The organism is Verrucosispora sp. WMMD703 (assembly GCF_049178935.1).
Lineage (GTDB): Bacteria > Actinomycetota > Actinomycetes > Mycobacteriales > Micromonosporaceae > Micromonospora > Micromonospora sediminimaris.
This window is the reverse complement of the sequence record NZ_JBMHMM010000004.1, coordinates 514,223-570,939: the sequence shown is the minus strand read 5'-3', so window position 1 is coordinate 570,939 and position 56,717 is coordinate 514,223. Positions and strand designations below refer to the sequence as shown.

Below are 56,717 nucleotides of genomic sequence, written 5' to 3'. Positions count from 1 at the left end.
TCAAGGTCGTGGCTCAGCCGGCCGTCGCCTCGGGGCACCTGCCGCTCCCTCTTGCTGGTCTGGACTGGCCTGGCGGAACCACGGGGGTTGCTCCGCACCTCTCGGCCGGGACCACACTGTCGTCGCCTGACAGTGTACGCGAATCCATGTCGCCACATACAGTCACACTGTCACCGCTATGCGTCATCCGGCCCAGCCGTCACCCCAGTTCGAGCGGCAGATACGCAGACAGGTCAGCGCGAGCCCCGCTCGCCTTGACGCGACCCTCCGTAACCGCCTGCGTCCAATCGAGTCGCCCCGTGGCCAACCCGAGCCAGGTTTCCGGATCCATCTCCACCGTGTTCGGGGGAGTACCGCGGGTGTGTCGTGGCCCCGGAACGCACTGAACTGCACCGTAAGGTGGGACTCGCACCTCCACCGATCGGCCGGGGGCGCGGTCCGCGAGGAGGGTCAACAGGGCCCTGACCGCCTCGCGGAGCACCGGCCGTTCGGGTGTACGCCCCTCATCGAGCGCCGACAACGCCGCCGCCACCGAGGCGGACTTAATGTACGGAGAGGACACGACGGGACGATACGGCGTGATCGCGCCGGCCGTCACGCTGGCCCTGGGTCGCGCCGATCCGGCCCGACAAGGCATAGTTGCCGACGGCGTATTCGTACCGTGATGTTCCCCCGCCCGGCACCCGCCGGTCAGGGGAGGTCAGTCCGGAAGGCGGTGGACGTGTCAACACACCGACGAGCCTGGCACAAGCGGGCCGGTGTGGTCGTGGCGCTGATGATCGGTGCCCTGCTCGCCGTCCCAGCCACACCCGCCTTCGCCGCCCCCAACGTGAACAACGTGTCGGCTTCCCCTAGCAGAGTCGAGGCTGGCAAGACCACCACGGTTAGCTACTCACTGAGTTTCGAGGAAGACGCGGGGCCTGCAGACGTCACCGTCAGCTCGAATAACGGGAAGCTGGCCTGCGTCGACGGCTGCGAGCGGCGACGGGTCGACTCGAACGGCCAGTTCCAGGCGACTTTCCGCCTTGCCAACGACGCCTCCAACGGTACGGCCACCATCACCGTCAAGGCTGTTGACGCCCAGGGGTTGGTCCGAGGAGAACAAGAAGCCTCGACCAACGTCACGATGGTTGCAGCGCCGCCGCCGACGACGCAGGCGCCGCAGACGGTGCGGTCGATCTCCGGCAAGGTCGTCGACCAGGGCGGCGACGCGGTGGCAGGCGCGTACGTCCTGCTGAAGGACAGTGCCGGCAAGCAGCGGGACACCACCACCAACGGCGACGGCAACTTCCGGTTCACCGGCAGCAGCGACAACCCGATCGCGCCCGGGCGGATCGACATCGGCGCGAGCGCCGAGAACAAGAACGCCGTGGCGAGCTTCACCGCCAACGCCGGGCAGAGCATCACCGGACGGCGGATCACCCTCCCGATCGCGGCGTCGGAGAGCCCGAGCGCCAGCCCGTCGGCAAGCGAGTCGGCGGTGCCGACCGAGGACCCGTTCGAGGAGGAGCTCGGCGAGGAGGAGGAAACCGCTGCCGAGAGCGCTGCCGCCCAGGCGCCGGCCTCCAACGAGGATTCCGGTGGATTCGGCAACTGGCTGCTCATCCTGCTGGGCGGTCTCTTCGTGGCCGTCGGTGTCGGCACGATCGTGCTGCTCTGGATGAAGCGCAAGGAGAACGAGGACGTCGAGCCCGACGGCGATGTTCCCGCCGGCGCTCCGGCCGGCGCGGTCCCGGCGGCCCGCGGCTCGTTCGCCGGTGCGGACGACCAGACCCGGGTGGTGAACCGGGTCGGTGCCGCACCGGACCCGACCATGGTCGGCGGCGCCGGGTTGGCGAATGCGCCGACGATGATGCACCAGCCGGTCGTCGACGACGTTCCGCCGGACCCCTACGGCGCACCGCCGCAGCCCTACGGTGCCGCGAGCGGTCCCGGTGGCTGGTCCGGTGGTGGCGGTTACGGCGACGAGCCGGCCGGCTACGGCGCTCCGGGCTACGGCAACGCCCCCTCATCGGGCGGGGGCTACGGCAACGCCCCGTCCTCCGGCAGCGGTTACGGCAACAGTCCGTCCTCCGGCAGTGGCTACGGCAGCCGTGACTACGGTGCCGGCAACGCCGGCCCGGACTACCCGCCGGCAGGTGGCGGCTACGGCGAGCGGTACGACGAGCCGACCGGCCGCTACCAGGGCGAGGAAACGGCCTATCCGGCCCCCGCCGACCCGTACGCCACCGGGATGTACCAGCCGGAGGCCGGCCCGGGCTACGGCCAGTCCGAGCCGGGCGGTTACGGGCAGAGTGAGGCCGGCGGTTACGGGCGAGGCGAGGCTGGTGGCGACTACGGTCGCAACGACCCTGCCGGTGGCTACGGCCAGAGCGACCCGACGCGCGGTTACGGCCCGGGCGAGCCCGGTGGCTACGGCCAGAGCGACGCGACCCGCGGCTACGGCGAAGGTGAGCCGGGCGGCGGATACGGTCAGGGCGACCCGAACCGTGGCTACCCTCCGGGACAGTCGGGCGGCGGCTACGGCGCGGCGCCCGGTGGCGGGTACGACCAGCCGGCCGGGGGCTACGGCCAGGACGCCGGGCACCAGCGCGGTGGCTACGACAACACCAGCTACGACAGCGGTTACGACCAGGGCGGCTACGGCGGCCCGGCCGGCGGCGGATACGGCCAGGACGCGCCGCCACGCGGCGGTTACGACCAGGGTGGCTACGGTGGTGGCCCGGCCGGTGGCGGGTACGGTCAGGAACCCCCACGGCAGCGCGGCGGTTACGACAACGGCTACGACCAGGGCGGTTACGGCCAGGGCGGCGGCTACGGCGACCCGGCGCAGGCCGGCCGCGGCCGACCCGAGGGCGCGCCCCAGGACCGTGGCGGTCGCCGCCTGGACTGGCTGGACGACTAGATCCGATCGCGGTCCCCGGTCGAGCCGAGGGCTCTCGGTCCATGCGGCGGCCGGCAAGGCCCGAGCAGCCTCGCGGTTCTGGGCTCGGCCGGCGGGTGTGGATCGGCGGTCCGGCCCGACGCCGTGCACCGCCAGCGGTCAGGCGGCGGAGAAGACGCCCTGGCGGAGCAGTGGAATGACGTCGGAGGTGTCGACGCGTACCGCGATCTCGACATCCTCGGCGAAGCCACCTTCGATCAACTCTCGACCGGAGACACAGCCGCGGATCGCCGCCGGTACGTCCGGGGTGCTGGCCAACGCGGCCAGTGCCATTGCCGCCTCCACCGAGAGCCCGCCCGGCGCACCGGAGAGGGCGTCCAGCACGCTGGCCGCACCCAACTGGTCCTCCACCGAGGGGCGCAACGATCCGTCCGGCCATCGTTCACCGGCGGCCACCACGCCGATCGGGGCGGTCGTCGAGCCGTACCCCTGGCTGCTCAGCCAACGCCCGACGGTGCGCGCGTTGCGCAGGTTGGCCGCGACCACCGGTAGCCCGGTGGCGCTGGCGGCGGCGCTGATGGCCGAACCGTTGGGCGACGGCAGCACCAGGTCGGGCACCACCGGAGCCCGACTCAGCGCAGCCGGTGACAGCGACCACGGGTGTTCGCGGGTGACCTGCCGGCGGCCGGTCGCGGCGACCGCGCCGACCCGGCGTGCGTAGGTGGCGGCCTGCTCGCCCCAGGGGAACGGATGCACCCGCATCCCCCGCCCCACCGCCACCTCGACGGTGGTGGTGAACGACAGCACGTCCACCACCACCAGTGCCGCGCAGACCCGGCCGAGTTCGGCCGCACCCGCCAGACCCCAGTCGAATCGGACCCCCGACCCGGGTTGGGCGAATACGGCCGCGGCCAACGCCTCAGCGCTCGTCGGGCGCGGGGGGCTGCTCGGTGTCACCGTGTTGCGGAGCGTCCGCCCCGGCTTCCTCGTGGTCGCCCATCGGGGCAGCCGGATCGGCGGCCTCGCCCGACGGCGGGGCTGCCGCGGCACGATCGCCACGCACCGGCGGGGTGGCCCGCTCGGCCGGTCGGTCTGCCGGCTCACCTGTCGCATCCGTCGCGCCCGGCGCCTGCTCGGCCGGCACCGGCGCGGCTCCGGTCGATGCCGGCACAGCTTCGGACTGCGCCGGGGCGGTCCGCTCAGCCGCCTCCGTCCCAGTCGGCTGCCGGCCGGTGGTCTGGCTCGGGGACTGCGCAGGACCGGTCATCGTCGCGTCGGCCTGCGCACCGTCGATCTCGGCAGCCGCATCGTCCTCGGCGGGCCCGTCGAGGACGACCTCGGCAGTTGCCGGGGCGGTCACCTCGAATGGCTGCACGCCGCCGAACAGAGCCGGCAGGGTGCCGGTGTACGCCGCGCGCAGCTCGTCCAGGCCGATCCGGAACTGGCCGTGCACCTCAAGCGCGCCGCCCGTCGGGTCGGTGACGCCGATCAGCTCCCACGGCACGCCGTGCTCGCCGCAGAGCGCGGTGAACGCCTTCTCGTGCCCGCGCGGCACCGACACGAGCACCCGGCCGGCGGACTCGCTGAACAGGAAGACGAACGGCATCGAGGTGCCCTCGAAGCGCTCCGGCACGGCGATCCGGGCCCCGACGCCGTGCCGCAGGCAGGACTCCACAAGGCTCTGCGCGAGCCCACCGTCGGAGAGGTCGTGCGCGGAGCTGAGGTGACCGACCCGGGCCGCGTCGGCCAGCAGGCCGGCGAGCTGCTTCTCGCGCGCCAGGTCGACGTGCGGGGGTACGCCACCGAGGTGCTGGTGGGTGACCCAGGCCCACTCCGAGCCGGAGAGCTCCACGTGCGTCTCGCCGAGCAGGAAGAGCTGGTCGTGATCGGCGCCGGGACGCGGGACGAAGCCCGACGCAACCCGGTCGGCCACGTTCTCCAGCACGCCGAGCACGCCGACGACAGGCGTCGGGTGGATGGCCGCCGCACCGGTCTGGTTGTAGAAGCTGACGTTGCCACCGGTCACCGGGATGCCCAGCTCGGCGCAGCCGTCGGCCAGGCCGCGTACCGCCTCGGCGAACTGCCACATCACGCCCGGGTCCTCGGGCGAGCCGAAGTTCAGGCAGTCGGTGACCGCGATCGGCGTCGCGCCGGTCACCGACACGTTCCGGTACGCCTCGGCCAGCGCCAGCTTGGCACCCTGGTACGGGTCGAGCCGCGCGTACCGGCCGTTGCCGTCCACGGACAGCGCCACGCCCAGCCCGGTGCGCTCGTCGATCCGGATTACACCCGAGTCCTCCGGCTGGGCGAGCACGGTGTTGCCCAGCACGTAGCGGTCGTACTGCTCGGTGACCCAGGTCTTGTCGCAGAGGTTGGGCGAGGCGATCATGCGCAGCACGGTCTCGCGCAGGGTGTCCGGGTCGCTCGGCCGGGGCAGCGTCTCCGCCCGGTCGGCCTGGAGCAGAATCAGGTCCGCCGGCTCGCGCATCGGCCGGGCGTAGACCGGTCCGTCGTCCACAAGCGATCCCGGCGGTACGTCCACCACCAGGTGATCCCGCCAGGTGATGTGCAGCCGGCCCGGGGCACCGTCCGACTCGGGCGCGGTGACCTCGCCGATGGCGGTGGCCCAGACGCCCCACTTCTCGGCGGTCTTGAGCACCGCCTCCAGCTTCTCCGGCGTGACGACCAGCAGCATCCGCTCCTGGGACTCGCTGGCCAGGATCTCGTGCGGCTCCATCGAGGGCTCGCGCAGCGGCACCCGCTCCAGCCACACCCGCATGCCGGTGCCGGCGGAGGCGGCCGTCTCGGTCAGGGCACAGGTCAGGCCGGCGCCGCCGAGATCCTGGATGCCGACGACCAGCTCGGCGTCGTACAGCTCCAGGCACGCCTCGATCAGCAGCTTCTCCATGAAGGGGTCGCCCACCTGCACGGACGGGCGGCGCTGCTCGCTGCCCTCGGTGAAGGTGGCGCTGGCCAGCACGGAGACGCCGCCGATGCCGTCCCGGCCGGTCTTGGCCCCCATCAGCACCACCACGTTGCCGGGGCCGTTGGCGTCCTTCTTCTGCAGCCGGTCGACCGGCAGCACGCCCAGGCAGAGCGCGTTGACCAGGGGGTTGCCCTGGTAGCAGGGGTCGAAGACCACCTCGCCACCGATGTTGGGCAGGCCGAGGCAGTTGCCGTAGCCGCCGACACCGGCGACCACGCTGGGCAGCACCCGGGCGGTGTCCGGGTGGTCCGCGGCGCCGAAGCGCAGTGGGTCCATCACCGCCACCGGGCGGGCGCCCATCGCCAGGATGTCCCGGACGATGCCGCCGACACCGGTCGCCGCGCCCTGGTACGGCTCGACGAAGCTCGGATGGTTGTGCGACTCGACCTTGAAGGTCACCGCGAGTTCGTCGGAGATCCGCACTACACCGGCGTTCTCCCCGATGCCGGCGAGCAGCCGGTCGCTCGGCGGGGCCTTCTCGCCGAACTGCCGCAGATGCACCTTGCTGGACTTGTAGGAGCAGTGCTCGCTCCACATGATCGAGTACATCGCCAGCTCGGACTGGGTCGGCCGGCGGCCCAGGATGTGCCGGATGCGGTCGTACTCGTCGTCGGCGAGCCCCAGCTCGGCGTACGGCTGGAGCTCCTCCGGAGTGCCCGCGGCACGCGGCACGGTGTCCACCCCGTCGGTCCACTCGGTGGCCTCGGACGCGGCGGCGTGCCGGGCCGGGGTGGCCGGCGGAGCGGCGGCCGGCTGCGGCTGCGCCGGGACCGCCTCCGGGTTGTCCCGCACCGGGTCCGGATGCGTGGTCATGACGTCTCCTTGTTGCGCTCGCCGCCCGACGGGCGGGTGAGCCGACCGATGATCCCGTCGCGGACGGTCACGCCGGCGTCCCCACCAGGTGCTTCAGCACGGAGGTGAAGAAGCCGAGACCGTCGAGGGAGGGGCCGGTGAGCGCCTCCACCGCGTGCTCGGGATGCGGCATGATGCCGACCACGTTGCCGGCCTGATTGGTGATCGCGGCGATGTCCCGCTGCGATCCATTGGGGTTGCCACCGACGTAACGGGCGACGACCCGGCCCTGGGCCTCAAGCTCGTCCAGCGTTGCCGGGTCGGCGACGTAGCAACCCTCGCCGTTCTTGACCGGGATCAGCACCTCCTGGCCCGGCTGGAACGTGTTCGTCCAGGCGGTCCCGGTCGTCTCGATGCGCAGGATCTGGTCGCGGTTGCGGAAGTGCAGGTGCTGGTTGCGGGTGAGCGCCCCGGGCAGCAGGTGCGCCTCGCAGAGGATCTGGAAGCCGTTGCAGATGCCCAGCACGGGCAGGCCCGCGCCGGCGCCGTCGATGATCTTCTCCATCACCGGCGCGAACCGGGCGATGGCCCCACAGCGCAGGTAGTCGCCGTAGGAGAAGCCACCGGGCAGGACGACCGCGTCCACCCCGTGCAGCTCCGCCTCACCGTGCCAGAGACGGACCGGTTCGGCGCCGGCGATCCGTACGGCCCGGGCCGCGTCCCCGTCGTCCAGCGAGCCGGGGAACGTCACCACACCGACCCGGGCGGTCACGGCCGGGCTTCCGCGGGTTCGTCGGTCTCGACCAGACGGACCGTGAAGTCCTCGATGACCGGGTTGGCGAGCAACTTGTCGGCGATCTCCCGAGCCCGGTCCAGGTCCGGTTCACCGGTAAAGTCGATCTCGATCCGCCTGCCGATCCGTACCGAGGCGACGTCGTTGACGCCGAGCCGGGGCAGCGCGTTTGCGACGGCCTGGCCCTGAGGATCGAGGATCTCGGGCTTGAGCATGACGTCGACGACGACGCGAGGCACTGGGCACTCCTGACTGTGTACGCAGTTGGGTGCCGACCCACAACGGGCGAGCGCAGCCAGCCTACCTGGCAGATGCCGCGCCAGACGCACCGGCCGGACGCCGTCCGGGTGCCGCCCGGACCCTACCCGCACGGACCTGTCGGGACCGATACGGGTTCGTTGCGATCCCGATACGGCTTCGTTGCCGACCCTTGCCGATCATCCCCGGCCGGACGAGCCCCCGGCGGCAGAGCAGCTGGGAGCCGCCGCCGGTCGCGAACGGTCCGGCGACGGGAAATCCAACTGTTACATCACCTTGTTTCAATGAGCCTCTTGTGAAACACCTCACCGGGCCCTACGGTACATCGTCAGACGTCGATGTACCGACGTCGCGGCGGCGGATCACCCCCGTCCGTCACCGCAGGCCGGCCCGGTGAACCCGGGTCCTGGGAACCCCGAAGGAGTCCCATGCGCATCCGATCCCTGATCGCGGTCCTCGCCACCGCCATGGCCGCGGTGATGGGCGCCAGTTCCGGCGCCGTCGCCTCACCCGTCGCTCCCCTCATCATCGGCGGCGGCACCGTCTCCTCGGCGCCGTGGGCCGCCGCTGTCTTCAGCAACGGCTCGTTCACCTGCTCCGGCACGATCATCGCCCCGCAGTGGGTGCTCACCGCGCGGCACTGCCTCGGCGGCTCGATGTCGGTCCGGGTGGGCAGCGTCTACCGCTCCTCCGGCGGTGTCACCCGCACGGTCAGCGCCACCTACGGCCGGTACGACCTGGCACTGATGCGCCTGTCCAGCTCGGTGAGCACCAGCTACGTCACGCTGGCCTCCAGCAACCCGCCGGTCAACTCGACCAACTCGATCTACGGCTGGGGCATGACCTGCTACAGCGGCTGCTCGGCGTCGAGCCAGCTCAAGACCGCGAGCGTCCGGGTCACCAGCACGAACGTGAGTGACGCGTACGGCGGGCAGGCGATCCGGAGCACCCGGATCAACGGCAACGCCTGGCGGGGCGACTCGGGCGGCCCACAGTTCTACAACGGTCAGCAGGTCGGCGTCGCCTCCACCGCCGACGGCCAGAGCATCCAGAACTACGGCAGCGTCGCGTACAACCGTGCCTGGATCCGGTCCGTTTCCGGCGTCTGACGGTTAGCGCCCGTGGCGGCGCGGATGGTGGGCCCTGCGCCCGCCGTCCGCGCCGCGCGGTTTTTCAGCATCCGAGTAGGTGAACAGGGCTCACGATGGGCCGCACCCAGGCCTGCCAGCATCGGAAACGTGCTGGTCGTGACGACGGATCAACTTCCCGGCTACGAGATCCGCCAGATCCTCGGCGAGGTGGTCTCCTCCATGGCCAGAACCCGCAACCCGTACCGCGAGGGAGTGAAGAACCTGCGCGGTGGCGCGTACGACCCGATGGCGCCGGACAACCTCACCCGCTGGCGTACCGACTCGGTCGCCCGCCTCGGCGAGGAGGCCCGGCGGCTCGGCGCAAACGCCGTGGTGGGGATGCGGTTCGACAGCCGCGACTGCGGCGAGATGTGGATGGAGATCTGCGCCTACGGCACCGCCGTGATCGTGGTGCCGAAGGTCCCCGACGTCATGCCCCCCGACCAGCCCCTGGTGGCCGCCGAGACGGCCCAGGAACCAGCCTTCGCCGAGGAACCCGGCAAGATCGCCGAACCACCCAGCGCCCCCACCCTCGGCACTGCCCCCGAAACCCCCACCCGCGACTGACCCCACCCCGCACCCACCGGCTCCGGCCCGCACCGGCTCCCGTGATCAAGAAGTTTTGGTCGGGGATCCGGTGGATCCCCGACCAAAACTTCTTGATCAACGCCGTCTTTGGATGGGGTTAGAGGATGGGGGGTGGGGAGTAGGTGGCGGCTTGGGGGTGGGATTCGACGATTCTGGTGATTCTTGCGGTGACTGCCTGGATCTGGGTGGGGGCGGCGCCTACGAAGGCGGCGCGGTCGGCGACCAGAGCGTCGATCTCGGGGCGGGTCAGGGCGAGGCGGGTGTCGGCGGCCAGGCGGTCGAAGAGGTCGTTGTCCGGGGTGCCCTTTTCCCGCATGGCCAGGGCGACCGCGACCGCGTGCTCCTTGATCGCCTCGTGGGCGGTTTCCCGGCCGACGCCCCGGCGGACGGCCGCCACCAGGATCTTGGTGGTGGCCAGGAACGGCAGGAACCGCTCCAGTTCCCGGTTGATCACCGCCGGGTACGCGCCGAACTCGTCAAGCACGGTGAGGAACGTCTGGAACAGCCCGTCGGCGGCGAAGAAGGCGTCCGGCAGGGCCACCCGGCGCACCACCGAGCAGGAGACGTCCCCCTCGTTCCACTGGTCACCGGCCAGCTCGCCGACCATCGACAGGTAACCCCGGATGATCACCGCGAAGCCGTTGACCCGCTCCGACGAGCGGGTGTTCATCTTGTGCGGCATCGCGCTGGAGCCGACCTGGCCCGGTTTGAAGCCCTCGGTGGCCAGCTCCTGACCGACCATCAGCCGGATCGTGGTGGCCAACGACGACGGCGCCGCAGCCACCTGCGCCAACGCGGAGAGCACGTCGAAGTCGAGCGACCGGGGGTAGACCTGGCCGACACTGCCCAGCACCCGGCCGAAGCCCAGGTGCTCGGCGACCCGCCGCTCCAGCTCGGCGACCTTCTCGGCGTCGCCGTCGAAGAGGTCGAGCTGGTCGGCGGCGGTGCCGACCGGCCCCTTGATCCCCCGCAGCGGATACCGGGCGATCAGGTCCTCCAACCGCTCGTACGCGATCAGCAGCTCCTCGGCGGCCGACGCGAAGCGCTTGCCCAGCGTGGTCGCCTGAGCCGCCACGTTGTGCGATCGGCCGGCTATCACCACGTCGGCGTACTCGTGGGCGTGCCAGGCGAGCCGGGCCAGCGTCGCCACCACCCGATCCCGGATCAGCTCCAGTGAGCGGCGCACCTGGAGCTGCTCGACGTTCTCGGTGAGGTCCCGGGAGGTCATCCCCTTGTGCACGTGCTCGTGCCCGGCGAGCGCGCTGAACTCCTCGATCCGGGCCTTCACGTCGTGTCGGGTCACCCGCTCCCGCGCCGCGATCGAGGCCAGGTCGACATCGTCAAGCACCCGCTCGTACGCCTCGACCACCCCGTCCGGCACCGGCACGCCCAGGTCCCGCTGGGCCCGGAGCACAGCGAGCCAGAGCCGTCGTTCCAGCCGGATCTTCTCCTCCGGAGACCAGAGGGTGACCAGCTCGGGCGAGGCGTACCGGTTGGCGAGCACGTTAGGGATCGTCGTCACGGACCCATTCTCCGGTACCCACGGAGCGCCGGACGTCACGGCCTCTCCCAGTTGCGTCTGCCACGGTCGCAACGGCGGCCGTCAGGCGTGGCAACCGCCCGCCGGCACACGAACGTCGGCATCGGGACCGGTGGGCTGGCGGGTGATCGCCAGACAGCAGCGTACGAACGCCTGGACCACGGCGTCGTTGTGGGCCGCGGATGGCCAGGCGACGGCCACCTGGCTCGGACTCAATCCGGTGACCGGGCGGTAGACGACGCCCGGCCGAGCGTAGAACCGGGCTGAGGAGGCCGGGGCGAACGCGATGCCGTAACCGTTGGCGATGGCGTTCAGCCAGTCGTCCGGCTGGTCCACTACTGCGCCGATCCGCACCGGACGGCCCACGCGCTCGTCGACACCGAGCCAGAAGTCCCGCCACCGGCCGGACTCCGGTGCGGCCGCCACGAATGGCTCGTCCCACAGCTCGCCACACCGAATCTCGTTCCTGCCCGCCAGCGGGTGCGTCGTGGGCAACGCCACCCACCGCGGCTCGGTGAACAGCATCGCCACCCGCAGGCGGTGCTGGTCAGGGCACGGTAGCCGGAGCAGACCCACATCCGTGTCGCCGGTGAGCAGCCCAGCCGTCGGGTTGGACCAGGCCGCCTGGCGCATGACGACCTCCCAGCCAGGCTGCTCGCGCCGGAACGTCTCGACGATGCGGGGAGTTGCCTCGTTGGCGGCGCTGGCGAGAAATCCGATCCGCAGCACGCGCGCCGATCGGCTTGCCGCCGCCCTGACCTCGCTCAGTGCATCGTCCCAGTTAGCCAGCAGCGCGGGCATCCGCGCCGCCAGCACCCGGCCCGGATCGGTGAGCTGCATGCCGTCCCGGGAGCGGACGAACAGCTCGACGTCGAGGAGGGCTTCCAGGCGCTGGATCTGCTTGCTGAGCGCCGGTTGCGAGACGAAGAGCCGGCGGGCGGCGCGGGTCAGGTTGCCCTCTTCGGCCACGGCGCTGAAGTACCGCAGCAGCCGCAGGTCAACGTCCATGCCGCCAAGCTATCGAAACAGGTATTGGACTCGCTCGTCGCCGCCGGCAGAGGCTGACAACCGACAAGCACGACAACCGTCGAGCACCCGACGAGGGAAAGAGGAGATCCATGACTGTTTCGACCATGGCCTACGGAAATGCGGGCGGCGCCTGATGTCGAACGCGTACCTGGCGGTCACCGCTTTGACCATCGCGGCCAACGTCGCCATCGGCGTCGCCGATCTCCGTCGGGCCGAATTCGTCCTACACAACTCCGCCCGGGTCGGTGTGGCGCCGTCGCTGCTACCGCTGCTCGCCGCGCTCAAGATCGCCGGAGCCGCGGGTCTGATCGCCGGACTTCTCGGCGTCCGGCCTCTCGGTGCTGCGGTAGCGACCGGGCACAGCGACAACGGTACGGGTACGGGTGGCCAGGGTAGGAGGACGGCCGGCCCAGGCTGACGGATGCGCCCTTACCCACCCGGCACAGCGTGTCGCCCGACCCGATTCGGGTACCGGGCCAGCGCTCAGCGTTCCAGGATCGCGGTGACGCCCTGGCCACCGGCGGCGCAGATGGAGATGAGGCCGCGTCCGCTGCCCTTTGCGGCGAGCAGCTTGGCCAGGGTGGCGACGATTCGGCCGCCGGTGGCGGCGAACGGGTGACCGGCGGCCAGCGAGGAGCCGTTCACGTTGAGCTTGTCGGTGTCGATGGCGCCCAGCGGGGCGTCCAGACCGAGCCGGTTCTTGCAGAACTCCGGCGACTCCCAGGCCGCCAGGGTCGCCAGCACCTGCGAGGCGAACGCCTCGTGGATCTCGTAGTAGTCGAAGTCCTGAAGGGTGAGCCCGGCCCGGTCGAGCAGCCGGGGCACGGCGTACGCGGGTGCCATCAGCAGCCCCTCCTCGCCGTGCACGAAGTCCACCGCGCCCGTCTCGGACCAGGAGAACCAGGCCAGCACCGGCAGGTTGTGCTCGCGCGCCCACTCCTCGCTGGCCAGCAGCACGGTTGAGGCGCCGTCGGTGAGCGGCGAGGAGTTGCCGGCGGTCATGGTGGCCTGTTCGGCGTCCGGCCCCTTGGCACCGAAGACCGGCCGCAGCGTGCCCAGCTTCTCCAGGGTGGTGTCGGGGCGGAGGTTCTGATCGCGGGTCAGCCCCAGGTAGGGGGTCATCAGGTCGTCGAAGAAGCCCTTGTCGTACGCGGCGGCGAGCCGCTGGTGCGACCGCAGGGCCAACTCGTCCTGCGCCTGCCGGTCGATGTTCCAACGCAGCGCGGTCTGCGCGGCGTGCTCACCCATGGACAGGCCGGTGCGCGGCTCGGCGTTGCGGGGGATCTCCGGCTTGAACGGCTGGGCCGGGCGCAGTTTCGCGGCGATCCGCAGCCGCTCACCGAGGGTGCGGGCGGAGTTGAGCTTGAGCAGCGTGCGACGCATGTCCTCGTTGACCGCGAGCGGCGCGTCGGAGGTGGTGTCGACGCCACCGGCGATTCCGACGTCGAGCTGACCGAGGGCGATCTTGTTGGCGACCAGGATGACGGCCTCCAGGCCGGTGCCGCACGCCTGCTGGATGTCGTATGCCGGGGTGCGCGGGTCCAGCTTCGAGCCGAGCACCACCTCGCGGGTGAGGTTGAAGTCCTTCGCGTGCTTGAGCACCGCACCGGCGACGACCTCGCCGACCCGCTGCCCGGCCAGACCGAACCGGGCGATCAGCCCGTCCAGGGCCGCGCCGAGCATGTCGGAGTTGGAGGCGCTGGCGTAGCGCGAGTTGGAGCGGGCGAAGGGGATCCGGTTGCCGCCGATGATCGCGACCCGTCGAACGTTCTGCACGATCCGCCTCCTCGAAAGTGTTGCCCGCACCTTACTCACCAGTAGGCTACGCCTATGACCGACAGGTATGCGAGCTTCGTCCAGTCGGGCACCGGGCGGGCGCTGGTCAAGCGCCTCGGGCTGCCCGATCCGCCGCGACTGCGCCGGCACGCACCCGGCGAGCCGATTCTGCCCGGGCTGGTCCTGCTCGGCGCCGCCACCGGCGGGCGGCTCAGCGAGCCGGTCGGCAAGGCCCTGGCCGCCGCCGGGCTCGCCCTGCGCGATCCGGCCACCGCCGTGCCCGATTTGGCAACCGGTCGTACGCCGGAGAGCGCCGCCCTCGTCTTCGACGCTACCGGCATCACCGAGTCGTCCCAACTTCGCCAGCTCTACGACTTCTTCCACCCGCAGGCCCGGGCGGTTCAGCCCAGCGGCCGGGTGATCGTGCTGGGCACACCGCCGGCCGAGTGCGGCACGCCCCGCGAGGCGACCGCCCAGCGGGCGCTGGAGGGGCTGACCCGCAGCATCGGCAAGGAGTTCGGCAGAGGGGTCACCGCGCAACTGGTGTACGTCACGCGGGACGCCGACCCGGGCACCTGGACCAGCCTGGAGGCGACCCTGCGGTTCCTGCTGTCGGGCCGTTCCGCGTACGTCTCGGGGCAGGTGATCCGGGTCGGTGCCGGCCAGGCCACCGCGCCGGCCGACTGGGACCGCCCACTCGACGGGCAGGTGGTGCTGGTCACCGGCGCGGCGCGGGGCATCGGCGCGGCGTTGGCCCGGGTGCTGGCCCGCGACGGCGCGACAGTGGTGGCGCTGGACGTGCCGGCCGCCGGGGACGAGCTGGCCACGGTGGCCAACGAGATCGGCGGTAGCGCCGTGCAGCTGGATCTGACCACCTCCGACGCGCCGGCCCGGCTCGCCGAGCACCTGGCCAGCCGGTACGGGCGGGTGGACGTGGTGGTGCACAACGCCGGCATCACCCGGGACAAGACGCTCGGCCGGATGGATGCCGGCCGGTGGGACCAGGTCATCGACGTCAACCTGTCCAGCCAGGAACGCATCAACGACCTGCTGCTGGAGCGCGGGCTGATCCCGGCCGGCGGGCGGATCATCGGCGTCTCCTCGATCGCCGGGATCGCCGGCAACCGCGGCCAGACCAATTACGCCACCAGCAAGGCCGGGGTCATCGGTCTGGTCGACTCGCTCGCCCCGGCGCTGCGGGAACGGCAGATCAGCGTCAACGCGGTCGCGCCCGGGTTCATCGAGACCCGGCTGACCGCCCGGATCCCGCTGGTGCTGCGGGAGGCGGGCCGCCGGATGAACAGCCTCTCGCAGGGCGGGCTGCCGGTCGACGTCGCGGAGACCATCGGCTGGCTGGCCTGGCCGGCGTCCGGTGCGGTCACCGGCAACGTGGTCCGGGTCTGCGGCCAGAGCCTGCTGGGGGCGTGATGGCCAGGCGTGGACGTGGCGAGGAGCCCGGAGACGACCTGTCGGTCGGTGAGCTGATCGACGGGCCGACCGAGATCCTGACGCCGGAGATCCGGGCCGCCGCGCTGGCCGGCGGGGCAGACCTGGAACAGACCCGGGACCTCTCCGGGCCGGGCGCGGCGGTGACCGGTGCCCGGCGATCGACCGACACCGCCGTCGGCCCCCGCGAACCCGCGGCGCGGGCCCGGGCGGAACTGCCTCGGATGCCGACGGCGGGTCCGTTGTACCGGCGGGCGCTGCTGAACGCGGTGCCGGGGCTGGGCGGCCGGCAAGCCACCGGGGTGCCGGCGGTCGAGCTGGCCGTCGCCGGGGTGGCGGTCGATCCGGAGCGGCTGGCCGACTACGACCGGGTCTGCGGGTTCCGCCTCGCCGATCGGCTGCCCGCGACCTTTCCGCACGTCATGGGCTTTCCGCTGACACTTCGGCTGATCACCGCGCCCGAGTTCCCGATCCCGCTGACCGGGGTGGTGCACGTCGGTAACCGGATCACGCTGCGGCGGCCGGTCACCATCAACGAGCGGCTGGACTTCACCACCTGGGCGGAGAACCTGCGTCCGCACGACCGGGGACGGCAGGTGGACGTGGTACTCGTCGGGTCGGTCGACGGCGAGGAGGTGTGGCGCGGCGTCTCGACGTACCTCGGCCGGCAGCGCACCCCGGACGGCGGTGAGCGGCGCGACCACGGCGAGCGGCCACCGCCGCCGGCCGCCACCGCCCGCTGGTCGGTCACTCCCCGGGTGGGTACGGACTACGCGCGGGTCTCCGGCGACCACAACCCGATCCACACCTCGCGGCTGGGGGCGCGGCTGCTCGGTTTCCCCCGGCCCATCGCACACGGCATGTGGAGCAAGGCGCGGTGTCTCGCGGCGTTGGAGAGCCGGCTGCCCGAGGCGTACACGGTGGACGTGGCGTTCAAGCTTCCGGTGCCGCTGCCCGGCACGGTCGCCTTCAGCGCCACGGCGCTCGACCCGGGCTGGGATTTCGGTCTGTACGACAGGCGTGGTCGCCCACACCTGGCGGGCACCATCCGCTGAGCGGGGCCGGGCACTTGCCCGGCCCTCTCTTTTCCGCTAGGTTGTTCTCAACTAGAGATGTTCTCGAAGTGAGAGTGATCGAGCGTGAACGAGCAGGATTTCCTCGCCGCCTACGACCCGCGGGCCTATCCGGCGGTCGCGGTGACCGTCGACATCGTCGCCCTGACCATCCGCGACGGCGCGCTGCACCTGCTGCTGATCCGCCGAGGCGAGCAGCCGTACGCAGGTCTCTGGGCCCTGCCCGGCGGATTCGTCCGGCCGGACGAGGACCTGGCCGCCGCCGCCCGTCGGGAGCTGGCCGAGGAGACCGGTCTCGACGGCGAGCCACTCCGCCGCGTCCACGTCGAGCAACTGGCCTCCTACGGCGCGCCCGACCGCGATCCCCGGATGCGGATCGTCTCGATCGCCCATCTGGCCTTCGCCCCCGACCTGCCGGACGCGACGGCCGGCACCGACGCCGACGAGGCGGCCTGGGCGCCGGTCGCCGAGTTGGCCAACCGGCAGCTCGCCTTCGACCACGGTCAGATCGTCGCCGACGGGCTGGAGCGGGCGCGCTCCAAACTGGAATACACCCCGCTGGCCACCCGCTTCCTCGCACCCGAGTTCACCATCGGGGAACTGCGGGCGGTCTACGAGACGGTCTGGGGCCATCAGCTGCACGCCGGCAACTTCCACCGCAAAGTGCTCTCGGTGCCCGGCTTCGTGGAGAGCACCGGCGAAAGCACCGAGCGCGGTGGCACCCGAGGCGGCCCGCGGGCCCGGCTCTACCGGGCCGGTGACGCTCGGCTGCTGCATCCGGCGCTGCTGCGTCCGGCACGCGAGGAGACGGTGCGATGACCACCGACGAGGCGATCCGCCTGGTCACCGCCGCCCGTGACGACGACGAGCTGTTCGGTGGCGACGCGCCGGAGCGGCGCTACCGGGAACTCGTCGGTGCTCTGCACCCGGACCGGCTCGGTTGGGTCGGTCCGGGGATCCGGGCCGCTGCCATCGACGCCTTCCTCCGGGTGACCACCCGCTGGCGGGCCCGGCGGGCCACCGTGTTGCACGGCTACCGGTGCGGGCGGCCCGCGTACTCCGGCGACCTCGCCGACCTGTACGACGTCGGTGCCGACCGGCTGCTCAAGCTGCCCCGCGACGCGGCCGACAACGATCTGATGGTCCGCGAGCAACGCGCCCTGCGCACGCTTGCCGAGCGGGGTGACCCGCGCTGGCTGCCGTACGTGCCCCGGCTGGTCGACAGCTTCACCCACCGCGACGCCGGCACCGGGGCGGACCGGCGGATCACCGTGCTCGGCACCGCGCCCAACCTGCACAGCCTGGTCGAGGTGCGGCGGGCCTATCCGGACGGGCTGGACGCCCGGGACGTGGCGTGGATGTGGCGTCGACTCCTGGTCGCCCTCGGCCTGGCGCACCGGGCGGGCCTGGTGCACGGTGCGGTGCTGCCGTCCCACGTGCTCATCGACCCCGACGCGCACGGCCTGGTGCTTGTCGACTGGTGCTTCTCCACCGAGCCGGGCGGCACCGTGCCGGCGATGGTGCCCGAGCACGAGTCCTGGTATCCGCCGGAGGTGCCCAACCGTCAGCCGTCCGGGCCGGGCACCGACATCTTCATGGCCACCCACTGCATGACCTGGCTGCTGGACCGCCGGGCCCCGCGCCAGTTGCTCGACTTCGCCCGGGGCTGCCGGCAGGGGCTCCTGCGCGCCCGCCCCGACGACGCCTGGCTGCTGCTGCGCGAACTGGACGAGGTGCTGCACCGCCTCTACGGGCCGCGCACCTTCCGCCCCTTCACCCTCAACCCCTAAGGAGGCTGCCATGGGCAGCGGAGCATGGTCCACCGATGTGTACGACGCCGCCGACCGCTACCGCCGGGCCACCGGCGCCAGCGCCTTCTCCTACAGCGACAGCGGAGCCCGGGTAGTGCACCCGGCGCTGGACCCGCGCGGCGCGGTACGGGAGAGCCGGGACAGCGCGGAGCACCCCCAGTCGACCCCCGTCGCGGTCCTGTTCGACGTGACCGGCTCGATGGGGCACGTGCCCCGCGTCCTCCAGGCCAAGCTGCCGCAGTTGCTGGGTCTGCTGCTGCGCCAGGGCTACGCCCGCGACCCGCAGATCATGTTCGGCGCGATCGGGGACGCCACCTGTGACCGGGTGCCGTTGCAGGTAGGGCAGTTCGAGTCCGACAACCGGATGGACGACGACCTCGGCCGAATCGTGCTGGAGGGCGGCGGTGGCGGCCAGATGCGGGAATCGTACGAGCTGGCGCTGTACTTCATGGCCCGGCGCACGATCACCGACAGCTGGGAGAAGCGCGGCCGGCGCGGCTACCTGTTCGTCATCGGCGACGAGTTGGCGTACCCGCAGGTGAAGGCCGGCGAGGTGAGCCGGCTCGTCGAGGACGACCTGCGCGAGGACGTGCCGTTGCGGCAGATCGTCGACGAGGTCACCCGCCGCTGGGACACCTACTACCTGCTACCCGCCGGCAGCCACTACTCGGGCAACCGCCGGGTGCTCGACTTCTGGCGCGACCTGCTCGGCCAGAACGCCCTGGAGTTGGACGATCTCGCTGCGGTCTGCGAGACCATCGCGCTCACCGTCGGCCTCGGCGAGCAGGCGATCGACCTCGACCAGGGTCTACGGGACCTGGACCGCGCCGGCTCGTCCGCCACCGGCACGGTGTCGAAGGCCCTCGCCCGGTTGGACGGGAGAGCCCGAGCCGAGGTGTCGGAGCTGCCGGCCAGCCGCACCACCGGGCGCGGAGTGGTCCGGCTGTGACCCGGCCGGCGGCGGGCGTGGTTCCGGGCGGCGCGGTGACCGGCGGGCCGGCGGCGAGGGGGCCGCACGGCCAGCACGTGATCGTGGTCGACCTCGGATACGGCGACGCGGGGAAGGGCACCGTCGTGGACTGGCTCTGCGCGACCCTGCCGGTGCGGACGGTGGTGCGGTTCAACGGGGGTGCGCAGGCGGCACACAACGTCGTCCTGCGCGACGGCCGGCACCACACGTTCGCCCAGTTCGGGGCCGGCACCTTCCGCCCCGGGGTGGGCACCCACCTGTCCCGCCACGTGGTGGTGGACCCGCTGGCGTTGGCCACCGAGGCGGACCACCTCGCCGCCGTCGGGGTGCCCGACGCGCTCGACCGGCTGACCGTGGACGGGGAGGCGCTGCTGGCCACCCCGTACCACCGGGCCGCGAACCGGGCCCGGGAGCTGGCCCGCGGAGCCGACCGGCACGGTTCCTGCGGGCTGGGGGTGGGCGAGGCCGTCGCGTACGGTCTCGCCCACCCCGACCAGGCACCCCGGGTGGCGGACTGCCGCAACCCGGAGCTGCTGCGCCGCCGGCTGACCGCGCTGCGGGACCGGCTCAGCGCCGAACTCGGCCCGCTGGACGCCCCTCCGGTCGCCGACTGTCTGCCGGCGTACCGGGCCTTCGCCGAACGGGTGGCGATCGTCGACCGGAGCTGGCTCGCCGCAGAGCTGCGCGCCGGGACGTGCGTGTTCGAGGGCGCGCAGGGAGTGCTGCTGGACGAGTGGCACGGCTTCCACCCGTACACGACGTGGAGCACCACCACCGCCGTCAACGCCGAGGCGCTGCTGACCGAGGCCGGGCTGGCCGGATCGGCGACCCGGCTCGGCGTGCTGCGGACGGTCACCACCAGACACGGGCCGGGTCCGCTGGTGACCGAGGATCCGGCGCTCGGGCTGACCGAGCCGCACAACCCGACGAACCCGTGGCAGGGCCGCTTCCGGTTCGGCCACTTCGACGCCGTCGCCCACGCGTACGCCCTGGCGGTCGCCGGTGGGGTCGACGGCCTGGCGCTGACCCACCTGGATCTCGTCGGTCACGGTCTCGACCTGCGGATCTGCCACCGCTATGCGGACCTGGACGGACTGCGGCCGGGTCCGCCCGGAGACCTCGACCGGCAGGCGGCGCTCACCGCCCGCCTGCTACGGACCCGACCGGTGTACGACGACCCTGCGCCGGTCGACTGGCCCACGGCGGTGGAGCGGGCGCTGGGCGTACCCGTCGTGCTCACCTCCCACGGATTCACAGCGGAGGACAAGCGGATGCGGACGACCCACCTCGACACCGCCCGCCCCGACGGCGGTACGGCGACCCGGGTTCCGGTGGCAACGGGTGGAAGGCCCCATTAGCGGTGATCCGTCCGTCCCGCCCCGATGCCTCCGTCCGGCGGCGAGCATGTATCCATGGAAGCCGCGCTCGACCTGCTCCGGCACACGCTCACCTCACCGTGGGTGTATCTGCTGCTGTTCGGACTCACCGCGATCGACGCGATCTTCCCGTTGGTGCCGGCCGAGGCGGCGGTCATCACGGTCACCGTTCTCGCCACCGGCGGCGAGCCGAATCTGGTGGTGGTGATCGTGGTGACCATGCTCGGTGCCATGCTCGGCGACCACGTCTCCTACGCCATCGGGCGCGGCGGCGGCTCAGGTCGTCTGGATCGTTCGCCGGAGGACAGCCGACGCCGGGCCGGATCGCAGTGGGCGCGGCGGGCGGTGTGCCGGCACGGCGGCGTCATCCTGACCTCCGCCCGGTACCTGCCCGGCGGGCGGACGGCGGTCACCCTGACCATGGGGGCGGTGCGCTACCCGCTGCGCCCGTTTCTGCTCTACGACCTGATCGGTGCCGGCACCTGGGCGCTCTACTGCGTGCTGCTCGGCCTCTTCGGCGGGCTGGCCTTTGAACGTGAGCCGATCTACGGGATCCTCGCCGGAATCGGCCTGTCGATCGCGGTAACCCTGCTGGTGCAACTGGCACGCGGACTGCGCCGCCGCGCCCATCGCCGGGCCGCACGACGCTGAGGGGCGGTGGGGTCACCCGGGCGGGTGCCAGGTGACGCCGCGCAGCAGTTGCCCGGCGCCGAGCCAGGCGACGTTCATCATCTGGGTGGCGGTCTTCTCCGGGTCGGCTTCCGGATGGTCGGCCAACCAGTCGGCCAGTGACTCGCTCGCGCCGACCAGCGCGTACGCGACCACCTCCAACTCGGTGTGGGCCACCTCTCGCCCCTCGGCGCGCAGCGCGTGGTCGAGCATCCCGGCGGCCACCTCCACCAGCCGCGCCCGCATCACGGTCAACTCACGCGCGAAGGGTTGCTCGGCGCGGGCCTGCCGGTAGAGCACCGCCCAGCCGTCCCGATGCGCGCCGACGAAGCCGAAGAACGCCCGCAGCCCGCGCCAGAGCCGCTCGTCGGCGGGCAGGTCGGGGTCGGCGGCACCGGCGATGGCCTCCATCATCCGGGTGCCCTCGCGGTGCAGGCAGGCGACGAAGAGTTCCTCCTTGGTGCCCAGGTACGCGTACACCATGGGCTTGGAAATGCCCGCCACCTCGGCGATCTCGTCCATGCTGGCGCCGTGGTACCCACGCCGGGAGAAGATTCGCACCGCGGAGTCGAGCATCTGCTGCTGCCGTACGGCGCGTGGGAGGCGCTTGAAGGCGGGACCGGTGGACACCTTGCAAGCATACCTACTCGTGCGTAAGGTTACGCACGAGTAGCCACTGTCCGAGAGGTGCTTTTCCATGACTGACTTCGACCCGGCCAACTTCGCAAACGTCGGCCCGAAGGAGTTCGCCCAGCTCGTCAAGAACACCCCGGAGAGCAAGCTGGCCGAGGTGATGTCCGGTGACCTGCGCGGCAAGATCCTCGGCGAAGTCTTCGGGCGGATGCCGCAGCTGTTCCGCGCCGACCGGGCCGGCTCCACCAACGCAGTCATCCACTGGAACATCACCGGCGCCCCGGACGGCGGCACCGACACCTACGAGGTGGTCATCGCCGACGGCACCTGCACGGTCAACGAGACCCCGCAGCACGACCCCCGGCTGAGCCTGACCATGGGCCCGGTCGAGTTCCTGAAGATCGTCTCCGGCGGCGCCAACCCGGTCATGATGTTCATGACCGGCAAGCTCAAGGCCAAGGGCGACCTGGGCCTGGCCGCCAACATCGCGAACCTCTTCGACATCCCCAAGGCCTGACATGGCCGAGTTCTCGCTCGACCTGAACGAGGAACAGCGGGATCTACGGGACTGGGTGCACGGCTTCGCCAGCGAGGTCGTGCGCCCAGCCGCGGCCGAGTGGGACACCCGCGAGGAGACCCCCTGGCCGATCATCCAGGAGGCGGCGAAGGTCGGGCTCTACGGCTTCGAGTTCCTCGCCACCTGCTGGGCCGATCCCACCGGACTGTCGCTGCCGATCGCCAGTGAGGAACTGTTCTGGGGCGATGCCGGCATCGGGCTGAGCATCTTCGGCACCTCGCTCGCGGTCGCCGCCATCTACGGCGCGGGCACCCCGGACCAGCTCGTCGAGTGGGTGCCGCAGTGCTTCGGCGACGCCGACTCCCCGGCCGTCGCGGCCTTCTGCAGCTCCGAGCCGGAGGCCGGTTCGGACGTCGCCGCGATGCGTACCCGGGCCAGCTACGACGAAGCCACCGACGAGTGGGTGCTGCGCGGGCAGAAGGCGTACGCCACCAACGGCGGGATCGCCGGCGTGCACGTGGTTACCGCCTCGGTCGAGCCGGAACTGGGCTCGCGGGGACAGGCCGCGTTCGTCGTACCGCCCGGCACCGCTGGGCTGAGCGCCACCCGCAAGCTGCGCAAACTCGGCCTGCGCGCCTCACACACCGCCGACGTCTTCCTCGACGACGTCCGGGTACCGGGCCGGTGCCTGCTCGGCGGCAAGGAAGCGCTCGACGAACGCCTGGCCCGCGCCCGCTCCGGGCAACGCGCCTCCGGCCAGGCCGCGATGCGTACGTTCGAGCTGTCCCGACCCACCGTCGGCGCGCAGGCGCTCGGCGTGGCCCGGGCCGCGTACGAGTACGCCCTGGACTACGCGAAGGAGCGGGTCCAGTTCGGCCGGCCGATCATCACCAACCAGGCGGTCGCGTTCACGCTGGCCGACATGCGCATGGAGATCGACGCCGCTCGACTGCTGGTCTGGCGGGCCTCCTGGATGGGGCGCAACAACCGGCCGTTCACCGCCGGTGAGGGCTCGATGTCCAAGCTCAAGGCCGGCGAGGTGGCCGTCTCGGTGACCGAGAAGGCGGTCCAGCTGCTCGGTGGTGCCGGTTTCCTGCGGGACCACCCGGTCGAGCGCTGGTACCGCGACGCCAAGATCTACACCATCTTCGAGGGCACCTCGGAGATCCAGCGGCTGGTCATCTCCCGGGCGATCTCCGGGATGCAGATCCGCTGACATGGACCTGCCGTTCATCGTCAGCACACTGACTCGGCGGGGCCTGCTCGCCCCGGGTCGTCCGATCCGCGTCGCATCCCAGCTCAGCGCGCTGCGCAAGTGGGGTTGGAGCCTCGCCGGTGAACTGCGCCAGGCGGCGGCCCGGGACCCGGGCCGGGTCGCGGTCATCGACGAGCAGGGCACCGAGCTGACGTACGCCGAACTGCTCGACCGGTCCATGCGGCTCGCCCGCGCGCTGCGTGCCGCACTCGGCGTCCAGGCCGGCGACCGGATCGGCGTGCTCGGCCGCAACCACCCGGGTCTGATCGAGACCGTCGTCGCCGCCACGCTGCTGGGCGCCGACGCCGTGCTGGTCAACACCGGCCTCTCCCCGGCGCAGCTGGCCACCGTGGCGCAGGAGCAGCGGCTGCGGGTCCTGGTGCACGACGACGAGTTCACCGAACGGACCCTCGGGCTGCCGGCGGAACTGCACCGCCTCGACGAACAGGCCCGAAGCGAACTGATCGACACCGCCCTACCCGGTGAACTTCACCCGCCCGAACGGGACGGTCGGATCATCGTGCTCACCTCCGGCACCACAGGTGCGCCGAAAGGCGCCCGCCGGCCCATCCCGAACGGCTTCGGCCCGCTGGTGTCCATCATCGACCGGATTCCGCTGCACGTCCGGGACCGGGTGCTGATCGCCGCCCCCATCTTTCACACCTGGGGGTACGCGGCCCTACAGGTCTGTTTCGCCCTGCGGGCCACCATCGTGCTGCACCGCCGCTTCGACCCGGCCGCCACCCTGGACGACCTGGTGCGGCACCGGTGTCAAGCCCTGTTCGCGGTGCCGGTGATGCTGCAACGGCTGATGGAGCTGCCGGCGCCGGAGCACCGGCCGCCGCTGAAGGTGGTCGCGGTGAGCGGCTCGGCGCTGCCCGGCGGGCTGCCAGCGGCGTTCATGGACACCTACGGCGACGTGCTCTACAACCTGTACGGCTCGACCGAGGCGTCCTGGGCCTCCATCGCCACTCCCGCCGACCTGCGCCGGGCACCCACCACCGCGGGCAGGCCGCCGCACGGGACCCTGCTGGAGATCGTCGACGACGACGGCCAGCCGGTGTCCGGTGGCCGGGTCGGGCGGATCCTGGTCGGCAACGAGATGCTCTTCGAGGGCTACACGTCCGGCCCCGACCGGGACCGGCACGACAGCCTGCTGGACACCGGCGACCTGGGCCGGGTCAACGCCGACGGACTGCTCTTCGTGGACGGCCGCGCCGACGACATGATCGTCTCCGGTGGGGAGAACGTCTTCCCCGCCGAGGTGGAACAGTTGCTCGCCCAACTCCCCCAGGTACGCGAGGCCGCCGTCATCGGGGTACCCGACCCTGACTACGGCCAGCGGCTCGCCGCCTTCCTCGCCCTGTACCCCGGCGAGACCCTCGACGCCGAGGCGGTCCGCGAGTACGTCCGGCACTACCTGGCCCGCTTCTCCGTGCCCCGCGACGTCGTCTTCGTCAAGTATCTGCCCCGCAACGCCACCGGCAAGGTGCTCACCCGCGAACTTCGCCGCTACTACGCCTGACGCCAACGGTGCTGCCGCGACCTGCGGCGCAACGCCGAAGGGCGCGGTGGGCGCAACCTGCCGCCACACCAACGCCCTCGACCGGATCCCCAGCGTCGCACCGGCCCTGGCCGTACACCCCCCGAACCGGGCGACGTCCGGGTCAGCCGACGACGATGTCGCAGTCGGCCTGCCCGGTCGCCACCAGCGCGTCGAAGCTGACCTGGATGAACGGCTCGTACGCGGCGGCGTTGAGGCTGCGGGTCTTCTTACCCGGCACCCACTTGGTGCCGGTCGACTTCCGCAGGTCCGACGAGCCCAACGTCAGGTCGCAGATCCAGTGCGCGTTGCGGCCGATCAGGTTCCCGTTTCGGGCGTCCGCGTCGATCTCCCAGTTCCCGTCCCGGCTGATCGTGAAGGAAACGTTCCCGCTTACCTTCCGGCTGCTGTCGCTGGTGTTGAAGGTGACGGTGTCGCCGTCGGACGCCACCGTCTTGGTGGTCGCGTTGGCGTACGCCGGAACGGCTCCGAGCAGCACGGAGCCGGCGACCGTCCCGGCGGCGGCGACCAGCGCCAGTCCACGCCGGCCGAGGATGGCGGCGGTCACACCGGAGTTGTTGGATCGCATGTCGTTACCCCACTTCTCTCGTGATTCGACAGATGCCCGCTGCTGGCGGTACGGCACGCCGCAGCCGACACATGTAAGTGTCGTTATCGGCGTCAGCGTTTTCTTGTGGGAAGTCTGAGGAAGAAATAGGGAAATGCTGAGATTCGGAAAGCGGGCCAAAATCGGACGTTGTTTTCGATTGAGATCCGACAATCCGCTACTTGACTCGACAGCGATTTGTGCGAGGTTGCCCGCCGACCGGACCTAGTCACCGGCGACGACCCGGTGGGAAGGGAATCGGGACACGCCCCTACGGGAGAGTCCTCAGGGGACGGTCGGGTGGATTCCGGATACCTCCCGCTCCGCCGGGCTCGGCAGGCTCTCCCCATGAAACTCACCAGGCGTAATCTCCTCGCCGGAGTCACCGTCGGCGCGCTGCTGGCCGGCACCCTGGCGGTACCCGCCGGCGCGACCCACCGCGACTGCCCGATCGGATCGTTCGACCCCACGAGCCTGATCACGGCGGTCGGCGAGATCCCCGACCCCGAACTCACCACCACCAGCGTCCAACTGCGGGTCACCACCCCGACCGGCTGTTTCGAGGACACCTTCGGCGTACGCGACCTGCGCTCCTCGGCACCGGTACCGCGGGACGCCCGGATCCGGATCGGCAGCGTGACCAAGGTCTTCACCGCCGTCGTGGTCTACCAGCTGGTGGTGGAGGGCCAGTTGGACCTCGACGAACCGGTACGCCCGCACCTGCCGGACCTGATCCCGGCCGACTGGCCGACGATGACCGTACGACAGCTGCTCGCCCACACCAGTGGCCTGCCCAGCCCGGTCCTGCCCGACGGGCTGGCGTGGCAACTCCAGCACCGCTTCGACCGCTGGACCCCCGAGCAGATCGTCCGGACGGCGCTGACGAACCCACCGGAGTACGTCCCGGGCACCGCCCAGCGCTACACCAACATGGGCTACATCGTCGCCGGCATCCTGATCGAGCGGGTGACCGGCCGGTCGTACGCCGAGCAGATGCGGCACCGGATCTTCCGGCCGCTCGGCTTACGCGACACGTACGCCCCGGGCTACGCCACCGGGATCCGTGGCCCGCACGTGCGGGGCTACCAGCAGGTGGACCGCGACGGGCGGACCGAGCTGGTGGACGCGACGCGCTGGAGTCAGAGCTTCACCCCCGCCTCGGGTGACCTGATCTCGACCGTCGCCGACCTGGACCGGTTTGCCGCGGCCCTGTTCGACGGCCGGCTGCTCGCCCCCGCTCAGCAACGTGAACTGTTCACCCTTCCGTGGGCGGGCGCGGAGTACAGCAACGGTGGCCTCTCCTCGATCCGACTGCCCGACGGCCGGGTGTTCTGGGGCAAGTCCGGCGCCCGTTACGGCTACCAGGCGGCCGTCGGTGCCCTCGACGACGGCGGCCTGCGGCTCGTGTTCGCCGCCAGCCCGACCGATGCCAAGGCCGAGGGGCAGACCGCGCTGGTCCAGCGGGTACTGGGGGCTGTGCTGGCGCTCACCTGAGGTCAGCCGCGACACCGCAGTGTCAGGAAGGGCCCCTGTCCTACTGGAGGCGTCGGCAGGGGCCCTGCCTGACGTCGGGGTTCAGCGGTCGGTGGCCCGGCCGATGGCGGCGGCGACGCCGCTGACCCGGTCGGCGAGCAGGCCGAGCGCGCCCACCGCCCGGTCGACCGGGTCGTCGCCGGTTCCGCCGAGCGCCCGCGAACGCTGGAAGGCGGCCTTCACCTCGGCCCAGCGGGCGGCCTGTTCCGGGGTGAGCCGACCGCGCAACTCGGCGAGCTTCAGCAGGTTCGCCTCCGCGCCGGCCGCCAGGGTCTGCGCCTCACCCAGGTAGTGATCGTCGATCACCGCCTCCAACTCCTCGTCGGTGAGCACCGGGACGATCCGTTCGGCCAGCTTGTTCATGTTCCGGTAGGACCCCTGGAGCTGGAACGGCGGTTCGGTGCGGGCGTCGTCGGACTGCGCCGCCGAGGCGATGTACGCCTGGTTGTTGGCCAGCACCACCTGCTGCACCCGCAGCAGCTTGCGCAGCACCGAGACGACCTGCTCCAGCTCCACCGGCTGGTACGGGTGCGACAGCTGGTCGGGGCGGACCGTGTCGTCGCCCCGGGCCATCCGCACCAGTAGTTCCAGGTCGGCGCGATCACGCCCGGACAACGGTGCCAGCACCGGGTTCGCGGTGAGCGCGTTCTCGACGTAACTGAGCGCGAAGACCTCCTCCCGGCCGGAGAGCACGTCACCGAGGTTCCACACGTCGGCCCGGTTGGCGAGCATGTCCGGCACCCGGAACCGCTTCCCCGACTCGGTGTACGGGTTGCCCGCCATGCACACCGCGAACCGCTTGCCGCGCAGGTCGTACGTGCGGGTCCGGCCCTCCCAGACACCCTCCATCCGGCGTTGCCCGTCGCAGAGCGAGATGAACTTCTGCAACAGCTCCGGGTTGGTGTGCTGGATGTCGTCCAGGTAGAGCAGGACGTTGTTGCCCAGCTCCAGGGCGAACGAGATCTTCTCGACCTCCTGCCGGGCGGTGGCGTCGGGCGCCTCGGCCGGGTCCAGCGAGGTGACCTTCGTGCCCAGGGCCGGCCCGTTGACCTTGACGAAGACCAGGCCGAGCCGGCTGGCCACGTACTCCATCAGGGTGGTCTTGCCGTAGCCGGGCGGTGAGATCAGCAGTAGCAGGCCGGACTGGTCGACCCGCTTGCCGTCACCGGTAGCGCCGAGCTGCCGGGCCAGGTTGTCGCCGATCAGCGGCAGGTAAACCTCGTCGAGCAGCCGGTTGCGGACGAAGGCGTTCATCACCTTCGGCCGGTACTCCTCCAGCCGCAGTCGCTCCCGCTCGACCTCCACCAGCGCGTTGCGTCGCCGCTGGTAGTCCCGGTACGCCGGGACCAGTTCGGTGCGGAAGCTGCGGGTCCGGGCCAGCGTCTCGTCCAACCGGACGTCCAGGGTGGAGCCCTCGACACGCGAATGCGCGCCGAGCAGGCCGCCGACCGTTTCGGTCATCGTCGCCGCGCTGTCCTCCCGGGCCAGGTCCGGGCCACACAACTCGACGGCGACCGCCTCCGGCAGGTCGTAACCGGACAGGCCGCCGTCGTCGGTGGCCAGGAAGGCGGTCAGCCACGCGTCGATCAGCTGGTACCTGCCGGCCAGGTCGTCGCCGAGCGCCCGCAGGTCATCGTCGAACTCGCGGGACGAACGGGACTGCGGGCCACCGAGCGCCCGGCGGAACCGGTCCAGCAGGGTACGCGCCCCGCCCCCGGTGACGAAGCGCACCGGCGGTGCGGCGAGTTCGGCGAACAGGTACTCGCCGGCGAGCGCGGTGCCACCGGGCGGCACCGGCAGTCCTGCCCCACACAGGAACACCTCGATCGCCTCGGCCAACTGGTCGCAGAGCAGGTCGGCGGCGTCCTCGCCGTCCGGGCGACCGAACCGCGCCCGAGCCCGGGCCAGCGAGGCGGCACGCGCCGTCCAGGTCGACCGGGCCGCCTCGTCCGTGGCGTACCGCCAGAAAAGCTGGGCGGCGGCGCGGTCGGCCGGCGGGTAGCGCAACAGCCCCGCCCCGGCGTGCAGGCGCAGCAGCACCCGCAGAATCTCGGCCGCGTCGTGGTCGTGCACGCCGCGCTCGTACCCCTCGTCGTAGCGGTTCTCGGCGATCCGCCGGACCAGCTCCCGCAGCCCGTCGGGATCCACCGCCACCGTGTGCAACTCGTCCAGACCGGGGCCGTCGCGACCGGCCTCGGCGGCGGCCAGAATCGAGGTCGCCAGGTACTCGGCCCGATACACCTGCGCCGACTCGGAGACCAGCAGCTGATCCCAGAACCGCCGGGTCTGCTGGAACTCCTCGTCGCGTACCGGGGCGCGATAGTCGGTGCCGGTCACCGCCACCACCATCCGGCCCTCGGCCGGCACCACCGCCACGTCGATCGGTTGCGTGTTCACCGCAAAGCGGTGCCGGCCCAGCCGGATCGTCTCGCCGCCGTCGGCGTACAGGTCGAGACGGTCACGCAGGCCACGCCCGGCCTCCTGGCGGGCGGCCCGGATCCGGCCGTCCAGCTCCTCGGCCCGCACCGCGTCGCCGAGCGCACGCAGCTCCTCGACCACCGCGCGCAGCTTGTCCACCATCGGATCGGCCGCGAAGTAGGTGTTGATGTCGTCGAGCGAGCCGAGACTGCCGGCTCGCCGGTGCACGCTCACCAGGATCCGTTCGGCGGAGGTGACGAGCCGGTCGGCCCGGCGGGCCCGCTCGTCCAGCAGCGCCTGCTTGCGCGAGGAGAACGCCTCGTAGATGTCGGTACGCCGGGTGGCCAACTCGGCGAGGAAGTCGTCGAACTCGCCGAACCGGGACTCCAGTTCCTCCACCCGCAGCAGCAGCCGGCCCAGCTGCTCGTCGCAGCGCTCGGCGGTGTCCGCCGCCGCCAGCGCACCGGTGACCGCCTGCCCGAGCAGGGCGAACTCGGCGGCGAAGCCGGCCCGGCCCTCCGCCGCGGCCAGTTCCTGACGGCGCTTGTCCAGCACTGCCCGGGCCCGGTTGACCGCGCCCAGCACCTCACCGACGCGGCCCAGGATGCCGGTGCGGACCGTCGCGTCGGCGATGTCCAACCCGCCGACCACGTCGGTGATGGTCTGAAGGCCGTCGGTACGCGCGGCCAACTCGTCGCGGACGGTGCCCGCCTCGGCCACCGTGCCGATCTCGGCGGCCTTCGTGGCGAGCCGCTCCACCTCCTGCTGGTAACCGGTGAACGCCTCGTCCCGGCGCAGGAACTCCACCGCCCGACGACCGGCCACCGCCAGTTCCTCGTCGAGTCGACCGGCCAACTCGTCGATCCGGGCGTGGTCGACGTACCGCAGTTCCCGCAGCGTTTCCAGGTGTCCCCGGGCGCGGCGCAGGCCGCCCAACTGGGTGACCCAGTCGTCGGCGGTCAGCGGCGCCTCGCCGCGCGCCCGGCGGGCCAGCGAGGCGATCTGCTCCGCGCTGTCGTCCAGTTCGGCGCGGGCCCGCTCGGTGAGCGTCCGGACCTTCTCGTGTTCCTCCAGCACGGCGGCGGCGGTGCGGCGCAGCCCGGCCAGCGGCGTGGCCAGGTCACCGAGTTCGTCCTCGCCGAGCCAGTGGTAGTGGTCGGCGATCCGGGCGCAGGCGGCGATCAGCGCCTCGTAGAGCCCGGCGGTGGCGGTGTCGTCGACCATCCCGGCCGCCGAGAGGCAGTCCGAGATGCCGCGTACCAGGTCGGCGTTGCCGATCCGCTCCAGCGGCCCGGTGCCGGCCGGCTGCGCCGCCGCGTACGCGTCCGAGACGTACGGCGTCTGCCAGACCTGCATCGGATGGACCCGGGTCGGTTCCTCGGACACGGCCCGGAACACCACGAGCGTGCCGTCGTCGAACAGCGAGAAACCGTGACACGGGATCGGCGCGGCCACCTCCTTGCGGATCGCGTTGTACGGCAGCAGCAGGCTTCGGCCGTCGGCGCGGGCATGGAAGACGTAGAGCACGTCCTCGCCGTTGGGCGAGCGCACCACCCGCTCGAACTCCAGGTCCGACACGTCGGTGTCGAACGTCCTGGTGACTCCGGTGACCAGGTGGTACCCGCCGGGAAAGATGATGCCGTGGTCCTCCGGCAGCCGTTGACAGGCGACGCCGATGCCGTCGAGCCGGATCACCTCCCGGGTGAGCGTGTTGAACACCAGGTGCCGCCACTGCGTCTCCTTGTACGGCCGCAGCCGCAACAGGATCAGCGGCCCCACCCGGGCCCAGTGCACGTCGGCGTCGGCGAGGCTCTGCAACGGCTCGTCCACCGGCTCGCTGTAGATGCCCTCGCCGACCTCGGTGTTGTTCTCCACCTTCACGGTCAGCGTGCCACCGACCGTCTCCACGAAGACCTGGCCGTCGATGGAGATGTGCGGGTGCCGGCCCAGGACGTGGTCCTCGCGGGTCGTCTCGGTCCACTCGAAGTCGTGCGACGGCGGGAAGACGTGGTCGCGCTCGCCCCGGCTGTCCAGGTACTCGGGCACGCCGTCGACGCCGACCCGCCACCGCAGCACCCGAATGTCCTCGGTGCGCGGCCCGGTCTGGAACACCGCCAGCAGCCGGCCGTCGACCCGGCGCAGCTGCAACAGGCGGGCCTGCCGGTAGTAGCGGTACAGCTCACCGAAGTCGCGGACGAACTGCGGGTCGCGGAGCAGCCCGGGCAGTTCGTCGTGACCCGCCTCGTCGAACCGGAACCCGGCCACCTCCGGGCCGCCGCCCTTGCCCGCGCCCGGTTTCCCGGGCTCCTGGCTGAACCGGTGGAGCGAGAAGACGTCGTCGACGGAGGTCTCCGGCTTCAATCCGATGAAGACGTTGTAGCCGAACAGCATCAGCCCGCCCACCGAGACGATGTCCCGAGGTACGCAGTTGTGCTCCGTACGGATCCGCTCAGTGCTCAGCAGTCGTAGCTCGGTGCTGCCGAAGACCTCCAGTCGCCGGGCGTTGAGCGCCTCCGCTCGCCGGGCCAGTTCGGCAGCCTGCGTGGCGAGCCGCCGACGCAGCACCTCGTAGCTGCCGTCGTCCAGTCCCGGTCGGCTACCGGCGTCCGCCGCCCCCGGCCCGGTCGGTTCCGGTGCGGCCGGAGCCGGTCCGGCGTCGCCAGGCGTACGCCCGGCAGCGTCCGGACCGGCGGTCGGCTCACTCACCGGCACGCTGCCGTGGGCCGGCCAGGGCGGCGACCGGGGTCTCCGCCACTCCGAGGCGCTGCGCGGCCTTCAACAGCTCCTGGAGCTTGCCCTTGTCCCCGCCGCCGGAGCGCATCTGCTGCATCAGGAACGCCGACAACGTGAGGTTCTGCACGTCGGCGCTGTCGATCGAGCCGACCATGCGAGCCAGGTCGTCGGTGAAGCTGGCGGTGCCGTCCAGCCACGGCTGGGCGAGGTTCTTCGCCACGTCCGAGTGGGCCACGAAACCGTCCACGCTCTTGCCGTACGAGATCGAGCTGAGCAGCCGGTCGAAGAAGACGCTGTCGCCGCCGACGATGTCGATGTTCGCCTTCTCCAGACCGGTGGCGACCAGCTTGGCCTGTGCCTCGGCGACCTGACGCTGGGTGTCCAGCCCGGCCAGCCGGACCTCCTTCTCCAGTTCCAGGCGCAGCCGGTACTCCTCGTGCTCGCGGGTCGCGTCGTCCAGCGCGGCCATCGCGGCGGCCTTCTCGGTCAGACCCTCGGCCTCGCCCTTCAGCTTCTCGCGCACCGCCTCGGCGGCGGCCACGGCCTTCTCCCGCTCGACGGCGGCCTCGGCGCGCCCGACCTTCTCGATCGCCTCGGCGCTGCGCTCCTGGACCTGCACGTCGGCCAGGCCGGCCGCTGCCGCCTCGGCCTGGACGCCTTCGGCCAGCCGGATCTTCGCCCGGGTGTCCAGCTCGGCGGCCTGCTGCCGGGCCTCGGCCAGCACCAGCTCCTCGCGGGCGCGGTGCTTCGCCGCCGCCTCGGCGGCCTCCGCCGCCTTGATGTCCTTGACGAGGTTCTCCTGCGCCTCGGCCTCGGCCTGGATGACAAGCGCCTGCCGGGTCCGCTCGGCCTCCTCGACGACCCGCAGCCGCTTGATGTTCTCCTCCTGCTCGGCCACGGTCTTCTCCACCGCGATCCGCTCCCGGATCACCTCGGCGATGGCCCGCTTCTCGGCCTCGACCTCCTTGTCCTTGGCGATCGTGCTCAGCTCGGTCTCCCGGTCCCGGCCGATCACCTCCAGCAGGCGGTCCTTCTCGATCCGCTCGGTCTCGATGGCGATGACCCGCTCGCGGTTCTTCTCGGCGACCGCGATCTCCCGGGCCCGGTTCTCGTGCTGGATGCCCAACTGCTCGTCGGTACGGATGTTCGCGGTCTCCGCCCGCAGTCGCTCCTCCGCGCGTACCCGGGTGACCTCGGCCTCCTCGCGGGCCCGTACCGTCTCGATCTCGCGGCGCTGCTTGGCCTCGGCGTCCGCCTGCCGGCGCTCCAGCTCCAGGATGGCTTCCCGGGCGTCGACGTTCTGCCGGGTGATCTCCTTCTCCTCGCTGCGGCGGAACTCGTTGGTCCGCACGTGCTCCAGCGCGGTCAGCTCGGTGATCTTCCGGATGCCCTGGGCGTCGAGGATGTTCTTCGGGTCGAGCTGCGCCATCGGCGTCTGCTCCAAGAAGTCGATCGCCGCGTCCTCCAGGCTGTAGCCATTGAGGTCGGTGCCGATCACCCGAATGATCTGGTCCCGGAACTCGTCACGCTTGGTGTAGAGGTCGACGAAGTCGAGCTGCTTGCCGACCGTCTTGAGCGCCTCGGAGAACTTCGCGTTGAACAGCTCCTGGAGGGTCTCCCGGTCGCTGGCCCGAGCGGTGCCGATCGCCTGCGCCACCTTGATGACGTCCTCGACGGTCTTGTTGACCCGGACGAAGAAGGTGATCCGGATGTCGGCCCGGATGTTGTCGCGGCAGATCAGACCCTCGTTGCCGGTCCGTTCGATGTCGATCGTCTTGACCGAGATATCCATGATCTCGGCCTTGTGCAGGACGGGCAGCACGACCGCGCCGGTGAAGGTCACGTCGACCCGCCGGACCTTGGAGACGATCAGAGCCTTGCCCTGCTCGACCTTGCGGAACAGCCGGCTGACCATGAACACCACGCCGAGCGCGACGAGCAGGACGACGGCGAGGAGTACGCCTATACCGGTGGTGATGACATCCATGACTGGGCGCGCGTGCGGTGGCGACCGGCCGACGGGCCGGGCGGGACGCCGCGCATCCTCCTTTCGGGGGCGGCTCAGGGGCAGCGTGGGGCGGGCCGGCCGAAGGGGGTTGACCGGCCGCGCTCGACAGATTGGTGGACTATTCGGGAACGTGTCTCATCGGGTCGAAGGCGGGTCCGGCGGGCATCACCCAGAAGAACTCGCCGTCGGTGTTGTAGTCGTAGATCAACGCGGAGCTGCCGGCCGTCATCCGCTCGTCGCCCGGTTGCCGGATCTGCACCACCGCCGACGAACCGTCGGCCGCGGTCACCTCGGCCTGACCGAAGTCGGCGGTGACCGTACCGGTGCGAACGACGCAGAGGCGACCGACGAAGGAGTGCCGGGTGGCGTCCGTCTCGGTGGGAAAGAGTCGGCTCAACGGCACCGCGATCAGGCGGGTCACCAGCCACGCGCAGGCCGCGGCGGCCAGCAGCACACCGACCGAGACGGCGATCCGGGTGCCGGAGCCGAGCCCGAGGCCGTCGAGCAGGGCGGTGCCGGCGAGGCTGACGAACCAGGCCACCGCCACGAGCAGGGAGAAGATGACGGCACTGGGCACGCCGCCCAGGCCGAGACCGGCCAGTACGGTGCCGGGTACGCCGTCGACGTCGAGGTCGTCGCCGAGATCCAGCACACCGGTCAGCACCAGCAGCCAATAGCCGACGACCACCACCAGGAGGAAGCTGAACAGCACTGTGGGAAAGCTGAGCGCCGCGCCGAGAAATCCGGTCACCACGTCCTCCTCCCCGTTCCGATGGGTCCTGGCCAGCCACCGGCACGATGATCGTGACACGGGATGTCAACGCCTCACGGTGGCCGATCGGCTGATCCCGCCGGCCTGACCGGTCAGGGTCGGGACGACGACCTCAACCGAGATTGGCCTCGATGAGGGCGTCCAGCGTCGACGACCGGACCTCGGCATCCGCCGCCGTCACGGCGATGAACCAGCAGCGCCCGTCCGGCGCCCACGCGGACAGGTACGCCGTGGACGTCGCCGGCTCATCCGTGGCCAGCACCTCGGCGCGGGTCGGGACGGTCACCTCGCGTGGCGTGCCGGGCAGGCCACGCGGCGCCTCGAAGTCGAACACCACCACCACCCGGGACACCGGCCCGGCCCCCTCGTACGCCGACCGGTTGCCGGTCGGCACCACCTCCGGCCGAGCCATCCGCAGCACCGCGTCCGTGGCATCGACGGGCCGCAGATAGGGCGGCAGGCCCCGCAACTCGGGCACGGCCGGGCTGGCAGACGGCCCGGCCACGGAGGGCTCGTCGTGTCGTGTGGTCGCGGCCATGAACACCGCCGTTCCGACGACCGCGCACGAGGCGAGCGCGGCGGCGGCGGCCCGAAGCTTGCGGCGACGACGCAGGCGGGCCCGCACCGCCGGCAATGGATCCCGGGCGGGCGGCCCGGGATCGCTGCTCCAGATCTCGCGGAGCGCGTCCCGGACATCAGTCATCCCGCCACCTCGCGTTCCGCGCGTACCCGGGCGATCGGCAGCCCTGCCCGCAGCAGGGCGCGATGGCGCAGCGAGCGGACGGTCGCCGGTCGACGCCCGATCGCCGCCGCGATGGACTCGTCGTCCAGGTCGTCCAGATAGGTCATGACCAGTACGACTCGCTGCAACGGAGAAAGCCCGGCGAGCAGCCGACGCAGTCTGTCGACCTCGTCGGTAGCCGCCGACGGCGGAGCGGCCGGGGTCGATCGGGCCCGCCGGACGATCGTCCGCAGCCGACTCACGTGCAGGCGCACCATGGTGAGCTTCGCGTACGTCAGTGGTCCGCCCTCGGCCACGAGGCGATGCCATGCGGTGGCCATCCGCACGTAGGTCTGCTGGAGGAGTTCCTCGGCCTGGTCCGGGTCGGCGGTGACGGCGCGTGCGTACCGACGTAGCGCCGGTGCGGAGTCGCGTACGAATGTCTCGAACTCGTCGGCGTCCATCCCACCTCCCTCACCGGTAAGAAACGCCACCACCGGTGCGTCGAGTTGCAGTGTCGTCCGGCGGTTTTCACCGACCGGCGGGACGCCTCACGACAATGCGGGGACGAGCACCATCAGCACCGAGAAGACGGCGCCGCAGTGTCCCTTCTCGACCTGGGCAGACAGTAACAACGACCGGGGCGGGTCGGTCGCCCCGAGAGGCATACAAGTCAATGTCGGCATGCGCCCCCTATGGCGCACAGCACGGCCACCAGGTCGATTGGTGGTGAAGCGGCACGAAAGGGACGGCAGGAGCGCCGACCATGGCCTCGTGCGGCCACGACAGACAACTACGCGCGCAGCGACCGATCGACCGAGCCGCCGGTCACCCTGGTAGGGCGATCCGTCCGTCGACCGCGGCGGCGGCGATGTCCCGGCGGTAGTGCGAGCCGGAGAGCGTGACGCCGCGTACCACCTGGTAAGCGGCATCACGGGCGGCGGCCAGGTCCGGGCCGGTGGCCGTACCACAAAGGACCCGACCGCCGGCGGAGAGCAGGGCGCCGTCGGTGGCCCGGCGGGCGGTGCCCGCGTGGATCACACCGGGCTGTTCTCCGCCGGTGATGACATCGCCGGTACGCGGTCCCGCCGGATAGCCCTCGGCCGCGACCACCACCGTCACCGCGGCGCCGGCACGCCAGCGCAGCGGCGGATGGTCGGCCAGCGAACCGCTGGCGGCGGCGTGCAGCAGCCCACCCAGCGGCGTCTCCAGCAGCGCCAGCACCACCTGGGTCTCGGGGTCACCGAAGCGGGCGTTGAACTCGATCACCCGGGGGCCATCGGCGGTGATCGCCAACCCGACGTAGAGCAGGCCGGCGAAGGGCGTGCCCCGGCGACGCATCTCGGTAAGCGTCGGGTGCACCACATCCCGCATGACGTCGTCCACGAGGTCGGCCGGCGCCCACGAAAGCGGCGCGTACGCCCCCATGCCGCCGGTGTTCGGGCCGCTGTCGTCGTCACCGACCCGCTTGAAGTCCTGTGCCGGCAGCAGCGGCACCGCCGTCTCGCCGTCGGTCACCACGAACAGCGACACCTCGGGACCGGAGAGGTACTCCTCGATCACCACCCGGCCGCACTCACGCGCGTGCGCCTCGGCAACGGCGCGGTCGTCGGTGACCACCACGCCCTTACCGGCGGCGAGCCCGTCGTTCTTGACCACGTACGGTGGGTCGAACCGGTCCAGGGCGGCGGCCGTGCTCGCCTCGTCGGTGCAGGTGTACGCCCGTGCGGTAGGGACACCTGCGGCGGTCATCACCTCTTTGGCGAAGGTCTTGGAGCCCTCCAGCCGGGCCGCCTCGGCCGACGGCCCGAAGACCGCGATGCCCTTGGCCCGGACCGCGTCGGCCACCCCGGCGACCAGTGGCGCCTCCGGCCCGATCACGACCAGGTCCGCGCTCACCTCGACGGCGAGCCCCGCCACCGCCACCGGATCGACCGGATCGACGGCCCGCAACTCCGCCACCGCCGCGATCCCCGGGTTACCGGGTGCCGCGAACAGCGCCTCGACGGACGGATCATCGGCCAACCTCAGCGCGAGCGCATGCTCCCGCCCACCGCCACCAAGAAGAAGAACCCGCACGCCGAGTAATCCTACCCACCCCACCCCTACCCCACCCCACCCCCGACCACCCCACCGGCCACCCCCACCGGCCACCCCCACCGGCCCGGGACTGCGTAGATTTCCGTGTTTGACCTGGGTGTGGTCCGTTGGACAGGACGTTGATCCTGTCCGGGAAGGACCACGTCATGGCAGACAAGAAGAACGCTGTTCAGCTTCCTGAACCGACGGCGGCTGAGGTGGAGTTTGCGCAGCAGCTGGTCGAGCGGGCCAAGGCCGACGGAGTGTCGTTGGTCGGGCCGGGTGGGCTGCTGGCGGGGATCACGCGCACGGTCCTGGAGTCGGCGCTCGACGCCGAGCTGGATGCTCATCTTGACGAGGCTGGTGTCGACGAGGAGTCGGGCCGGCGGGCCAATGTGCGTAATGGGCACGGGGCGAAGACGGTGCAGACCGAGGTCGGGCCGGTGCGGATCCAGGTGCCTCGGGATCGGGCCGGGTCGTTCACGCCGCGGATCGTGCCGAAGCATGTCCGCAGGTTGGACGGGTTCAACGAGGCGATCCTGTCGCTGTATGCCAAAGGATTGACCACCGGGGAGATCTCGGCGCATCTGGCGGATGTGTATGACGCCGAGGTGTCCCGGGAGTTGATCAGCCGGGTCACCGACAACGTCCTGGAGGAGATGGAAGCCTGGCGGCAACGGCCCCTGGACCGTGTTTATCCGGTGGTGTTCATCGACGCGCTGGTGATGAAGATCCGTCAGGGGCAGGTCGCGAACCGTCCCGTCTACGTCGTGGTCGGGATCAGCCTCGACGGAGAACGCGACGTGCTCGGTATGTGGGCCGGGACCGGCGGGGAGGGCGCCAAGCAGTGGGCCGGCTACCTCACCGAACTACGCAACCGCGGCGTCGAGGATGTGTTCATGGTCTGCTCCGACGGCCTCAAGGGTATGACCGACGCGATCGAGCAGGTCTGGCCTCTCGCGGTGCACCAGCAGTGCGTCGTGCACCTCGTCCGCGCCAGCCTGCGCTATACGAACCGGAAAGACTGGCAGAAGATCACCCCGGCGTTGCGGGAGATCTACACCGCCCCGACCGTCGCCGCCGCCGAAGCCCGGTTCGAGGAGTTCGCCACGCAGTTCGGTGACCAGTACCCGGCCGTGATCCGGCTCTGGCGCCAGTCGTGGCCGCAGTTCGTGCCCTTCCTGGACTACGACCACGAGGTCCGCAAGGTCCTCTACACCACCAACATCATCGAGAGCCTGAACGCCCGGTTCCGCCAAGCCGCCCGCAGACGCGGGCACTTCCCGACCGAGCAGGCCGCGATGAAGGTCCTCTACCTCGTCGTCCAGCAGAAACGTAAGGGCGGCGGGAGCATCACCGGCCGGGTCTACGGTTGGGCCAAGGCCCTCAACGCCCTGATCCTCGCCTACGGCGACCGGATCACCATCTAACAGCATCGATCACACCACAGGCCCAAACACGGAAATCGACACACTCCCACCGGCCCCGTCGATCAAGAAGTTTTCGTCTCGGATCTGGCGTGCGCGCGACCAAACGCTCTTGGTCATCTATCCAAGGCGCGGCGCACCGTCTCGGGTATGTAGTCCGGGCGGAGGGTGTCGGGCCAGGTGAACCGGAGGATCCTCCAGCCGGCGTTGGTGAGGCGGTTCTGCCTGATCCGGTCCTCGTAGACCGCCTGTGGTGTGCGATGCGGAGCCGCACCGTCCGCCTCGGCGATCACCCTGGATCGACGCCAGCCCAGATCGCCGATGCCGAGCAGGTACCCGTCGTCATCGCGCACCTCCAACTGAAGAACATCGGGCGGGACGCCCCCGTCGACGCACCTCAGACGGGTGCGGGTCTCCAGCGGGGACTGCGCACGGCCATCCGCCTCGGCCAGGCATTGCCGCGCCACCCTTGCTCCCCGCCGGCCAGCGATGAGCGCCGGGATAGCCGCAAAGTCAGCCTCGCTGACAAGTTTCCGGTTGAGTGCCGAGTCCAGTACGCAGACCGCTGGGTAGCGGCCCACCCGGAGGATGACGTCGGCAACGGTTCGCACGGCACTGGTGACCGGGATCCCGGCGACCACGCCCACATCGGCCGACCCCAGCGTGAGTTGGTGCACCACGAGATCGGGATCGTTCCGACGCTGCGGACGAGGGCTGTCCGGCGGTACCGACACGTGGATCGTGGAGGTGGCCCGGAGTCCGGCGAAGCCGTGCAGCTCGACAGCCGTGTCGAGGACTGCCACCGCCCCCGGCCCCAGGCTGTCCACGGCGGCGCCGATCCGCGCCCGACGGTGGCGGAGCACGTCCAGCGCGGGGTCGGGCAGGAACCGCCCGCGAGCCACCCTCGTCCAGCGCCCCGACCTGACCAGATGTCGGATCTGGTCACGGGTGTAGCCGGCGGCCAACGCCTGCGTCGCCGTCACCACACCACCCTGCTCGGCAGCTACTCGTGTCAATACCTGGAACGCCTCCACCCACCCACCCTGTCCACCGCCGCCCAACCCCCGCAGCCCCTGTGGACAACCCTGTGGACAACGAACCCCCTTGCCGCGTTGATCAAGAAGTTTGCGTCGGGCCAGCGCTCGATCCCAGACCAAAACTTCTTGATCAACGCGGGGGTACGCGGGGTGCGCGGGGGTGGGGGTGGGGGTGGGGGTTTAGGGGAGGAGGGGGTGGCGGGTTACGTTTTCTTCGCGGCCGGGGCCTACGCCTACGACGCTCACCCGGGTTCCGGTGAGTTCCTCGATGCGGGCGATGTAGCGGCGGGCGTTCTCAGGGAGGTCGTCCTCCGTACGCGCCTTGGTGATGTCTTCCCACCAGCCGGGGTGCTCCTCGTAGATCGGCACGGCGTGGTGGAAGTCGGTCTGGGTCATCGGCATGTCGTCGACCCGTTTGCCGTTGATCTCGTAGCCGACGCAGATCGGGACCGTGGGCAGGCCGGTGAGCACGTCCAGCTTGGTGATCACCAGGTCGGTTACGCCGTTGAGGCGGCAGGCGTACCGGGCGACGACCGCGTCGAACCAGCCGCACCGACGTTCCCGACCGGTGGTGGTGCCGTACTCGTGGCCGACCTTGCGCAGGTGCTGACCGTTGTCGTCGAACAGCTCGGTCGGGAACGGTCCGGAACCGACCCGCGTGGTGTACGCCTTGCTCACCGCGATCACCTTCGTGATCGCAGTCGGCGGGATGCCGGTGCCCACGCACGCCCCACCAGCCGTCGGGTTCGACGAGGTGACGAAGGGGTACGTGCCGTGGTCCATGTCGAGCATGGTGGCCTGGGCACCCTCCAACAGGACGGTGTCCCCACGGTCCAGCGCGTCCCAGAGCATCGCCCGGGTCTCCGCGATGTACGGCCGCAGCCGCTCCGCGTACTCGAGGTATTCCTCGATGGTGCCGTCGACGTCGATCGCCTTGCGGTTGTAGACCTTGAACAGCACCTGGTTCTTCTCGCGCAACGCGAGTTCCAGCTTCTTGCGCAGGATGCCCGGGTCGAGCAGGTCCTGCACCCGGATGCCCATCCGGGCCACCTTGTCGCCGTACGCGGGCCCGATGCCCCGGCCGGTGGTGCCGATCCGCGAGCTGCCCAGGTATCGCTCGACCACTCGGTCCAGCGCCCGGTGGTGCGGCATGATCAGGTGCGCGTCGCCGGAGATCCGCAGCCGGGACACGTCCACGCCCCGCTCGGCCAAGCCGTCGATCTCGCTGAGCAGCACCTTCGGATCGACCACCACGCCGTTGCCGATGACGATCACGGCGTTCGGGGAGAGCGCACCCGACGGCATCAGGTGCAGCGCGTACTTCTGCCCGTCCGGGGTGATCACCGTGTGACCGGCGTTGTTGCCGCCCGAGAAGCGGACGACGTAGTCGACCCGCTCACCCAGCTGGTCGGTAACCTTGCCCTTGCCCTCGTCGCCCCACTGGGCGCCGAGGAGCACGATCGCTGGCATCTTCTCGCCTCCAGAAGGCTCGGGTGCCAGATGGCGACCGGTCAGCGAGCCCGGGGTGTCAGGCTAACAAGTAGTGACGGCACGACCGGCAGGGGTCGCGTCGGGGACAGCAGGAGGAGCTACCCGTGTACGACGTGGTGCTGCTCACCCTGGGCTCGGAGCGGGACGCTCCAGGAGCCGGGTGCGGCAGCGGCGGAGCCTGCTGCGGCGGTGGCACCGACGCCGCCGAGGGTCGCGAGGAACGCTGCGAGACGCCGCGCGTACCGGTGCTGACCTGCTCCGATGCGTTGACGGCCCGAGGTGCCCGGGTCGAGACGGTGACCGCCCGCTCGGACGCGGAGATCGACGAAGTACTGGCCCGACTGGACGGGCCACCGCGAGCGGACGGCCTCACCTGGCCGGATGGCGATGCCAAGACGCGGCTCGTGGTCGCGGTGGCCGGTGACGCACAGTTGCGCGCCGTGCTCCGCCGCATGGTCCGGCGGTACGCGCCGCCGCCGAGTCGCCGCCCGACCGACCTGGCCGGCAACCGGACCGTGCCGGATCTGCCAGCGGTCGGCGTACTGCCGCTCGACCCGGCGCGCAGCACCACGCACCGCGACCTCGCCGCGCAGCTCGGGTTGGCCCGCGATCCGGCGGCGGTGGCTGCCGCGGTGCTGGACGGTTCGCCGCGCCGGCTCGACCTGCTGCGGCATGACGGTGGCTCGGTGACGTTGGACGGCGCACTGCTCGGTGCCGCCGGTGAGGATGGCACCCCACTGCCCTGGCGCGGCCGGGTGGAGGTGGACGACACCGTGCTGTCGAACGGCGAAGAACCGCTGCTCGCCTGCGCGATCGGCAACGCGGGCGGCTACGCCCGGCTCGACGACGTGGCGCTGCTGGCCGGGCCCGACCCGACCGACGGGCTGGTGGAGGTGGCGGTGGCCGTACCGGTGGTCACCCGGTCGCGGTGGGGTCGCCGCCGGGTACGCCTGGAAGTCCGGCGGGCCCGGGGCCGGGCCGCGTCGGTGCTGCCCCGGGACGATGCGGCGCTGCCGTACCTGGACGATGGCGTGGCGGGGCAGCTGACGCGCAAGCGGTCCTGGTGGACCGAGCCGGGTGCCTGGGCGGTCTGGACGGCCTGACCTGACCCGGCCGGCGCAGCGGAGGCCGGGGTCGGCCGCTGGGCCTATCCTCGTCAGGAGGAATGGGGAGGACACCGTGGTGGACGACAACGCCGACCGGGTGCACGTGCCCGGCCAGCATGGCATGCCGGAACGGGACATCGAACCACTCTGGCCGCCGGAGCAGATCGACGGCTTCGGCGCACCCACGTGGGGTGCCCCGCCGCCGGTGCCGCCCACCGTGCCGCCTCCGCCCGGGCAGCCGTCGCCCGCACAACCGACCAGCCGGCCTCCGGTCGCGCAACCGACCGATCCGCCCCAGGTCGCCGGACCGGCCTATCCGCCCCAGGTCGCGGGACCGGCCTATCCGCCCACGACGGCGGGGCCGCAGCACGTGTCCGGACGGCCGACGCACGCACCCGGTGCACCTCCCTCACCTGCGGACTATCCGTCGTTGACAAACGGCGCGCCGACCGCCACCGGCTGGGAGCCGGCACCGCAACCCGGGCCCGGCCAGGTCGACCTGGACCTGCCCTTCACCCTGGACCGACCCACTGCCGTCACACCCACCCGCGACGGTGGGCCGACCGAATCGGGTGCCCAGGATCCGTCAGACGACGCGATGACCGTGGCCGACACCCGTGTCGACGACGACGCGGCTCCGCAAGTGGCCCGACCGCAAGCGGAGCCGGTAGGCCGACCGCAGACGGAATCGCCGTGGGCACATCCACCACAGCGGTCCGGATCCGATTCGGTCGCGTCCGCCGAGACCTCTGCCGGCGCGCCCCGCCCCACCTGGGCCGGACCGGCCCAGCCGCTGCCACCGATTCCGCAGCCGCTGCCGGCGACGCCTCAGCAACCCGGCCCGTACCCTTTCGTCGCGCCGCCGACCGCCCAGCACGGCAGCGCCCCGGTGCCGCAACCCGGTGCTCCCCTGCCGCCGGTGCCCTCCGATGCCGGTGTGCCCTCCGATGCCGGTGTGCCGACCGCGCCGCCGCCCTCCGGTCCGCAACCGGCCGACGTCGGGCCCGACGCGCTGCCGCCTCCCGAGCCGCTGACCCCGCCGTCGTACGCGCCGGCGCCACCCGGTCCGTTTCCGCCGCAGCCGGCGTGGAGCCCCGCGCCCTGGCAGCAGGGTGGGACGCCGCCGATGGCACCGCCGGCACCCCAGCAGCCCTACCCGCAGACGAACACCGCATCGCGGGTGCCGTCGGCGTACTCGGAGCCGGCCTGGAACCCGGAGGTCGGTGCCGCGCCCACCGCCGAGGACTTCGCCCGCCGTCGGCAGGTGCGTCCCGCCGACCCGGTCGCGACGACCGGGCTCCGCGCCGTGGTCAACAAGACGGGCCTGGTGAAGCTCCCGCCGGGGCGGCACGAGCTGGAACGCAAGCGGGACATCGAGATGGTGCGCCGCAACTTCGGCGGGCTGCGGCAGGTCACCGTGGTCAACCCGAAGGGCGGCGCCGGCAAGACCGTCGCCATCCTGCTGCTCGCGATGACCTTTGGTCAGAATCGCGGTGGATACGTGCTGGCCTGGGACAACAACGAGACCCAGGGCACCCTCGGCATGCGGGCCCAGCAGGATTTCCATTCGCGTACGGTGCGGGACCTGCTGCGGGATCTCGGCCAGTTCCACGGCGCGCAGGGTCGGGTCGGCGACCTGTCCCAGTACGTCCGCTCGCAGGGAGAGGGGATGTTCGACGTGCTCGCCTCCGACGAGTCGGCCACCGGCGGTGAAATGCTCACCGCTTCCGCCTTCGGCGAGATCCGCGAGGTGGTCAGCCGGTTCTACAAGTTGATCTTCGTGGACACCGGGAACAACGTCCGGGCGCAGAACTGGCAGGCCGCCATGGATGCCACCGACCAGCTGGTGGTCACCATGTCCGCCCGGAACGACTCCGCCGAGACAGCCGCCCGAATGCTCGACCACCTGGAACAGAGCGGGCGGCAACGGCTGGTCCGGCAGGCGGTCACCGTGGTCTCCATGCCACCGTCCCGCAAGGAGATCGACCTGCCCGCCATCCAGGAACATTTCGCCGCCCGTACCCGGGCGGTGCTGCTGGCCCCGTACGAGCGACTCATCGACACCGGCGAACCGCTGCGATACGCGCAGCTCTCGACGGCCACTCGGGACGCCTGGCTCAAGATCGCCGCCTCGGTGGCCGAGGGCCTGTAGGCCGCTGCCGACGCGCTGCCGACCCGGGCGTACCCGGGCCGGCGACAGCGCACCGGGTCAGTTGCTGGCCAGCGCGTCGGCGGCGGCCGGATCGCAGTCGCGGAGGAACTGGGCGCAGCGGGCCGCCTCGTCCGCCTCGGCGATCGCGTCGGCCGCCCGGGACAGCACGTAGAGGCAGCGCAGGAAGCCACGGTTCGGCTCGTGCGACCACGGCACCGGCCCGTGCCCCTTCCAGCCGCTGCGTCGCAGCTGGTCCAGACCCCGGTGGTAGCCGGTACGGGCGTACGCGTACGCCGGCACGACCTGGCCCTGCGCGAACGCCCGGGCGGCGAGCGCCGCCCACGCCGCGCTGTGCGTCGGGTACCGGGCCGCCACCTCGGCGAACGCCTCGTCACTGCCGGCCTGCTCGGCCGCGGCCAGCGCGGAGTCGGCCTCGACGTGCGCGGGCAGGAGCGTGGCGGGCGGCTCAGGTAGGAGGTTCTGCATCGCCCCATTCAACCCGCTTCGCACGGCGGCCCGCGAGGGGGTCCGGTCAGCCGGTCGGCTGAACGGCCGAGAGGTCGGTCACGCCTGCGGCCCATGCCGCCGTCGGGTCGGATCCACTACAACTATGGATCCGGAGCCTCCCCAGGAACCGGAAGTGCGGGAGCCCGGCCAGGCCGCCGGGCTCCCGTCTCGTCAGCGGGTCGTCCCGGGGTCACGTTCACGGCGTTGCGCCGGCCCGGCAGGATGACCCGATGCCGACTCCACCTCCCGCGGACGTCATCGAGCCGCACACCTGGACGGACGAGATCCAGACCCGGGCGGAGTTCGACCGGCGCCTGGCCACCGGCAGCCTGGTCGGGCTCACCGTGCAGGGCCTCCGGCTGGACCTGGAGCCGGTCCCCGACCTGGCCGGGGTCGAGGTGGCCGGCACGCTCTTCGTCGGCTGCCGCTTCGCCTCCCGGCAGGTCGGAGCCAACCTGGTCCGGCGGGGCGCGAACGTGGTGCCGCCGTTCTCCGGGCTGCCGTACCCGACCCAGCCGTCCCACCTCTACACCCCGGAGGAACTCGCCGCCGGCTTCGCCGAGGGCGGCTTCGCTGCGATGTACGACACCCGGGTGTACGCGCACTTCCGCGCGCACGGTGGCGCGTTACCCGATGTCCGGGAGGCGCTCGGCCAGCGGCTGCACGACCACGGGGTGGACAACGCGCTCGCCGACGCCACCCGTGCCTGGCTGACCACCCACGGGCCGCAGTCGGTGGTCGGGGTGATGGGCGGACACGCGGTCCGCCGCGGCAGTGAGCCGTACCGGATGGCCGCGGTGCTCGGCCGGGAGCTCGCACGGGCACACCGGTTGGTGGTCACCGGTGGGGGGCCGGGCGTGATGGAGGCGGCCAACCTGGGTGCGTACCTGTCGACCCGGCCGGCGGAGGACCTCAGAGCAGCCATCGACCTGCTCGCCACCGCGCCGGACTACACCGACCACGACCGCTACACGGCGGCGGCGCTGCGGGTACGGGAACTCTTCGGCCGGTCGGTCACGCCGCCGGTGAACGGCACCGAGCCGATGACCGCCTATCAAGCGGACTCGGCCGCGCTGACCACCGGTGATCTGGACTGGGCGGGCTGCGGCGGCCTCGCCGTGCCGACCTGGCTGTACGGGCACGAGCCGGCGAACCTGTTCGCGGGCCGGATCGCCAAGTACTTCTCCAACGCCATCCGGGAGGACACCATCCTGCGGCTGGCCCGGGGTGGCATCGTCTTCGCCCCCGGCCGGGCAGGCACCGTGCAGGAGGTGTTCCAGGCGGCCACCAAGACCTACTACGGCACCGACGGAGCCAGTGGCGCGTACGTCTTCCTGGATCGCGCGTACTGGACGACGGAGCTGCCGGTCGAGTCCTTGCTGCGACCGCTGCTGGCCGCCTCCCCCTTCGGTGACCTCTCGAACACGGTGCACCTGACCGACGACGTCCACGAGGCCGCCCGCCTGCTGACGAGGTGAGGACGGACGCTCGTGCGGGTGCAACAACGGCACGGCGGCCGGCCCCGAGTCGGGGTCGGCCGCCGTCCGGGCGACGTCAGTTCGTCACTTGGTCATCGTGGTGCCGGTGGAGCGCAGGTGCTCGCAGGCCTCCGCCACGCGGGTGGCCATGCCCGCCTCGGCGGCCTTGCCCCACACCCGCGGGTCGTACATCTTCTTGTTGCCGACCTCGCCGTCGACCTTGAGCACGCCGTCGTAGTTGCGGAGCATGTGGTCCGCCGCCGGACGGGTGAAGGCGTACTGGGTGTCGGTGTCGATGTTCATCTTCACCACGCCGTAGTCGAGCGCCTCGCGGATCTCCGAGAGCAGCGACCCGGAGCCGCCGTGGAAGACCAGGCTGAGCGGCTTGTCCTTGCCGTACTTGGCGCCGACCGCCTCCTGGATCTGGTTGAGGATCTCCGGGCGGAGCTTGACGTTGCCCGGCTTGTAGACGCCGTGCACGTTGCCGAAGGTCAGCGCCGCCATGTAGCGGCCCTTCTCGCCCAGGCCGAGCGCCTCGACCATGGCCAGGCCGTCCTCGACGGTGGTGTAGAGCTTGTCGTTGATGGCGTTCTCGACGCCGTCCTCCTCGCCGCCGACGACGCCGACCTCGATCTCCAGGACGATCTTGCCCTTGGCCGCCTCGTCGAGCAGCTGGGCCGCGATCTCCAGGTTCTCCGCCACCGGCACGGCCGAACCGTCCCACATGTGCGACTGGTACAGCGGCTCCTGGCCAGCCTTCACCCGCTCCTGGGAGATGGCCATCAGCGGCCGGACGAACTTGTCCAGCTTGTCCTTCGGGCAGTGGTCGGTGTGCAGGGCGATGTTGACCGGGTACTTCTTGGCCACCTCGTGCGCGTACGCGGCGAACGCCACCGCACCGGTGACCATGTCCTTGACCGAGGGGCCGGAAAGGTACTCCGCGCCACCGGTGGAGACCTGGATGATGCCGTCGCTCTCCGCGTCGGCGAAGCCCTTGAGCGCCGCGTTCAGCGTCTGCGAGGACGTCACGTTGATCGCCGGGTACGCGTACCGGCCGGCCTTGGCGCGGTCCAGCATCTCGGCGTAAGCCTCGGGGGAAGCGATGGGCATGTCGAACGCTCCTTACTTGCCGCTGTCGGCCGTACGGCCGCTGTTCTCCGTAGGGGCCCGGCCGTGCGGCCGCCTCTTCTACCTTGGGGGCCGGCCGTGCGGCCGCCAGTCCTACCGTGCTGCGCCGGACCGCGCTGTCCTCCGCGGGCAGTATCCCGTAGCGGCACCGGACCGGCACAACCGGGCCGGTTCACCGCCGGTCCGCTGGATCCGGTACGGCGACGCTGATCAGCCAGGTGACCACCGCCATCACGATGGCCCCCCAGAAGGCCGCCCAGAAGCCGTCCACCTGAAACGGCAGTTCGAGCGCCCGGGCGATCCGGTCGGTCAGCAGGAACAACAGGGCGTTGACCACAAGCGCGAACAGGCCGAGGGTCAGCAGGTAGAAGACGCAGCCCACGACCTTGATGACCGGCTTGAGCACCGCGTTGACCAGGCCGAAGATCAGCGCCACGATGAGCAGGGTGAACGCCGTGTCGTAACCGGTCCGCCCGGTCACCTCGACACCGGGCACGATCAGCGTGGTGATCCACAGTGCGATGGCGGTCGCCGCCAGTCGGATGAGGAAGCCCACGGCACCATCCTGGCACCGGCGAGAGTCACCGGTGGGCCGATTCGGCCGACTCGTGTGCGACGACGGCGTACGCTCGGCGGCTCGGCACCGGCGTACGGCTCGGCGGCTCGGTGGTTCCCAGCGTGCCGCCGGCACACCCCGTACGGTGGGTGGGTACCAGACCGCCGACATCCCGGAGGCATCGAATGGGCCAGCCCGACGAGGACTTCGCCCCCGGCGACCACCTGAGCCCGGAGGAGCGCGACCTGGAGGCCGAGCCGGCCGACGCTGTCGAGCAGGCCGCCGTGGTCGACCCGAGCCAGGTCGACGTCGAGCCGCATCGCGGCCTGGAGGTCGACGACTGGGACGCCATGGAACAGGCCCGCGTGGTCGGTGCCGACGAGGACGACTACCGCTGATCAACCTTTCGGTCAGACCTCGCCCGGGACAGTCGATGCGGACAGCGGGAACCTTAGAGATTCCTTAGCATCCGGGGGCTTCACCTGCACCCCTCACGGGAGGACCCCCCTTCATGCTCACCCACTCCACCCGGCGCCGGCTGGCCGGGTTGGGCGTGGCCGGCGCGCTGATCGCGGCCGTCGCCACCCCTGCCACTCCCGCCTCGGCCGAGGAGTCCGAGATCTCGCTGGGCGTCTACTTCGGCGACACCACCATCGCCGCCGGCTCCCCCGGCAAGATCGACAGCCCGATCCTGTTCGCTTCCTCCACGGTGGTGGTACACGACCTCACCGTGCGCTACGACTTCACCGGCCTCGCGGGCAAGGCGACCGTGACGCCGGAGTACGACGCCGACTACTGCTCGACGCCCGAACCGAACGTCCTCGTCTGCACGGACCCGTTCGAGGTCGAGCTGTACGAGGGCGGATTCGGTGGCCTCTACTCGGTGGTCATCGCACCCACCAAGGACGCCAAGGACGGCGACGAGGGCACCGTCAAGGTGAGCCTCAGCGCCACCGGCTACACGGCCGTGACCCACGAGGCGCGGGTGCGGATCGGCGAGGGCGTCGATCTGGCCGCCGGCCCCGAGACGGAGCACTCCGGCGAGCCGGGCACGTCGTTCACCGTGCCGCTGCGGGTCGGCAACCCGGGCGAGACGGTCGCCAAGGGCGCCGTCGCCGTCTTCTACAACGACTACGGGATCCAGGCCGACAAGCAGTACGCCAACTGCACGTACGAGGGAAGTTGGCTGCGTACCTGCCACTTCGACCGCTCGCTGGAGCCGCGTACCAGCTACGTCGCCACCCTGCCGTACCGGATCGCCAAGGACGCGTTCGCGCCGGGCTTCGACTACGGCGAGATCCTGTGGCTGACTCCTGCCGAGTTCGAGGACTACGAGGCGTACGTGAAGAGCCGCGGGGCCACCATCGGCAAGCCGGGCACCGGCGGCGAACTGCTGCTGGACGAGGCCGGTCCGAGCATCGCAGCGCGTACCTTCCAGGCCGACACCCAGCCGGACAACAACTGGTCGAGCCTCGGGGTGACGGTCACCGGCAAGAACAGCACCGACCTTGAGGCGGTCGGCGACGAGGTCTCCGGCGCGAAGGGCGACGAGGTCGTCGCCACCGTCGGCTTCCGCAACAACGGCCCGGCCACCCTGGACTACGGCCGCTCCGGATCCTCGGTCACCAACATGCAGGTCGAAATTCCGAACGGCACCAGCGCGGTCAAGGTGCCCGACAACTGCTCCCCGGTCCGCGGCGAGAACGAGTGGGGCGAGCCGGGCGAGCCGGGTGCCAGTCTGTACCGCTGCTACACCAGCTGGTTCATCAAGGCCGGTGACGCGGAGACCATGGAGTTCGGGCTCCGGATCGACAAGGTCGTGCCGAACGCCACCGGCGAGGTCAAGGTCAACGTCGCCTGCCAGTGCGACGGTGGCTTCTACGCCGACTTGAAGCCGGCGAACGACGTCGCCAAGCTCGTCGTCAACCCGAGCGGCGGCCAGGGTGGCGACGGCGGCGGTGACGGCGGTGAGCTGCCGATCACCGGCGCCGACACCGCGCTGATCGCGGGCGTCGGCGGCGTGCTGCTCGCCGCCGGTGTGGCCGGCTTCGTGCTGGCCCGCCGCCGCCGTACCCACTTCACGGCGTAGCCCGCCCGGACGACAGCACCACCGGTGCCCCGCCGACCACCCTCGGCGGGGCACCGCCCTTTCCCCACCTCCCGCTGGCCACGAGTTGTTCGTCGCGATCCTGGCCTGCGAATCGGAGCCGGTCGACCGGCGGCTCTGACCTGGTCGGGCGGGTGACGCGGGCCCCGGTAGCCTGATTGACCGTGGCGGACGCCACACGGGGCCAGTGATCGAGCGATTCACGGAACGGAATCTTCATGGCATTGGGCGAACGGGTAGGCCATGTCCTGCGCGGCGCGGCCATCGGTGTGGCCGAGGCCGTGCCAGGGGTCAGCGGCGGGACGATCGCGCTGGTGACCGGCGTGTACGAGCGGGTCATCGCGTCCGCCGGGCATCTGGTGAACACGGTGCGGTACGCGGTGACCGACGTGCCGCGCGGGCGTGGGTGGACGCGGGCGGGGCACCAGCTACGGCAGGTGCACTGGGAGGTGGTGATCCCGCTGCTGATCGGCATGCTGCCCGGCCTGCTGATCGCGGCGAAGCTACTCGAACCGCTGCTGGTCGACCATCCGGAGCAGACCCGAGGACTCTTTCTCGGGCTGGTCCTCGCCTCGGTGCTGGTGCCGATCTCAATGGTCGGCAAGCCGTGGCGAGGGCTGGAGGTGCTCGCTCTGATCGTCGCCGCGGTGGCGGCGTTCGTACTGACCGGCCTGCCACAGGCCACCATCGAGCCGCATCCGCTGGTCGTACTGGTCGCGGCGGCGGTCGCGGTCTGCGCCCTGGTGCTGCCCGGGGTCTCCGGGTCGTTCCTGCTGCTCACCGTCGGCCTGTACGAGCCCACCATCAGCGCCGTCAACGACCGCGACTTCGGCTATCTGGCGATCTTCGCCACCGGCATGGTCATCGGCTTGGCGCTCTTCGTCAAGCTGCTCCAGTGGCTGCTTGAGCAGCACCGCCGGATGACTTTGGCGGTGATGGCCGGCGTCATCCTGGGTAGCCTGCGCGCGCTGTGGCCATGGCAGTCCGAAGACCGTGCCCTGTACGCCCCGGGCGACCACGTTCCGTCCATTGTGGCGCTGTTCCTGATCGGAGTCGCCGTGGTCACGGCAATGATCATCGCCGAGCGTCGCCGGCTGCGCCGGGCCGCCCGGGACCTCACCGAGGAGACGTACGAGACGCCGCGCGTCCACTGACGACCGCCGCTTGGTGGCGGCCCAGCTGGGCCGCCACCAAGCGGGTTCCGGTTCAGCGAGCCTTTTTGGTGGCCCGCTTACGCGGCGGGGTTAGTAGGTCGGCGATCGTGGCGATCGCGGTCGGGACCAACCGGTAGTAGGCCCACACACCGCGCTTCTCCCGCTCCAGCAACCCGGCCTCGGTGAGGATTCGGAGGTGGTGGCTGACCGTCGGCTGGGAGAGACCGAGCGGCGCGGTGAGGTCACACACGCACGCTTCTCCCTCGGGTGCCGACTGGATCAGGCTGAGCAGCCGCAGCCGAGCGGGGTCGGCAAGGGCCTTGAGGACCCCCGCCAGCCGCTCGGCGTCGGCGCGTTCGATCGGCTCGCCGGCAAGCGGCGAGATCTGAGGCATAGTCATTTCGGCCAACGCAGTTCCCACGTATTCCATCCTTCCACCAGCAGCATCGATCCGCCTGCATATCAGCAGATCCGAATCGGCAGACTTTTACGCCACAAGGCCGAGGTCAGCCAACGTATAGGCCGCCCGATAGGGCAATCCGGCGGCTCGCACCGCGTCGCCGGCACCACGATCAACGATAACCGCCACCCCCACGACCTCGGCCCCGGCCTCGCGAAGCGCTTCGACGGCGGTCAACACACTCCCCCCGGTGGTGGAGGTGTCCTCCACCGCCAGCACCCGGCGACCCGCCACATCGGGCCCCTCGATCCGACGTTGCAGCCCGTGCGCCTTGCCCGCCTTGCGGACCACGAACGCGTCCAACGGACGCCCGGCAGCGTGCAGCATCGCGAAGGCGATCGGGTCGGCCCCCAAGGTCAGACCGCCCACCGCGTCGTACGACCAGTCGGCGGTCAGCTCCCGCATCACCCGTCCCACCAACGGTGCCGCCTGGTTATGCAGCGTGACGCGACGCAGGTCCACATACCAGTCGGCCTCCCGCCCGGAGGAGAGCACCACCCGGCCATGGACCACAGCCAGGTCGGAGATGAATTTACGCAGGTCGTCGTGGTCCCCCATGGCGATAGAGGGTACTGCGCGAGTCTGTGTGCCGCGTGTGCGGGCCACCCTGGTCAACCCACCGGGGGACCGATGAGTGGCGATGTCCGGTTACGCTACGTCGATCATCGCGGGCGGATCGAGACATGCCTTCCTCCCCGCCACGCGGTTGGCCGCTCGGCCACCGGTCAGCCGCGATCGCGGCCGATGCGCCCACGGGTGTCCCGGGAAACCACGTCGAGCAGGCGACGCGGGGCGTGCCGCAGCCCCGCCACGGCCACTTTGTACTTCCACGACGGGACGCTCACCAACTTGCCTTTGCGCAGGTCACGCAGGGCCTCGTCGACCACATCGGTGGCTTCGAGCCACATCCATTCGGGGGTTTTCGACATGTCGATGCCGGCTCGTTGGTGAAACTCCGTGCGGGTGTAGCCCGGGCAGAGCGCCATCACGCGTACGCCGAAGGGGCGGGCGGACTGCCCGACGGACTCGCTGAAGTTGGTTACCCACGCCTTGCTGGCCGAGTACGTGGACCCGGGCATCACCGCGCCGAAACCTGCCACCGAAGAGACATTAATCACTGCCCCGCTGCGCCGCTCGGTCATCGTGGCCAGCGCGGCGAGGGTCAGCCGAAGCACCGCATGGACGTTCAGCCGCAGCAGTCGGGTCTCGTCCTGGACGGACGACCGGAGGAAGGGCTTGTTCAGGCTGATGCCGGCGTTGTTGATCAGAAACTCGACGGGCGGCCCGTCGGCCAACCGTCGTTCCACCGCGGCGCAACCGTCGTCGGTGGACAGATCGGCGGTGAGGGTCTCGGTCTCCACGCCGTGCCGACCGGTCAACTCGGCGGCCTGGGCTGCCAGCCGGGTCGCGTCGCGGGCGACCAGCACCAGGTGCCATCCGTCGGAGGCGAGCCGGGCGGCGAACGCCGCCCCGATGCCCGCCGTCGCCCCGGTGATCAACGCCCATCGTTCGGTCGTCCGGTCGGGCGTCACGGGCGTCATCACCTCGGTGGGTTCGGGGGCGGCGGCGCCCCGGGCGGCGGGTAGGGCTGGTACGGCGGCTGGTACGGCGGTGCCGCCGGTGGCTGTCCGAATGGTGGTGTGGGTGGCTGGTCAGGGGACACCGTTCGCTGGGGTGCGGGCCGACGCCGGAACCAGGCGTTGGCCGCAGGCAGTGCCAGCAGCACGGCTACCACAAGGTAACCGAGCACCTGAGCGATCGAAAGGGTGGCGGTGAGCGGAATCCACCAGGACGGATAGGCGTCCGGCGTCCGGGCGAGCAACTCGGCGGTCGCCCGGTCGTCACCGAAGTCCAGGGGCACAGCGCGCTGCACGATCAGGGTGGCGAGCCCACCACACCCGCAGCACATGCCCAACCCGGCGACCACCCAGGTCGCCACCCGGGCCGCCGGCCGGCGGGTGGCCAGCCCCAGGGCCAGGCCGACGAGAAGCAGAGCGGCGAGAACGCTCAGCACCGCCGACACCACGACCGAGGCGCGCAACAGAGCCACCGCCGCGTCGACCTGACCGGGGTCGGCGTCGGCGTCGGCCGTTGCACGGAACCGGTCCACGGTGCCGCTTACCGACGCGAGCCCGATCACCGCGTACACGAGCGCGCCGAGCGCCATCACCATCAGTGTCGACACGGCCAGCACGACCGTGGCCGGCCGGCGAGCCGGTGCCTGTTCGGGGTACGACACGACGAGTCCCTCCGGTAGGCGTTCGGAAAGCAACCTACTCGGAGGGACCGTCGCGGTCGTGTGTTACGCGGGTGTCGAAGACCTGGGGCAGGCCGAGGCAGAGTTCAGGCACCGGCCGGACAGAGACGTCGACACCCGCGCCAACCCACCGAAGGTCAGCCGGGGCGATCGGTGGGCGGCTGGGTACCGGGCTGCTCCGGGCCGTCCGACGGCGGGGTCTGCCCGCTCGGCTGGCCACCCTGGTCGCCGGCCGGTGGCTGGCCGCCGGTGGCCGGGTAGCCGGGCTCGCCCGGCTGCTGCGGGGTGCCCGGGTAACCCGGCTCGGCCGGGCTGGTGCCCGGGTAACCGGGGGCCTGCGGGTAGCCGGGCTGGCTCGGGTAGGCACCACCGGGCGTGGGCGGCTCCCACTGCTGGGTCGGCTTACGGAAGAACTCGTTCGCCTTCGGCAGCGCCAGCAGGATCAGCGCCGTCAACAGCGAGATCAGGCTGATCACGCCGAGCAGGATGTTGACCGGGGTGATCCAGCCCGGCAGCGCCTCCTCCAGTCGACGCTGGATCTCCTCGCCGCTGGGCATGTCGCCGCTGTTCTCGCCGGGCGCGCTGAAGTTACCGACGAAACCGCTGAGCAGGTTGAAGCCGGTGCAGCAGAAAAGGATGCCACCGACGATCCAGGTGGCGATCCGGGAGCCGTTCTTGCCGCGCAGGTTCATCAGCCCAAGGCCGAACAGCGCGAACGCCACCACCAGCAGGAAGATGGCGGTGCCGACGCCGATCACGACGGTGATGTCGGCGACGTTCTCCGCCCCCTCGACGGTGGAGTCGCGGTACGCCTCCTCCATGACCTCGCGGACGGTGCCGATGGTGGCCAGCGAGATGATCACGCTGATCAGCTGGCAGATCGCGAACAGCAACAGCAGGTAGGTGGATATCGTCACCACGCCCGGCCGCGTCCGGGCCGGCGTGTTCTGAGGATCGACCATCTTTCTCCCTTCCTGGAACGCGCTTCACCGTATCGGCAACAGGCCATTCCGGCACGGTGCGACGCCGAGCGGTGGGCACGTAACCGGCCACCCGGTCGACCGGGATCGATCGGACGGGCTGGTTTCCCGGCTCAGGACCCGTTCTGCGGGTGCACGGTCACCCCGTCGCTGCCCAGCCGTTCGCCACGGGCCATCGCCCAGCCCGCCTCCCCGTACGCCTCGAAGGTGAGCCTCGCTCCGCCCGGTGCACGGTAGTCGTGGTAGCGCATGGTGCCGCTCGGCGTCAGGTCGGTGGCCCCGGAGACGGTGTACCGGGCCTGGCCGGACTCGTGCCAGCTGTAGCGCCGGCCGCCGGACTCCACCTCGGGCGCGCCCGGCGTCACTGTGGCGTCGCGCGGCACCGACTCCCACAGCACCAGTTCGAACCCGGGACTCTCCGCCACCGAGAGCCGACGCCGGCCGCCGTGCTCATCGCGGTCGTCGAGGAGGTGCTCGGCCCACCTCCACTCGCCCTCGACCAGGCGAATCGAGCCCCGCACCGAATAGGTGGCGTCACCGATCTCGACGATGTCCCCGACCTCGATCCGCCTCGGGTCACGTCGGTGCCCGTCGCCGTACCGCTCCTGCTTCCGACGTGCCGCTGCCGACCGGTCGCGCCACCAGCGCAGCGTCAGCCCGGCAACGACCACCCCGACCAGGCAACCGGCCGCCAGGTACGCCGTCGTCCCGTCCATCCGGTCACCTCCCGAGACAGTTCGGCGGGGACGTCGACCATGATCCGGGCAGCCGCTGCCTCCCGCCAACCGGCTACCGGTCGGCGGGATCCGTTCCGCCGGGGGCGGCGGCATCCCCCTGCCCACCATCGCCGGAGGAGGCGGTGGCACCGCCCGGGAAGGTCGGTCCGTCCGACGCGGTTGGCGCGGCCGGCACCGGAGGTGTCTCCGGGACGGTCGGC

Annotated in this window: 51 protein-coding genes (2 of these 51 running past the window's edge); 22 read left to right on the top strand and 29 right to left on the bottom strand. The window is 71.2% G+C overall.

Annotation, left to right across the window (positions count from 1 at the left end):
- Positions 1-38 carry the 5' portion of an amidophosphoribosyltransferase gene (gene purF / locus ACN26Z_RS03175; protein ID WP_282240425.1) on the bottom strand. It extends 1,525 nt beyond the left edge of the window, so 38 of the gene's 1,563 nt are visible here — the first part of the coding sequence; the start codon lies at positions 36-38; its stop codon lies beyond the left edge, outside the window.
- A 161-nt stretch (positions 39-199) separates the two neighbouring features.
- The gene (locus ACN26Z_RS03170; protein WP_421464507.1) at positions 200-532 is read right to left on the bottom strand and encodes a sterol carrier family protein; all 333 of its coding nucleotides are present in this window, start codon (positions 530-532) and stop codon (positions 200-202) included.
- A gap of 132 nt (positions 533-664) precedes the next feature.
- Between ACN26Z_RS03170 and ACN26Z_RS03165 the strand changes: the two genes are divergently transcribed.
- Positions 665-2,905 carry a carboxypeptidase-like regulatory domain-containing protein gene (locus ACN26Z_RS03165; protein ID WP_282240427.1) on the top strand — a complete coding sequence of 747 codons (2,241 nt, stop codon included), beginning with the start codon at positions 665-667 and terminating at the stop codon, positions 2,903-2,905.
- A 138-nt stretch (positions 2,906-3,043) separates the two neighbouring features.
- Here ACN26Z_RS03165 and ACN26Z_RS03160 read toward each other — a convergent pair whose 3' ends face one another.
- From ACN26Z_RS03160 to purS, 4 genes are all read right to left on the bottom strand, one after another.
- Positions 3,044-3,799 (bottom strand): 2-phosphosulfolactate phosphatase, encoded by a 756-nt coding sequence (locus ACN26Z_RS03160; RefSeq protein ID WP_093404169.1) that lies wholly within the window; start codon positions 3,797-3,799, stop codon positions 3,044-3,046.
- A 4-nt stretch (positions 3,800-3,803) separates the two neighbouring features.
- Positions 3,804-6,683, bottom strand: coding sequence for a phosphoribosylformylglycinamidine synthase subunit PurL (purL, locus tag ACN26Z_RS03155; protein ID WP_421459822.1), 2,880 nt, complete (start codon positions 6,681-6,683; stop codon positions 3,804-3,806).
- 67 nt (positions 6,684-6,750) lie between these two features.
- A complete protein-coding gene (gene purQ, locus ACN26Z_RS03150) occupies positions 6,751-7,434 on the bottom strand; it encodes a phosphoribosylformylglycinamidine synthase subunit PurQ (RefSeq protein WP_282240430.1) in 684 nt (227 codons plus the stop codon).
- Positions 7,431-7,694, bottom strand: a complete 264-nt coding sequence (gene purS / locus ACN26Z_RS03145) for a phosphoribosylformylglycinamidine synthase subunit PurS (protein ID WP_210830351.1) — start codon at positions 7,692-7,694, stop codon at positions 7,431-7,433. Before purS ends, purQ begins: the two co-directional genes overlap by 4 nt.
- Before the next feature lie 447 nt (positions 7,695-8,141).
- Between purS and ACN26Z_RS03140 the strand changes: the two genes are divergently transcribed.
- Together ACN26Z_RS03140 and ACN26Z_RS03135 are read left to right on the top strand one after the other, a co-directional pair.
- The gene (locus tag ACN26Z_RS03140; protein WP_093403817.1) at positions 8,142-8,822 is read left to right on the top strand and encodes a S1 family peptidase; all 681 of its coding nucleotides are present in this window, start codon (positions 8,142-8,144) and stop codon (positions 8,820-8,822) included.
- A 24-nt stretch (positions 8,823-8,846) separates the two neighbouring features.
- Positions 8,847-9,410, top strand: coding sequence for a YbjQ family protein (locus ACN26Z_RS03135; RefSeq protein ID WP_282240636.1), 564 nt, complete (start codon positions 8,847-8,849; stop codon positions 9,408-9,410).
- A gap of 118 nt (positions 9,411-9,528) precedes the next feature.
- Here the strand turns inward: ACN26Z_RS03135 and purB are convergent, their stop codons facing one another.
- Positions 9,529-10,953: an adenylosuccinate lyase gene (gene purB / locus ACN26Z_RS03130; RefSeq protein WP_421459821.1), complete on the bottom strand. Its 1,425-nt coding sequence runs from the start codon at positions 10,951-10,953 to the stop codon at positions 9,529-9,531.
- 81 nt (positions 10,954-11,034) lie between these two features.
- Positions 11,035-11,979: a LysR family transcriptional regulator gene (locus ACN26Z_RS03125; RefSeq protein WP_282240433.1), complete on the bottom strand. Its 945-nt coding sequence runs from the start codon at positions 11,977-11,979 to the stop codon at positions 11,035-11,037.
- Between the two features lie 154 nt (positions 11,980-12,133).
- Here ACN26Z_RS03125 and ACN26Z_RS03120 point away from each other — a divergent pair, with 154 nt between their 5' ends.
- Complete coding sequence (locus ACN26Z_RS03120) at positions 12,134-12,418, top strand: DoxX family protein (RefSeq protein ID WP_421459820.1); 285 nt, start codon at positions 12,134-12,136, stop codon at positions 12,416-12,418.
- Between the two features lie 65 nt (positions 12,419-12,483).
- On the opposite strand, the gene ACN26Z_RS03115 is transcribed toward ACN26Z_RS03120, so the two are convergent.
- On the bottom strand, positions 12,484-13,776 hold the full coding sequence (locus ACN26Z_RS03115; protein WP_282240435.1) for an acetyl-CoA C-acetyltransferase: 1,293 nt from the start codon (positions 13,774-13,776) through the stop codon (positions 12,484-12,486).
- A gap of 54 nt (positions 13,777-13,830) precedes the next feature.
- Here ACN26Z_RS03115 and ACN26Z_RS03110 point away from each other — a divergent pair, with 54 nt between their 5' ends.
- The 7 genes from ACN26Z_RS03110 to ACN26Z_RS03080 all read left to right on the top strand — a co-directional run bounded on the left by ACN26Z_RS03110 (position 13,831) and on the right by ACN26Z_RS03080 (position 21,103).
- A complete protein-coding gene (locus ACN26Z_RS03110) occupies positions 13,831-15,204 on the top strand; it encodes a 3-oxoacyl-ACP reductase (protein ID WP_421459819.1) in 1,374 nt (457 codons plus the stop codon).
- Positions 15,205-15,446: 242 nt separating this feature from the next.
- Positions 15,447-16,277 carry a MaoC/PaaZ C-terminal domain-containing protein gene (locus ACN26Z_RS03105; RefSeq protein ID WP_282240637.1) on the top strand — a complete coding sequence of 277 codons (831 nt, stop codon included), beginning with the start codon at positions 15,447-15,449 and terminating at the stop codon, positions 16,275-16,277.
- 84 nt (positions 16,278-16,361) lie between these two features.
- A complete protein-coding gene (locus ACN26Z_RS03100) occupies positions 16,362-17,114 on the top strand; it encodes an NUDIX hydrolase (RefSeq protein WP_093403809.1) in 753 nt (250 codons plus the stop codon).
- Positions 17,111-18,085, top strand: a complete 975-nt coding sequence (locus ACN26Z_RS03095; protein ID WP_421459818.1) for a serine/threonine protein kinase — start codon at positions 17,111-17,113, stop codon at positions 18,083-18,085. Before ACN26Z_RS03100 ends, ACN26Z_RS03095 begins: the two co-directional genes overlap by 4 nt.
- A gap of 10 nt (positions 18,086-18,095) precedes the next feature.
- Complete coding sequence (locus ACN26Z_RS03090) at positions 18,096-19,055, top strand: hypothetical protein (RefSeq protein ID WP_093403806.1); 960 nt, start codon at positions 18,096-18,098, stop codon at positions 19,053-19,055.
- Between the two features lie 80 nt (positions 19,056-19,135).
- Complete coding sequence (locus ACN26Z_RS03085; protein WP_421464504.1) at positions 19,136-20,434, top strand: adenylosuccinate synthetase; 1,299 nt, start codon at positions 19,136-19,138, stop codon at positions 20,432-20,434.
- Positions 20,435-20,488: 54 nt separating this feature from the next.
- Entirely contained in the window at positions 20,489-21,103 is a 615-nt protein-coding gene (locus ACN26Z_RS03080; protein ID WP_093403805.1) for a DedA family protein, read from the top strand.
- 12 nt (positions 21,104-21,115) lie between these two features.
- Here ACN26Z_RS03080 and ACN26Z_RS03075 read toward each other — a convergent pair whose 3' ends face one another.
- Positions 21,116-21,751, bottom strand: a complete 636-nt coding sequence (locus ACN26Z_RS03075; protein ID WP_282240438.1) for a TetR/AcrR family transcriptional regulator — start codon at positions 21,749-21,751, stop codon at positions 21,116-21,118.
- A gap of 67 nt (positions 21,752-21,818) precedes the next feature.
- Here ACN26Z_RS03075 and ACN26Z_RS03070 point away from each other — a divergent pair, with 67 nt between their 5' ends.
- Genes ACN26Z_RS03070 through ACN26Z_RS03060 form a run of 3 tightly spaced genes read left to right on the top strand, consistent with a single transcriptional unit; the run spans position 21,819 to position 25,051 of the window.
- Positions 21,819-22,271 carry an SCP2 sterol-binding domain-containing protein gene (locus tag ACN26Z_RS03070; protein WP_093403799.1) on the top strand — a complete coding sequence of 151 codons (453 nt, stop codon included), beginning with the start codon at positions 21,819-21,821 and terminating at the stop codon, positions 22,269-22,271.
- A gap of 1 nt (position 22,272) precedes the next feature.
- Complete coding sequence (locus ACN26Z_RS03065; RefSeq protein WP_421459817.1) at positions 22,273-23,487, top strand: acyl-CoA dehydrogenase family protein; 1,215 nt, start codon at positions 22,273-22,275, stop codon at positions 23,485-23,487.
- A gap of 1 nt (position 23,488) precedes the next feature.
- The gene (locus ACN26Z_RS03060; protein ID WP_421459816.1) at positions 23,489-25,051 is read left to right on the top strand and encodes an AMP-binding protein; all 1,563 of its coding nucleotides are present in this window, start codon (positions 23,489-23,491) and stop codon (positions 25,049-25,051) included.
- A 142-nt stretch (positions 25,052-25,193) separates the two neighbouring features.
- Here ACN26Z_RS03060 and ACN26Z_RS03055 read toward each other — a convergent pair whose 3' ends face one another.
- Complete coding sequence (locus tag ACN26Z_RS03055) at positions 25,194-25,658, bottom strand: hypothetical protein (RefSeq protein WP_093403795.1); 465 nt, start codon at positions 25,656-25,658, stop codon at positions 25,194-25,196.
- A gap of 366 nt (positions 25,659-26,024) precedes the next feature.
- Between ACN26Z_RS03055 and ACN26Z_RS03050 the strand changes: the two genes are divergently transcribed.
- Positions 26,025-27,170, top strand: coding sequence for a serine hydrolase domain-containing protein (locus ACN26Z_RS03050; RefSeq protein ID WP_421459815.1), 1,146 nt, complete (start codon positions 26,025-26,027; stop codon positions 27,168-27,170).
- A gap of 81 nt (positions 27,171-27,251) precedes the next feature.
- Here the strand turns inward: ACN26Z_RS03050 and ACN26Z_RS03045 are convergent, their stop codons facing one another.
- The 6 genes from ACN26Z_RS03045 to purD all read right to left on the bottom strand — a co-directional run bounded on the left by ACN26Z_RS03045 (position 27,252) and on the right by purD (position 37,940).
- Positions 27,252-32,333 carry a DNA repair ATPase gene (locus ACN26Z_RS03045; RefSeq protein ID WP_421459814.1) on the bottom strand — a complete coding sequence of 1,694 codons (5,082 nt, stop codon included), beginning with the start codon at positions 32,331-32,333 and terminating at the stop codon, positions 27,252-27,254.
- The gene (locus tag ACN26Z_RS03040) at positions 32,326-34,347 is read right to left on the bottom strand and encodes a flotillin family protein (protein WP_421459813.1); all 2,022 of its coding nucleotides are present in this window, start codon (positions 34,345-34,347) and stop codon (positions 32,326-32,328) included. Before ACN26Z_RS03040 ends, ACN26Z_RS03045 begins: the two co-directional genes overlap by 8 nt.
- Before the next feature lie 139 nt (positions 34,348-34,486).
- Positions 34,487-35,119 (bottom strand): hypothetical protein, encoded by a 633-nt coding sequence (locus tag ACN26Z_RS03035; RefSeq protein WP_421459812.1) that lies wholly within the window; start codon positions 35,117-35,119, stop codon positions 34,487-34,489.
- A gap of 133 nt (positions 35,120-35,252) precedes the next feature.
- Positions 35,253-35,843, bottom strand: coding sequence for a hypothetical protein (locus ACN26Z_RS03030; RefSeq protein WP_421459811.1), 591 nt, complete (start codon positions 35,841-35,843; stop codon positions 35,253-35,255).
- The gene (locus ACN26Z_RS03025; RefSeq protein WP_421459810.1) at positions 35,840-36,325 is read right to left on the bottom strand and encodes an RNA polymerase sigma factor; all 486 of its coding nucleotides are present in this window, start codon (positions 36,323-36,325) and stop codon (positions 35,840-35,842) included. The genes ACN26Z_RS03030 and ACN26Z_RS03025 overlap by 4 nt, the downstream gene beginning before the upstream one ends.
- A gap of 364 nt (positions 36,326-36,689) precedes the next feature.
- Positions 36,690-37,940, bottom strand: a complete 1,251-nt coding sequence (purD, locus tag ACN26Z_RS03020; RefSeq protein ID WP_282240447.1) for a phosphoribosylamine--glycine ligase — start codon at positions 37,938-37,940, stop codon at positions 36,690-36,692.
- Between the two features lie 167 nt (positions 37,941-38,107).
- On the opposite strand from purD, the gene ACN26Z_RS03015 reads away from it, so the two are divergent.
- Positions 38,108-39,370 (top strand): IS256 family transposase, encoded by a 1,263-nt coding sequence (locus tag ACN26Z_RS03015; RefSeq protein ID WP_421459809.1) that lies wholly within the window; start codon positions 38,108-38,110, stop codon positions 39,368-39,370.
- Positions 39,371-39,483: 113 nt separating this feature from the next.
- Here the strand turns inward: ACN26Z_RS03015 and ACN26Z_RS03010 are convergent, their stop codons facing one another.
- Both ACN26Z_RS03010 and ACN26Z_RS03005 read right to left on the bottom strand, forming a co-directional pair.
- Entirely contained in the window at positions 39,484-40,401 is a 918-nt protein-coding gene (locus ACN26Z_RS03010; RefSeq protein WP_421459808.1) for a type IV toxin-antitoxin system AbiEi family antitoxin domain-containing protein, read from the bottom strand.
- A 183-nt stretch (positions 40,402-40,584) separates the two neighbouring features.
- On the bottom strand, positions 40,585-41,874 hold the full coding sequence (locus ACN26Z_RS03005; RefSeq protein ID WP_282240449.1) for an adenylosuccinate synthase: 1,290 nt from the start codon (positions 41,872-41,874) through the stop codon (positions 40,585-40,587).
- A 125-nt stretch (positions 41,875-41,999) separates the two neighbouring features.
- On the opposite strand from ACN26Z_RS03005, the gene ACN26Z_RS03000 reads away from it, so the two are divergent.
- Together ACN26Z_RS03000 and ACN26Z_RS02995 are read left to right on the top strand one after the other, a co-directional pair.
- Positions 42,000-42,998 carry a hypothetical protein gene (locus ACN26Z_RS03000; RefSeq protein ID WP_421459807.1) on the top strand — a complete coding sequence of 333 codons (999 nt, stop codon included), beginning with the start codon at positions 42,000-42,002 and terminating at the stop codon, positions 42,996-42,998.
- Between the two features lie 76 nt (positions 42,999-43,074).
- Positions 43,075-45,153, top strand: a complete 2,079-nt coding sequence (locus tag ACN26Z_RS02995; RefSeq protein ID WP_421459806.1) for a chromosome partitioning protein — start codon at positions 43,075-43,077, stop codon at positions 45,151-45,153.
- A 57-nt stretch (positions 45,154-45,210) separates the two neighbouring features.
- On the opposite strand, the gene ACN26Z_RS02990 is transcribed toward ACN26Z_RS02995, so the two are convergent.
- A complete protein-coding gene (locus tag ACN26Z_RS02990) occupies positions 45,211-45,639 on the bottom strand; it encodes a DUF3151 domain-containing protein (RefSeq protein ID WP_093403779.1) in 429 nt (142 codons plus the stop codon).
- A gap of 251 nt (positions 45,640-45,890) precedes the next feature.
- Here ACN26Z_RS02990 and ACN26Z_RS02985 point away from each other — a divergent pair, with 251 nt between their 5' ends.
- Positions 45,891-47,138: an LOG family protein gene (locus ACN26Z_RS02985; RefSeq protein ID WP_421459805.1), complete on the top strand. Its 1,248-nt coding sequence runs from the start codon at positions 45,891-45,893 to the stop codon at positions 47,136-47,138.
- A gap of 84 nt (positions 47,139-47,222) precedes the next feature.
- Here ACN26Z_RS02985 and fbaA read toward each other — a convergent pair whose 3' ends face one another.
- On the bottom strand, positions 47,223-48,248 hold the full coding sequence (gene fbaA, locus ACN26Z_RS02980) for a class II fructose-bisphosphate aldolase (protein WP_093403777.1): 1,026 nt from the start codon (positions 48,246-48,248) through the stop codon (positions 47,223-47,225).
- A 190-nt stretch (positions 48,249-48,438) separates the two neighbouring features.
- Positions 48,439-48,822, bottom strand: coding sequence for a phage holin family protein (locus ACN26Z_RS02975; protein ID WP_093403776.1), 384 nt, complete (start codon positions 48,820-48,822; stop codon positions 48,439-48,441).
- A gap of 185 nt (positions 48,823-49,007) precedes the next feature.
- On the opposite strand from ACN26Z_RS02975, the gene ACN26Z_RS02970 reads away from it, so the two are divergent.
- The 3 genes from ACN26Z_RS02970 (at position 49,008) to ACN26Z_RS02960 (ending at position 52,083) form a co-directional block, all read left to right on the top strand.
- Positions 49,008-49,220, top strand: a complete 213-nt coding sequence (locus tag ACN26Z_RS02970; RefSeq protein WP_093403775.1) for a hypothetical protein — start codon at positions 49,008-49,010, stop codon at positions 49,218-49,220.
- A 113-nt stretch (positions 49,221-49,333) separates the two neighbouring features.
- A complete protein-coding gene (locus tag ACN26Z_RS02965; protein ID WP_421459804.1) occupies positions 49,334-50,911 on the top strand; it encodes an LPXTG cell wall anchor domain-containing protein in 1,578 nt (525 codons plus the stop codon).
- A 236-nt stretch (positions 50,912-51,147) separates the two neighbouring features.
- Complete coding sequence (locus tag ACN26Z_RS02960; RefSeq protein ID WP_170863412.1) at positions 51,148-52,083, top strand: DUF368 domain-containing protein; 936 nt, start codon at positions 51,148-51,150, stop codon at positions 52,081-52,083.
- A 52-nt stretch (positions 52,084-52,135) separates the two neighbouring features.
- On the opposite strand, the gene ACN26Z_RS02955 is transcribed toward ACN26Z_RS02960, so the two are convergent.
- The 7 genes from ACN26Z_RS02955 to ACN26Z_RS02925 form a co-directional block, all read right to left on the bottom strand.
- Entirely contained in the window at positions 52,136-52,513 is a 378-nt protein-coding gene (locus ACN26Z_RS02955) for an ArsR/SmtB family transcription factor (RefSeq protein WP_007073957.1), read from the bottom strand.
- Between the two features lie 57 nt (positions 52,514-52,570).
- Positions 52,571-53,101 (bottom strand): orotate phosphoribosyltransferase, encoded by a 531-nt coding sequence (gene pyrE / locus ACN26Z_RS02950; protein ID WP_210938365.1) that lies wholly within the window; start codon positions 53,099-53,101, stop codon positions 52,571-52,573.
- 167 nt (positions 53,102-53,268) lie between these two features.
- Positions 53,269-54,084: an SDR family NAD(P)-dependent oxidoreductase gene (locus tag ACN26Z_RS02945; protein WP_421459803.1), complete on the bottom strand. Its 816-nt coding sequence runs from the start codon at positions 54,082-54,084 to the stop codon at positions 53,269-53,271.
- The gene (locus ACN26Z_RS02940; RefSeq protein ID WP_421459802.1) at positions 54,084-54,782 is read right to left on the bottom strand and encodes a hypothetical protein; all 699 of its coding nucleotides are present in this window, start codon (positions 54,780-54,782) and stop codon (positions 54,084-54,086) included. The genes ACN26Z_RS02945 and ACN26Z_RS02940 overlap by 1 nt, the downstream gene beginning before the upstream one ends.
- Before the next feature lie 155 nt (positions 54,783-54,937).
- Positions 54,938-55,762 carry a hypothetical protein gene (locus ACN26Z_RS02935; protein ID WP_282240457.1) on the bottom strand — a complete coding sequence of 275 codons (825 nt, stop codon included), beginning with the start codon at positions 55,760-55,762 and terminating at the stop codon, positions 54,938-54,940.
- Positions 55,763-55,893: 131 nt separating this feature from the next.
- Positions 55,894-56,496, bottom strand: coding sequence for a DUF4178 domain-containing protein (locus tag ACN26Z_RS02930; protein WP_421459801.1), 603 nt, complete (start codon positions 56,494-56,496; stop codon positions 55,894-55,896).
- Positions 56,497-56,569: 73 nt separating this feature from the next.
- Positions 56,570-56,717, bottom strand: the 3' end of a protein-coding gene (locus tag ACN26Z_RS02925) for a hypothetical protein (protein WP_421459800.1). The gene runs 980 nt beyond the window's last position; only the last 148 of its 1,128 coding nucleotides appear in the window; the start codon falls outside the window, past its right edge — the gene reads right to left on this strand; it ends in the stop codon at positions 56,570-56,572.

What these genes read in the sequence shown, in the direction of transcription:
- ACN26Z_RS03165 (WP_282240427.1), top strand. Translation starts at nt 665, where the DNA reads ATGTTCCCCCGCCCGGCACCCGCCGGTCAGGGGAGGTCAGTCCGGAAG.
- purL (WP_421459822.1), bottom strand. Translation starts at nt 6,683, where the DNA reads ATGACCACGCATCCGGACCCGGTGCGGGACAACCCGGAGGCGGTCCCG.
- ACN26Z_RS03140 (WP_093403817.1), top strand. Translation starts at nt 8,142, where the DNA reads ATGCGCATCCGATCCCTGATCGCGGTCCTCGCCACCGCCATGGCCGCG.
- ACN26Z_RS03135 (WP_282240636.1), top strand. Translation starts at nt 8,847, where the DNA reads ATGGTGGGCCCTGCGCCCGCCGTCCGCGCCGCGCGGTTTTTCAGCATC.
- ACN26Z_RS03125 (WP_282240433.1), bottom strand. Translation starts at nt 11,979, where the DNA reads ATGGACGTTGACCTGCGGCTGCTGCGGTACTTCAGCGCCGTGGCCGAA.
- ACN26Z_RS03120 (WP_421459820.1), top strand. Translation starts at nt 12,134, where the DNA reads ATGTCGAACGCGTACCTGGCGGTCACCGCTTTGACCATCGCGGCCAAC.
- ACN26Z_RS03110 (WP_421459819.1), top strand. Translation starts at nt 13,831, where the DNA reads ATGACCGACAGGTATGCGAGCTTCGTCCAGTCGGGCACCGGGCGGGCG.
- ACN26Z_RS03105 (WP_282240637.1), top strand. Translation starts at nt 15,447, where the DNA reads ATGCCGACGGCGGGTCCGTTGTACCGGCGGGCGCTGCTGAACGCGGTG.
- ACN26Z_RS03095 (WP_421459818.1), top strand. Translation starts at nt 17,111, where the DNA reads ATGACCACCGACGAGGCGATCCGCCTGGTCACCGCCGCCCGTGACGAC.
- ACN26Z_RS03090 (WP_093403806.1), top strand. Translation starts at nt 18,096, where the DNA reads ATGGGCAGCGGAGCATGGTCCACCGATGTGTACGACGCCGCCGACCGC.
- ACN26Z_RS03080 (WP_093403805.1), top strand. Translation starts at nt 20,489, where the DNA reads ATGGAAGCCGCGCTCGACCTGCTCCGGCACACGCTCACCTCACCGTGG.
- ACN26Z_RS03070 (WP_093403799.1), top strand. Translation starts at nt 21,819, where the DNA reads ATGACTGACTTCGACCCGGCCAACTTCGCAAACGTCGGCCCGAAGGAG.
- ACN26Z_RS03065 (WP_421459817.1), top strand. Translation starts at nt 22,273, where the DNA reads ATGGCCGAGTTCTCGCTCGACCTGAACGAGGAACAGCGGGATCTACGG.
- ACN26Z_RS03060 (WP_421459816.1), top strand. Translation starts at nt 23,489, where the DNA reads ATGGACCTGCCGTTCATCGTCAGCACACTGACTCGGCGGGGCCTGCTC.
- ACN26Z_RS03055 (WP_093403795.1), bottom strand. Translation starts at nt 25,658, where the DNA reads ATGCGATCCAACAACTCCGGTGTGACCGCCGCCATCCTCGGCCGGCGT.
- ACN26Z_RS03050 (WP_421459815.1), top strand. Translation starts at nt 26,025, where the DNA reads ATGAAACTCACCAGGCGTAATCTCCTCGCCGGAGTCACCGTCGGCGCG.
- ACN26Z_RS03040 (WP_421459813.1), bottom strand. Translation starts at nt 34,347, where the DNA reads ATGGATGTCATCACCACCGGTATAGGCGTACTCCTCGCCGTCGTCCTG.
- ACN26Z_RS03030 (WP_421459811.1), bottom strand. Translation starts at nt 35,843, where the DNA reads ATGACTGATGTCCGGGACGCGCTCCGCGAGATCTGGAGCAGCGATCCC.
- ACN26Z_RS03025 (WP_421459810.1), bottom strand. Translation starts at nt 36,325, where the DNA reads ATGGACGCCGACGAGTTCGAGACATTCGTACGCGACTCCGCACCGGCG.
- ACN26Z_RS03015 (WP_421459809.1), top strand. Translation starts at nt 38,108, where the DNA reads ATGGCAGACAAGAAGAACGCTGTTCAGCTTCCTGAACCGACGGCGGCT.
- ACN26Z_RS03005 (WP_282240449.1), bottom strand. Translation starts at nt 41,874, where the DNA reads ATGCCAGCGATCGTGCTCCTCGGCGCCCAGTGGGGCGACGAGGGCAAG.
- ACN26Z_RS02990 (WP_093403779.1), bottom strand. Translation starts at nt 45,639, where the DNA reads ATGCAGAACCTCCTACCTGAGCCGCCCGCCACGCTCCTGCCCGCGCAC.
- ACN26Z_RS02985 (WP_421459805.1), top strand. Translation starts at nt 45,891, where the DNA reads ATGCCGACTCCACCTCCCGCGGACGTCATCGAGCCGCACACCTGGACG.
- fbaA (WP_093403777.1), bottom strand. Translation starts at nt 48,248, where the DNA reads ATGCCCATCGCTTCCCCCGAGGCTTACGCCGAGATGCTGGACCGCGCC.
- ACN26Z_RS02970 (WP_093403775.1), top strand. Translation starts at nt 49,008, where the DNA reads ATGGGCCAGCCCGACGAGGACTTCGCCCCCGGCGACCACCTGAGCCCG.
- ACN26Z_RS02965 (WP_421459804.1), top strand. Translation starts at nt 49,334, where the DNA reads ATGCTCACCCACTCCACCCGGCGCCGGCTGGCCGGGTTGGGCGTGGCC.
- ACN26Z_RS02960 (WP_170863412.1), top strand. Translation starts at nt 51,148, where the DNA reads ATGGCATTGGGCGAACGGGTAGGCCATGTCCTGCGCGGCGCGGCCATC.
- ACN26Z_RS02955 (WP_007073957.1), bottom strand. Translation starts at nt 52,513, where the DNA reads ATGGAATACGTGGGAACTGCGTTGGCCGAAATGACTATGCCTCAGATC.
- pyrE (WP_210938365.1), bottom strand. Translation starts at nt 53,101, where the DNA reads ATGGGGGACCACGACGACCTGCGTAAATTCATCTCCGACCTGGCTGTG.
- ACN26Z_RS02945 (WP_421459803.1), bottom strand. Translation starts at nt 54,084, where the DNA reads ATGACGCCCGTGACGCCCGACCGGACGACCGAACGATGGGCGTTGATC.
- ACN26Z_RS02935 (WP_282240457.1), bottom strand. Translation starts at nt 55,762, where the DNA reads ATGGTCGATCCTCAGAACACGCCGGCCCGGACGCGGCCGGGCGTGGTG.
- ACN26Z_RS02930 (WP_421459801.1), bottom strand. Translation starts at nt 56,496, where the DNA reads ATGGACGGGACGACGGCGTACCTGGCGGCCGGTTGCCTGGTCGGGGTG.